Annotated in this window: 58 protein-coding genes and 1 tRNA gene (2 of these 59 only partly in view); 31 read left to right on the top strand and 28 right to left on the bottom strand. The window is 72.0% G+C overall.

The window, feature by feature from the left end; genetic code table 11:
• The 3 genes in view from HOO61_RS05480 to HOO61_RS05470 are tightly spaced (each overlapping or abutting the next) and all read right to left on the bottom strand, a layout consistent with a single transcriptional unit that may run on beyond the window.
• A protein-coding gene (locus HOO61_RS05480; protein WP_172257576.1) for a glutathione synthetase crosses the window boundary here: on the bottom strand, positions 1–427 show its 5' portion. The gene continues 614 nt to the left of window position 1, outside the view; the window shows 427 of its 1,041 coding nt (coding positions 1–427); its start codon is at positions 425–427; the stop codon falls past the left edge of the window.
• Entirely contained in the window at positions 424–1,614 is a 1,191-nt protein-coding gene (locus HOO61_RS05475; RefSeq protein ID WP_172257574.1) for a tyrosine/phenylalanine carboxypeptidase domain-containing protein, read from the bottom strand. Before HOO61_RS05475 ends, HOO61_RS05480 begins: the two co-directional genes overlap by 4 nt.
• Complete coding sequence (locus tag HOO61_RS05470; RefSeq protein WP_216658553.1) at positions 1,611–2,414, bottom strand: N-formylglutamate amidohydrolase; 804 nt, start codon at positions 2,412–2,414, stop codon at positions 1,611–1,613. The genes HOO61_RS05475 and HOO61_RS05470 overlap by 4 nt, the downstream gene beginning before the upstream one ends.
• Positions 2,415–2,493: 79 nt before the next feature.
• On the opposite strand from HOO61_RS05470, the gene HOO61_RS05465 reads away from it, so the two are divergent.
• Both HOO61_RS05465 and HOO61_RS05460 read left to right on the top strand, forming a co-directional pair.
• On the top strand, positions 2,494–3,171 hold the full coding sequence (locus tag HOO61_RS05465) for an NAD-dependent deacylase (protein ID WP_172257572.1): 678 nt from the start codon (positions 2,494–2,496) through the stop codon (positions 3,169–3,171).
• Between the two features lie 69 nt (positions 3,172–3,240).
• Positions 3,241–3,960, top strand: a complete 720-nt coding sequence (locus HOO61_RS05460; RefSeq protein ID WP_172257570.1) for a hypothetical protein — start codon at positions 3,241–3,243, stop codon at positions 3,958–3,960.
• Positions 3,961–3,964: 4 nt separating this feature from the next.
• Here HOO61_RS05460 and HOO61_RS05455 read toward each other — a convergent pair whose 3' ends face one another.
• Together HOO61_RS05455 and HOO61_RS05450 are read right to left on the bottom strand one after the other, a co-directional pair.
• The gene (locus tag HOO61_RS05455; protein WP_172257568.1) at positions 3,965–5,767 is read right to left on the bottom strand and encodes a HAMP domain-containing sensor histidine kinase; all 1,803 of its coding nucleotides are present in this window, start codon (positions 5,765–5,767) and stop codon (positions 3,965–3,967) included.
• Between the two features lie 90 nt (positions 5,768–5,857).
• The gene (locus tag HOO61_RS05450) at positions 5,858–7,618 is read right to left on the bottom strand and encodes a cell wall metabolism sensor histidine kinase WalK (RefSeq protein ID WP_172257566.1); all 1,761 of its coding nucleotides are present in this window, start codon (positions 7,616–7,618) and stop codon (positions 5,858–5,860) included.
• 119 nt (positions 7,619–7,737) lie between these two features.
• Here HOO61_RS05450 and HOO61_RS05445 point away from each other — a divergent pair, with 119 nt between their 5' ends.
• From HOO61_RS05445 to HOO61_RS05435, 3 genes are all read left to right on the top strand, one after another.
• Positions 7,738–8,883 carry an acyl-CoA dehydrogenase family protein gene (locus HOO61_RS05445; protein WP_172257564.1) on the top strand — a complete coding sequence of 382 codons (1,146 nt, stop codon included), beginning with the start codon at positions 7,738–7,740 and terminating at the stop codon, positions 8,881–8,883.
• A gap of 22 nt (positions 8,884–8,905) precedes the next feature.
• Positions 8,906–9,472: an RNA 2',3'-cyclic phosphodiesterase gene (thpR, locus tag HOO61_RS05440; protein WP_172257562.1), complete on the top strand. Its 567-nt coding sequence runs from the start codon at positions 8,906–8,908 to the stop codon at positions 9,470–9,472.
• Positions 9,473–9,538: 66 nt separating this feature from the next.
• A complete protein-coding gene (locus HOO61_RS05435) occupies positions 9,539–10,273 on the top strand; it encodes a VIT family protein (RefSeq protein ID WP_367650037.1) in 735 nt (244 codons plus the stop codon).
• Positions 10,274–10,284: 11 nt separating this feature from the next.
• Here HOO61_RS05435 and HOO61_RS05430 read toward each other — a convergent pair whose 3' ends face one another.
• Complete coding sequence (locus tag HOO61_RS05430) at positions 10,285–11,304, bottom strand: LacI family DNA-binding transcriptional regulator (protein WP_172257560.1); 1,020 nt, start codon at positions 11,302–11,304, stop codon at positions 10,285–10,287.
• A gap of 124 nt (positions 11,305–11,428) precedes the next feature.
• Between HOO61_RS05430 and HOO61_RS05425 the strand changes: the two genes are divergently transcribed.
• The 3 genes from HOO61_RS05425 (at position 11,429) to HOO61_RS05415 (ending at position 14,702) form a co-directional block, all read left to right on the top strand.
• Positions 11,429–12,736 carry an extracellular solute-binding protein gene (locus tag HOO61_RS05425; protein ID WP_172257558.1) on the top strand — a complete coding sequence of 436 codons (1,308 nt, stop codon included), beginning with the start codon at positions 11,429–11,431 and terminating at the stop codon, positions 12,734–12,736.
• A 101-nt stretch (positions 12,737–12,837) separates the two neighbouring features.
• The gene (locus tag HOO61_RS05420) at positions 12,838–13,785 is read left to right on the top strand and encodes a carbohydrate ABC transporter permease (protein ID WP_216658552.1); all 948 of its coding nucleotides are present in this window, start codon (positions 12,838–12,840) and stop codon (positions 13,783–13,785) included.
• Complete coding sequence (locus tag HOO61_RS05415; protein ID WP_172257556.1) at positions 13,785–14,702, top strand: sugar ABC transporter permease; 918 nt, start codon at positions 13,785–13,787, stop codon at positions 14,700–14,702. Before HOO61_RS05420 ends, HOO61_RS05415 begins: the two co-directional genes overlap by 1 nt.
• 3 nt (positions 14,703–14,705) lie before the next feature.
• On the opposite strand, the gene pntB is transcribed toward HOO61_RS05415, so the two are convergent.
• Together pntB and HOO61_RS05405 are read right to left on the bottom strand one after the other, a co-directional pair.
• Complete coding sequence (gene pntB / locus HOO61_RS05410) at positions 14,706–16,142, bottom strand: Re/Si-specific NAD(P)(+) transhydrogenase subunit beta (protein ID WP_172257554.1); 1,437 nt, start codon at positions 16,140–16,142, stop codon at positions 14,706–14,708.
• A 3-nt stretch (positions 16,143–16,145) separates the two neighbouring features.
• Positions 16,146–17,672 carry a Re/Si-specific NAD(P)(+) transhydrogenase subunit alpha gene (locus HOO61_RS05405; protein WP_172257552.1) on the bottom strand — a complete coding sequence of 509 codons (1,527 nt, stop codon included), beginning with the start codon at positions 17,670–17,672 and terminating at the stop codon, positions 16,146–16,148.
• Positions 17,673–17,891: 219 nt separating this feature from the next.
• Between HOO61_RS05405 and HOO61_RS05400 the strand changes: the two genes are divergently transcribed.
• Positions 17,892–18,803, top strand: coding sequence for a hypothetical protein (locus HOO61_RS05400; RefSeq protein ID WP_172257550.1), 912 nt, complete (start codon positions 17,892–17,894; stop codon positions 18,801–18,803).
• Positions 18,804–18,854: 51 nt separating this feature from the next.
• On the opposite strand, the gene upp is transcribed toward HOO61_RS05400, so the two are convergent.
• The gene (gene upp / locus HOO61_RS05395; RefSeq protein WP_172257548.1) at positions 18,855–19,496 is read right to left on the bottom strand and encodes a uracil phosphoribosyltransferase; all 642 of its coding nucleotides are present in this window, start codon (positions 19,494–19,496) and stop codon (positions 18,855–18,857) included.
• A 98-nt stretch (positions 19,497–19,594) separates the two neighbouring features.
• Here upp and HOO61_RS05390 point away from each other — a divergent pair, with 98 nt between their 5' ends.
• From HOO61_RS05390 to HOO61_RS05380, 3 genes are all read left to right on the top strand, one after another.
• On the top strand, positions 19,595–20,080 hold the full coding sequence (locus HOO61_RS05390) for a tRNA adenosine deaminase-associated protein (protein ID WP_172257546.1): 486 nt from the start codon (positions 19,595–19,597) through the stop codon (positions 20,078–20,080).
• A complete protein-coding gene (gene tadA, locus HOO61_RS05385; protein ID WP_172257544.1) occupies positions 20,077–20,577 on the top strand; it encodes a tRNA adenosine(34) deaminase TadA in 501 nt (166 codons plus the stop codon). The genes HOO61_RS05390 and tadA overlap by 4 nt, the downstream gene beginning before the upstream one ends.
• Before the next feature lie 83 nt (positions 20,578–20,660).
• On the top strand, positions 20,661–21,125 hold the full coding sequence (locus HOO61_RS05380) for a GNAT family N-acetyltransferase (RefSeq protein WP_172257542.1): 465 nt from the start codon (positions 20,661–20,663) through the stop codon (positions 21,123–21,125).
• Here HOO61_RS05380 and HOO61_RS05375 read toward each other — a convergent pair.
• The 3 genes from HOO61_RS05375 to HOO61_RS05365 are packed head-to-tail and all read right to left on the bottom strand — an operon-like array spanning position 21,104 to position 25,883.
• Positions 21,104–22,525, bottom strand: a complete 1,422-nt coding sequence (locus tag HOO61_RS05375) for a wax ester/triacylglycerol synthase domain-containing protein (protein ID WP_172257540.1) — start codon at positions 22,523–22,525, stop codon at positions 21,104–21,106. The two genes, HOO61_RS05380 and HOO61_RS05375, sit on opposite strands and share 22 nt — an antisense overlap.
• Positions 22,522–23,955 carry an HAD-IB family hydrolase gene (locus tag HOO61_RS05370; protein WP_172257538.1) on the bottom strand — a complete coding sequence of 478 codons (1,434 nt, stop codon included), beginning with the start codon at positions 23,953–23,955 and terminating at the stop codon, positions 22,522–22,524. The genes HOO61_RS05375 and HOO61_RS05370 overlap by 4 nt, the downstream gene beginning before the upstream one ends.
• Positions 23,952–25,883: a lysophospholipid acyltransferase gene (locus tag HOO61_RS05365; protein WP_172257536.1), complete on the bottom strand. Its 1,932-nt coding sequence runs from the start codon at positions 25,881–25,883 to the stop codon at positions 23,952–23,954. The genes HOO61_RS05370 and HOO61_RS05365 overlap by 4 nt, the downstream gene beginning before the upstream one ends.
• A gap of 158 nt (positions 25,884–26,041) precedes the next feature.
• On the opposite strand from HOO61_RS05365, the gene HOO61_RS05360 reads away from it, so the two are divergent.
• From HOO61_RS05360 to HOO61_RS05330, 7 genes are all read left to right on the top strand, one after another.
• Positions 26,042–26,131, top strand: a tRNA-Ser gene (locus HOO61_RS05360).
• 76 nt (positions 26,132–26,207) lie between these two features.
• Entirely contained in the window at positions 26,208–26,675 is a 468-nt protein-coding gene (locus tag HOO61_RS05355; RefSeq protein WP_172257534.1) for a YbaK/EbsC family protein, read from the top strand.
• A 52-nt stretch (positions 26,676–26,727) separates the two neighbouring features.
• Positions 26,728–27,402, top strand: a complete 675-nt coding sequence (locus HOO61_RS05350; RefSeq protein WP_172257532.1) for a PAS and ANTAR domain-containing protein — start codon at positions 26,728–26,730, stop codon at positions 27,400–27,402.
• Positions 27,403–27,457: 55 nt separating this feature from the next.
• Entirely contained in the window at positions 27,458–27,838 is a 381-nt protein-coding gene (locus tag HOO61_RS05345) for a response regulator (RefSeq protein WP_172257530.1), read from the top strand.
• A 254-nt stretch (positions 27,839–28,092) separates the two neighbouring features.
• A complete protein-coding gene (locus HOO61_RS05340; RefSeq protein ID WP_216658551.1) occupies positions 28,093–28,752 on the top strand; it encodes a TetR/AcrR family transcriptional regulator in 660 nt (219 codons plus the stop codon).
• 63 nt (positions 28,753–28,815) lie between these two features.
• A complete protein-coding gene (locus HOO61_RS05335; RefSeq protein WP_172257526.1) occupies positions 28,816–31,347 on the top strand; it encodes an MMPL family transporter in 2,532 nt (843 codons plus the stop codon).
• Positions 31,348–31,417: 70 nt separating this feature from the next.
• On the top strand, positions 31,418–32,188 hold the full coding sequence (locus HOO61_RS05330) for an HAD-IIA family hydrolase (protein ID WP_172258167.1): 771 nt from the start codon (positions 31,418–31,420) through the stop codon (positions 32,186–32,188).
• 6 nt (positions 32,189–32,194) lie between these two features.
• Here HOO61_RS05330 and HOO61_RS05325 read toward each other — a convergent pair whose 3' ends face one another.
• From HOO61_RS05325 to HOO61_RS05315, 3 genes are all read right to left on the bottom strand, one after another.
• Positions 32,195–33,688 carry a fused MFS/spermidine synthase gene (locus HOO61_RS05325; protein ID WP_172257524.1) on the bottom strand — a complete coding sequence of 498 codons (1,494 nt, stop codon included), beginning with the start codon at positions 33,686–33,688 and terminating at the stop codon, positions 32,195–32,197.
• A 45-nt stretch (positions 33,689–33,733) separates the two neighbouring features.
• Positions 33,734–34,363 carry a hypothetical protein gene (locus HOO61_RS05320; RefSeq protein WP_172257522.1) on the bottom strand — a complete coding sequence of 210 codons (630 nt, stop codon included), beginning with the start codon at positions 34,361–34,363 and terminating at the stop codon, positions 33,734–33,736.
• A 71-nt stretch (positions 34,364–34,434) separates the two neighbouring features.
• Positions 34,435–35,334: a cation diffusion facilitator family transporter gene (locus HOO61_RS05315; RefSeq protein WP_172257520.1), complete on the bottom strand. Its 900-nt coding sequence runs from the start codon at positions 35,332–35,334 to the stop codon at positions 34,435–34,437.
• A 129-nt stretch (positions 35,335–35,463) separates the two neighbouring features.
• Here HOO61_RS05315 and HOO61_RS05310 point away from each other — a divergent pair, with 129 nt between their 5' ends.
• Positions 35,464–36,090, top strand: a complete 627-nt coding sequence (locus HOO61_RS05310; protein ID WP_172257518.1) for a vitamin K epoxide reductase family protein — start codon at positions 35,464–35,466, stop codon at positions 36,088–36,090.
• A 10-nt stretch (positions 36,091–36,100) separates the two neighbouring features.
• On the opposite strand, the gene HOO61_RS05305 is transcribed toward HOO61_RS05310, so the two are convergent.
• The 5 genes from HOO61_RS05305 to HOO61_RS05285 form a co-directional block, all read right to left on the bottom strand.
• A complete protein-coding gene (locus tag HOO61_RS05305) occupies positions 36,101–36,433 on the bottom strand; it encodes a helix-turn-helix transcriptional regulator (protein ID WP_172258166.1) in 333 nt (110 codons plus the stop codon).
• Positions 36,434–36,563: 130 nt separating this feature from the next.
• On the bottom strand, positions 36,564–37,574 hold the full coding sequence (locus tag HOO61_RS05300) for an aldo/keto reductase family protein (protein ID WP_172257517.1): 1,011 nt from the start codon (positions 37,572–37,574) through the stop codon (positions 36,564–36,566).
• 51 nt (positions 37,575–37,625) lie between these two features.
• On the bottom strand, positions 37,626–37,853 hold the full coding sequence (locus tag HOO61_RS05295) for a biotin/lipoyl-binding carrier protein (protein WP_172257516.1): 228 nt from the start codon (positions 37,851–37,853) through the stop codon (positions 37,626–37,628).
• Positions 37,854–37,901: 48 nt separating this feature from the next.
• A complete protein-coding gene (locus tag HOO61_RS05290; RefSeq protein WP_172257515.1) occupies positions 37,902–38,960 on the bottom strand; it encodes a hypothetical protein in 1,059 nt (352 codons plus the stop codon).
• A 212-nt stretch (positions 38,961–39,172) separates the two neighbouring features.
• On the bottom strand, positions 39,173–39,946 hold the full coding sequence (locus HOO61_RS05285) for a carbon-nitrogen hydrolase family protein (protein WP_172257514.1): 774 nt from the start codon (positions 39,944–39,946) through the stop codon (positions 39,173–39,175).
• A gap of 31 nt (positions 39,947–39,977) precedes the next feature.
• Between HOO61_RS05285 and HOO61_RS05280 the strand changes: the two genes are divergently transcribed.
• The 4 genes from HOO61_RS05280 (at position 39,978) to HOO61_RS05265 (ending at position 42,767) form a co-directional block, all read left to right on the top strand.
• A complete protein-coding gene (locus tag HOO61_RS05280) occupies positions 39,978–40,565 on the top strand; it encodes a molybdenum cofactor guanylyltransferase (protein WP_172257513.1) in 588 nt (195 codons plus the stop codon).
• Between the two features lie 57 nt (positions 40,566–40,622).
• Positions 40,623–40,946, top strand: coding sequence for a DUF6457 domain-containing protein (locus HOO61_RS05275; RefSeq protein ID WP_172257512.1), 324 nt, complete (start codon positions 40,623–40,625; stop codon positions 40,944–40,946).
• A gap of 4 nt (positions 40,947–40,950) precedes the next feature.
• Positions 40,951–41,919: an NAD(P)H-quinone oxidoreductase gene (locus tag HOO61_RS05270; RefSeq protein ID WP_172257511.1), complete on the top strand. Its 969-nt coding sequence runs from the start codon at positions 40,951–40,953 to the stop codon at positions 41,917–41,919.
• Between the two features lie 194 nt (positions 41,920–42,113).
• Positions 42,114–42,767, top strand: a complete 654-nt coding sequence (locus tag HOO61_RS05265) for a bacterial proteasome activator family protein (RefSeq protein ID WP_172257510.1) — start codon at positions 42,114–42,116, stop codon at positions 42,765–42,767.
• 4 nt (positions 42,768–42,771) lie between these two features.
• Here HOO61_RS05265 and HOO61_RS05260 read toward each other — a convergent pair whose 3' ends face one another.
• Genes HOO61_RS05260 through serS form a run of 6 tightly spaced genes read right to left on the bottom strand, consistent with a single transcriptional unit; the run spans position 42,772 to position 47,147 of the window.
• The gene (locus HOO61_RS05260) at positions 42,772–43,329 is read right to left on the bottom strand and encodes a hypothetical protein (protein WP_172257509.1); all 558 of its coding nucleotides are present in this window, start codon (positions 43,327–43,329) and stop codon (positions 42,772–42,774) included.
• 1 nt (position 43,330) lies between these two features.
• Positions 43,331–43,900, bottom strand: a complete 570-nt coding sequence (locus HOO61_RS05255) for a hypothetical protein (protein WP_172257507.1) — start codon at positions 43,898–43,900, stop codon at positions 43,331–43,333.
• A gap of 10 nt (positions 43,901–43,910) precedes the next feature.
• Positions 43,911–44,729: a Cof-type HAD-IIB family hydrolase gene (locus tag HOO61_RS05250; protein WP_172257505.1), complete on the bottom strand. Its 819-nt coding sequence runs from the start codon at positions 44,727–44,729 to the stop codon at positions 43,911–43,913.
• Positions 44,726–45,046, bottom strand: coding sequence for a DUF1905 domain-containing protein (locus HOO61_RS05245; protein ID WP_172257503.1), 321 nt, complete (start codon positions 45,044–45,046; stop codon positions 44,726–44,728). Before HOO61_RS05245 ends, HOO61_RS05250 begins: the two co-directional genes overlap by 4 nt.
• 3 nt (positions 45,047–45,049) lie before the next feature.
• Positions 45,050–45,886: an HAD family hydrolase gene (locus tag HOO61_RS05240; RefSeq protein WP_172257501.1), complete on the bottom strand. Its 837-nt coding sequence runs from the start codon at positions 45,884–45,886 to the stop codon at positions 45,050–45,052.
• Positions 45,879–47,147, bottom strand: a complete 1,269-nt coding sequence (serS, locus tag HOO61_RS05235; protein ID WP_172257499.1) for a serine--tRNA ligase — start codon at positions 47,145–47,147, stop codon at positions 45,879–45,881. The genes HOO61_RS05240 and serS overlap by 8 nt, the downstream gene beginning before the upstream one ends.
• Before the next feature lie 59 nt (positions 47,148–47,206).
• Between serS and HOO61_RS05230 the strand changes: the two genes are divergently transcribed.
• On the top strand, positions 47,207–48,781 hold the full coding sequence (locus tag HOO61_RS05230) for a YegS/Rv2252/BmrU family lipid kinase (protein ID WP_367650036.1): 1,575 nt from the start codon (positions 47,207–47,209) through the stop codon (positions 48,779–48,781).
• 13 nt (positions 48,782–48,794) lie between these two features.
• Here the strand turns inward: HOO61_RS05230 and HOO61_RS05225 are convergent, their stop codons facing one another.
• A complete protein-coding gene (locus tag HOO61_RS05225) occupies positions 48,795–49,190 on the bottom strand; it encodes a hypothetical protein (protein WP_172257497.1) in 396 nt (131 codons plus the stop codon).
• A gap of 180 nt (positions 49,191–49,370) precedes the next feature.
• Complete coding sequence (locus HOO61_RS05220) at positions 49,371–49,763, bottom strand: DUF4446 family protein (protein WP_172257495.1); 393 nt, start codon at positions 49,761–49,763, stop codon at positions 49,371–49,373.
• 69 nt (positions 49,764–49,832) lie between these two features.
• On the opposite strand from HOO61_RS05220, the gene HOO61_RS05215 reads away from it, so the two are divergent.
• The 6 genes from HOO61_RS05215 to HOO61_RS05190 all read left to right on the top strand — a co-directional run.
• Positions 49,833–50,669 (top strand): prephenate dehydratase, encoded by an 837-nt coding sequence (locus tag HOO61_RS05215; protein ID WP_172257493.1) that lies wholly within the window; start codon positions 49,833–49,835, stop codon positions 50,667–50,669.
• 39 nt (positions 50,670–50,708) lie between these two features.
• Entirely contained in the window at positions 50,709–51,314 is a 606-nt protein-coding gene (locus HOO61_RS24790) for a TMEM165/GDT1 family protein (RefSeq protein ID WP_367650035.1), read from the top strand.
• Positions 51,296–52,444, top strand: coding sequence for a GNAT family N-acetyltransferase (locus tag HOO61_RS05205; protein WP_172257492.1), 1,149 nt, complete (start codon positions 51,296–51,298; stop codon positions 52,442–52,444). The genes HOO61_RS24790 and HOO61_RS05205 overlap by 19 nt, the downstream gene beginning before the upstream one ends.
• Before the next feature lie 248 nt (positions 52,445–52,692).
• Positions 52,693–53,529, top strand: coding sequence for a hypothetical protein (locus HOO61_RS05200; RefSeq protein ID WP_172257491.1), 837 nt, complete (start codon positions 52,693–52,695; stop codon positions 53,527–53,529).
• Positions 53,530–53,652: 123 nt separating this feature from the next.
• The gene (locus tag HOO61_RS05195) at positions 53,653–54,879 is read left to right on the top strand and encodes an arginine deiminase (protein WP_172257490.1); all 1,227 of its coding nucleotides are present in this window, start codon (positions 53,653–53,655) and stop codon (positions 54,877–54,879) included.
• A gap of 58 nt (positions 54,880–54,937) precedes the next feature.
• On the top strand, positions 54,938–55,088 hold the 5' end (the start) of the coding sequence (locus HOO61_RS05190; protein WP_172257489.1) for a cyclic nucleotide-binding domain-containing protein. Its footprint extends 224 nt past the window's final position; 151 of the gene's 375 nt are visible here — the first part of the coding sequence; its start codon is at positions 54,938–54,940; the stop codon falls past the right edge of the window.

The following is a 55,088-nucleotide window of genomic DNA, read 5'->3' as shown; positions in this document are numbered from 1 at the left end:
CCGGGAAGTGCTGGAAGTAGGCCTTCGACAGCGCGTTGGCCAGGCTGGTGGGGTCGTTGACGACGAGCACGCCGCTGGAGGCGATCAGCTGGCCGAAGGCGACGCCGGCGTTGTTGCGCCACGGGTCGGTCTCGGCGTCGTCGGCCGGGTCGTTGCGCAGCATGACCACGTCGAACTCGCTCATGCCGATGAGCTGCTCGACGTCGGGCTTCTGGACGTCCGACATGTGCCGCTCCAAGGAGCGGTAGGACTTCGCCTGACCCGCGCGGGCCTTGGTGCTCAGCGACCCGTCGGGCTCGTAGGCGAAGTCACCGATGCCCATGTACCAGGCCTCGTGCCCCATCTCCTTCGCAGCCAGGGCGAGGCGGTTGGTGGTGTACTCCGCCTTCTCCGTCTCGATGTCGTTGACGACGAATCCGATCTTCATGCGTGTCCCTCCAGGAGTGTGCTGAGGTCTTCGGTGCCGGCCGCGCGGGCGAGGTTGTCGTGAGCGGACGGGTCGTGCAGGTATCGGGGCAGGACGCGGGGCGGGCGCAGCAGCCCGCGCGCCTCGAGGTCGCCGATCAGGGGCAGGTCGCGCAGCGAGAACTTGCCGAGCCAGAGCTGGTCGAGCGAGCCGCCGGAGCCGAGGTGCTCGAGCAGCTCGACGAGCCCGCGCAGGTAGATCGCGTCCTTGGTCATGCCGCCGGAGCGGTAGACGCGCATGACGGTCGTCCATGCGCTGTGCTCGGGGAAGTCGTCGGCGACGAGCGCCTCGTGGGCCTCCGCGAACGTCGCTCCGGCGACGAGGCGGTGCACGGTCAGGACGCGGCTGGCGAGCTGGCGCAGGCGGAAGGCGGTGAGTCCGCCGCACGCGATCTCGGCGAGGACCGCCAGCCCCTCCTGCGTCTCGTCGTAGCCGGCGAGCCCGACGCCGAGCACCTTGATGGGCTGGTGGGTGCCGTTGGCCTGGGTGACGAGGTGGGTGCCCACCTCGTGGTGGAGCAGCGCCTGGGCGCGCGCCTGCTGGACCTTGGTCTCCGGGCCGATGAGCAGCACGTCGCCCGAGACCATGACGCCGTTGACGTCGGGACGGATCTCGGCGTGCATGTCGAGGTCGGGGTCCTCGTCGCGGTAGCGCGCGATCTCGGCCTCGGCGAGCTCGAGGAACGCCTCGGCGTCGAGCGCCTCCGTGGTCGGCTCGGTGCGGGTGATGTCGGCGAGCAGCGCCTCCGCCTGTCGGCGCAGCGACGGGGACACGCCGCCGTACAGCTCCACGCTCAGCGGCAGGAAGTCCTCGGTGTCGCGCGCCTCGAGCATGTCGAGCTGCAGCTCCATCTCGCGGTGCTTGGCGCGCAGCAGCTGGCCGAGGACGGGATCCTCGACCGTCCCGAGGTCGATGTCATCGAGCTCGGCGCGTACGACGGCGGGGTCGGTCTCGAGCTCGCGGTAGGTGAACGGCGGGTCGGGCTGGCGCCCCGTCAGGAAGTCGTCGCGCAGGTCGTCGGCGTCGACGGGGGTGACGTCGAGCAGGAAGCGGAAGCTCTGGGCGAGCAGCGACAGGCGGTGGTCCACGGCCAGGTCGGTGGCGCTGAGCTCCGCACCCCGCCCCGCCGGGCCGTCGCCGTCGGTCACCGCAGTCGCTCGAGCTCGTCGTGCAGGCCGGGGAGGGCCGCCGCCAGGCCGATCTGGGAGCGGCGGAAGCGGTCGGCGTGCAGCTCACCGGTCCACTCGTCCATGAAGGTCTTCTTGAACTCCAGCGCGAGCACGCATCCCACGCGCGGGTAGCGGTCGTGCACCCACCACGCGAGGTTGCGGCCCTCGAAGGCGACGTTCTCCCGCGCGTCGATCGGCCCACATCCGAGCGAGGCGTCACGCAGGTCGCCCATGAACCGCTCCACGAGCGGTCCGAAGACATCCTCCTCGACGCTGCCGGTGCCGACGTTGACCTCGGGGTTCTCCTCAGCGGGGGCCGGCGGCTCGTCGGCACCGTCGCGACGGTGGTTGTACGAGTGCACGTCGAGCAGCACGAACGGGCCCCGCTCGGCCAGCGCGTCGAGCCGCGGCGCGAGGGCGTCGTAGAACGCGTCGTAGGTCTCGAGGCTGCCCGTGAACAGGTCGTCGGACAGCTCGCCGTCGCGCCAGACGTCGAGCCCCCAGCAGTCGTCGGGCTTGCGGTAGACCGCCTCGCGGCGCGGACGGTTGAGGTCGGCCTCGAAGCGCGATCGCGACGTCACGACGTGGTCCGGGACGACAGCGGCGAGCCGGTCGGTGAACGGGTCCTCCTCGCGGAAGCGTTCGGCCCGGTCGAGCACCATCGCCTCCGCGATCTCCGGCCGCAGCTCGTGCCCGGCGTGCACCGCGGTCGCCACGACCGGGCTGTCCCACTCTCCGACGAACGCCACAGCGTCCGACGTCCCTCCCAAGTCCGTCATGGCCGCCTGTCTACCGGAGTCCGGGCACCCACCTCCACCCGACGCACCCCTGGGGGTGACGGGCTGGTAGGAGTGGAACATGCGGATCGTCGTGCTGACCGGTGCCGGCATCTCGGCCGAGAGCGGACTCACCACGTTCCGCGACTCCGGTGGGCTGTGGGAGGGCCACGACCCCATGCAGGTCGCGACCCCGGAGGCGTACGCCGACGACCCCGGTCTCGTGCAGCACTTCTACGACGCGCGGCGGGCCGCCCTGTCGCAGGTCGAGCCGAACGCCGCGCACCACGCCCTCGTACGCCTCGAGGACGCACTCGGCGACGACCTGCTGGTCGTCACCCAGAACGTCGACGACCTCCACGAGCGGGCCGGCTCCCGGCGCGTGCACCACATCCATGGCCGGCTGCGGTCGGCGTGGTGCACCCGCTGCGACGAGCGGCACGACTGGCAGGGGCCCCTGGCCGACGGGCCGGCCTGCCCCTCATGCGGGGCATCCGGCCTGCGGCCCGACATCGTGTGGTTCGGCGAGATCCCCTACGGCATGGACCTCGTCGAGCAGGCGCTGGACGCGTGCGACCTCTTCGTGTCGATCGGCACCTCGGGCGTCGTGTACCCAGCGGCCGCGTTCGTCCACTGGGCCCGCGGGGCCACCCTGGAGCTCAACCTGGAGCCCAGCGCCGGCGCGACCGACTTCGCCGAGTCCCGCCGAGGGCCGGCCACCCACCTCGTCCCCGCATGGGTGGAAGAGCTGCTCGCCTGACTTGTCCGTTCGTCTGCGCCGCGCCGCGGACCGTGGTGTGATCGTGCGGCGCAGGACGAAGGGGACCTCATGCGAACGATCCGGTGCGTGGCCGTGTCGGTCGCGCTGACCGTGGCAGCCAGCGGCTGCAGCGTGTACGACGACCTCACCACGAGCGACTTCGCCAAGCAAAGCGGCGAGTCGATCATCGCCGCCGCCAGTGCGGCGATGCAGGACGTGACGAGCATGCGGCTCACCGGTCAGGTCAGGCAGGCCGGCGAACAGCTCTTCGTCGACGTCAGCGTGGATCGTGACAATCGCTGCACCGGCACCGTCAGGATCTCAGGGAGTCACCTCGACGTCCGCAGGATCGGCGCCCGCGCCTGGGTCAAGGGTGAGTCCGGTGCCTTCAAGCGCCTGGGCGGGAGCGCACTGCCCGCCAGGACGCTCGACCGCCTGAGCAGGTCCTGGCTTCCGATCGAGCGCAAGGCCGTCCGGTCGCTCTGCGACTTCGAGGAGCTGCTCGAGGCGTTCGAGGTCGTCGCGTTCGACGAGAGACCGGACGACTGGGACAGCGCTGCTGCCACCGTCGGCGACGAGAGCAGCATCGACGGCCACCCAGTAGTCCAGCTGACCGCCTCCCCCGGGGGCGGGCACGACGAGATGGTCTGGGTCCGGAGCGAGTCACCCCACCACGTCGTCAGGATCGAGTCCACGGCCACCCGGGACGGTGGCACGATCGCCCTCACGGAGTTCGGCGACGACGTCGACGTCGAGGCGCCGGCCCGGAAGGACATCCTGCGCCCCTGACGGCTCAGGCCGTCGGCGCGGTCTGGGGGGCGAGTGGTCGGAAGTGGAGGCGCACGCGGGTGCCGCGGCCGAGGGTCGACTCGACCTCGACGCGGCCGCCGTGGCGGTGCATGATCTCCCGCACGATGCCGAGACCGAGGCCGGTCCCGGGACGCATCAGCGCCTCCTCGTTGGTCGAGCGGAAGAGGGGGGCGAAGAGGTTGGCCTGGTCGGCCTCCGAGATCCCGATGCCCTCGTCCTTGCAGACGAACGACAGGCCGCCGTCGGGTCGGTGCTCCACGCCGATCCACACCTCGTGACCCGCGTCGGAGTACTTCACGGCGTTGTCGACCAGGTTGGAGACGGCGCTCGCGATCTCGCGCGGGTCGCCCTGCACGACGGCCTCGTCGACGTCGCCGACGAGGTGGAGCGTGATGCCCGCGCGCTCGGCCACGGCGGCCATGGCGACCATCGTCTCCTCGACGACGCGGACCAGGTCGACGTGCTGCATGGCCGGCGGCTGCTGCGGGTCGCTGACCTGCGACAGCATGGAGAGTCCCTGCAGCAGGTCGCCCAGCCGCTCGCTGGCGCGCTGGATGGCCTGCGCGCGACGTCGGTCCGAGTCGGCGATGACCTCGCTCGAGGCCAGGAACTCGGCATTCGCGGCGATGACCGTCATCGGGTTGTTGATCTCGTGGGTCAGCTCGCGCAGGAACCAGTGGCGCGCCACCTCGAGCTCACGCAGCTCCTCGAGGAGGCGGCGCTCGCGCTGGGTGGCGTGCGCGTTGGCGATCGCACGTCCGAGGTCGTGGCCGAGCTCCAGCGCGGCGACGCCCTCGCCGTCGGTCCAGCGCCGCGATCCGGTGCGGCGGGCGCACATCAGCATGCCGAGCACCTCGTCGTCGACGCCGACGGGCGCGACGACGACGGCCTCGAAGCCGGCGACCTCGAGCGCGGAGGTGAACCAGTCGGCGTACGCCTCGAGCTCGGGGTCGCCCCACACGTGCCCCGGCTCGATGATCAGCACGCGCTGGTGCGTCCACGCGCGGGCGGCTGCCGCCTCCAGCGCGCGCCGCACGTCGGACGCCATCTCCAGGCCCAGGCTGTCGGGGGTGTCGGCGTCCTCGTCGATGAAGACGCGGATCTCCAGCTCGTCGACCGACAGCGCCCCGAGCAGGGTCGAGCGGGCCTCGCGGACGAGGTGCGCCACGTCGTGGCGCGCCGGGTTGGACCGGGCCAGCCGGCGGGTGGCCCGGATCAACCGCATGTGGTCGGCGTACTCCTCGCGCTCCACGAGCGTGACGACCGAGAGCAGGACGGTCTCGAGCTCGTCGCTGACCGCGAGCAGCCGGGCCTTGTCGGGTCGCGCGAGGTCGGTCGGCACGTCGAGGTAGAGCAGGGCGCGCAGGTCGCCGCGCTCGTCGGCGATCCGGGCGACGAGCATGTCCATCGGGTGCCACTCGCCGGGCGCGCCGGTGGCGGCGCTCTCGGGGACCACGACGACGCCGTCGATGCGCTCGCGGATCTCCTCGGAGAGGTTCTCGTACGGGATCCAGAGGAAGTGCCCGTGCTGCTCGCCCTCGGCGAAGACGAGCTGCATGTCGGCGAGGCGCGACGCCGTGCCGAGGCGTTCCTCGGCGCTGGCCACGTCGCCGTGGATCGCCACGAACTCGAGCAGGCCCTTGGGCCGGACCACCTCGATGGCGCAGACACGGAAGCCTGACCGGGAGGCGGCCTCGCGGGCCAGGGCGTGCATGAGCGCGCGAGCCCGCTGGTCACCCCAGCTGAGGTCGCGTGTCCTGCGCTCCCCTGTTCGGCCCTGCTCCATGGTGCACTGCCCCTCCCCACCCCACAGGGATCGTAGGCGGGCGGTGCGATGGCCCGGGCCGTTTTTGCAGGTTGTGCCGTCTGCTGTGGCTCAGCTGTTGCCCGCGGCCGGCAGCCAGACGGTGAACGTGGTCCCCTCGCCGAGGGTCGAGGTGACCTCGACCGCCCCGCCGTGGCCGGCCACGACGCGCTCCATGATCGCCAGGCCGAGCCCGGTGCCCGGACGTCTGCGCGCCTCAGGACTGCTCGAGCGGAAGAAGGGGGTGAACACCTTGTCCAGCTCCGCGTCGGCGATGCCGATGCCGGTGTCGGCGCAGGTGACGAGGACGCCGTCGACCCCGTCCCGCGACCGGGCCGAGGCCTCCACCGACACCCGGCCGCCCTCGGGCGTGTACTTGACGCCGTTGGAGAGCAGGTTGGCGACCATCCGCTCCAGCCCGGCCGCCTCGCCGGTGACCACGAGGTGGTCCGCCACCGTCGCGTCGAGCGCCACCCCTGCGCGCGACGCCGTCGGCGCGAGGAACTCGTAGGTGTCCCTGACCAGGGTGGACAGGTCGACCTCGCCCGACGGCGCGCCCCGTTCGGGGTCGCTGACCGAGGCGAGGGTCATCAGGTCCGCCACCATGTCCTCGATGCGTCGCGCCGCGCGCTCGAGCGCCTCGAAGGAGTGGCGCGCCTCGTCGGAGTGTGGCTCGAGGCCGAGCAGCTCGAGGTGGGAGAAGAGGACGCTCACCGGGTTGCGCAGCTCGTGGGCGAGGGTCAGGACCATGTCGCGCCGGTAGTCGCTGACGTCGCGGAGCTCGGCGTTGAGCGCCCGCTCGCGCTCCCTCACCCGCGCCTCGAGCAGCAGCCGGGCCAGGTCCGAGGCCACGGTGGTGGCCGCGTTGATCTCGGAGGCGTTCCAGCGTGGCGCGTCGGTCGCGCGACCCATGGAGAGCGTGCCGAGGTACTCCTCACCGGCGCCGATCGGCACCAGCAGCCCCGACCCCAGGCCGTGCGTGTCGAGGAGGCGGGTGAGCGAGTGCGGGGTCTCGATCGACTCCTCCTGCATGCTCCACGTGCGCTGCCGCTCCACGACCACGTGCCCGCGCCGCTCCCACTGCCCGCGCATCAGCTCCGCCACGTGGAGCCGGTCCTGCTCGATGCCGGGGACGTCGGCGCCGGTCACGATCACGTCGACGGTCGCCACGTCCATCGCCTCGACCATCGCGCGCGACAGCTCGCTCAGCAGGTCCTGGACACCGAGCCCCGGTCGTACGCTCTCGATGGCGCGCCGCGCCTGGGTGACCATGCGGACCTGCTCGCCGTAGAGCTCGCGCTCGACGATGCTGATCACCGCCTCGAACAGCACCCCCGCCTCGGCGTTGATCGCTGCCACGGTCTCCGCCGTCGGGCGCAGGCCGGAGCACGGCTCGTCGAGGTAGAGCAGCCCGCGCAGCTCGCCGTCCTCGTTCTCGAGCAGGCGCACCAGCTGGTCGTCCGGGTCCCACCCGTTGGGCAGACCGGATGCGGGCACGTCCGGCTTGTGGCCGTACTCGTCGAGCCAGGCCCGCGTCTCGTCGTCGAGCCGCTCGCTGGGGATGTGCTGCCAACCCTCCATCTCGACGCCGAGGTGGTGGATGTGGTTGAGCTCGAGCGGCGAGGCCTTGCCGAGCATCTTGGCGCGGGCGGCGTCGTCACCGGCGATCGCGACGAACTCGAGGTAGCCGTCGGAGCGCAGTGCCTCGATGGCGACCACCTTGTGGTGGGTCCGCTTGGCGACGTCCTCGGCGACCGCGTGCAGCACCGCGCGCTGGGCCTCGTTGCCCCACGCCCGTCCCCGCGGGCGTACCCACAGCCCGTCGTCGTCCATCACCGCTCCCACCAACCGTCCCGAGCCCGACGCCCGTGACGTTACGCCTGATCCGGCCCTTCCGGACCTACTTCCGCTGGATGGGCGCGGCTTGGTGACTCGCGGGTAACATAGCGGCCATGAAGCGTGAGATCTACGACGAGGACCACGAGGCCTTCCGCGCCTCGGTCAAGCAGTTCCTGGACCGCGAGGTCGCCCCGCACCTCGAGACGTACGCCGACCAGCACGGCCTCGACCGCGACTTCTGGCTCGCGGCCGGCAAGCAGGGCTTCCTCGGCCTCGAGATCCCCGAGGAGCACGGCGGCTCCGAGGCCGGCGACTACCGGTTCAACGCCGTCCTCACCGAGGAGCTCGCGAAGGTCAACATGACCCTCCCGAGCTGCGTCGGCATCCACGCCGACATCACCGTGCCCTACCTGGTGCACCTGACCAACGACGAGCAGAAGGCGCGCTGGCTGCCCGGCTGCGCCACCGGCGAGATCGTCACCGCCATCGGCATGACCGAGCCCGGCGGCGGCTCGGACCTGGCCAACCTCAAGACGACCGCGGTGCGCGACGGTGACGACTGGGTGATCAACGGGTCCAAGACCTTCATCACCAACGGCGGCTCCGCCGACATCGTGCTCGTCGCGGCCCGCACCAGCCCGGAGAAGAAGGCCAAGGGGATCTCCCTCTTCGCCGTCGACACCACCCTCGACGGCTTCAGCGTCGGCCGGGTGCTCGACAAGGTCGGCCAGGACGAGTCCGACACCGCCGAGCTCTCCTTCGAGGACGTGCGGGTCAGCAACGACGACCTGGTCGGCCCGCTCGACACGGGCTTCATCTCGATGATGCAGTTCCTGCCCCAGGAGCGCCTCGGCTCGGCGATCACCAACCTGGCCCACGCCAAGCAGATCCTCGAGGAGACGGTCCAGTACGCCAAGGACCGCCAGGCCTTCGGCCAGCCCATCGGAGCCTTCCAGAACACCCAGTTCCTCCTCGCCGACCTCGTGACGCGCGTCGACGTCACGCAGGCGTTCGTCGACCAGTGCGTCGTCGCCCACACCAAGAAGGAGCTGACGCCCGTCGACGCGGCCAAGGCCAAGTGGTGGACCTCGCAGGTCCAGAACGACGTCCTCGACCACTGCGTCCAGGTCCACGGCGGCTACGGCTACATGAACGAGTACCGCGTGGCCCGCGCCTGGCGCGACGCCCGGGTGACCAAGATCTGGGCGGGGTCCAACGAGATCATGAAAATGCTGATCGGGCGCGACCTGGGCCTGTGACCGTGGCGGTCACACTGGGCGCATGACGCGGATGTTCGTGGCGGCGGTGCCCCCGGAGGACGTGGTCGCCCACCTCGACGATTTCCTGGCGGTGCGCCGCGATGCCGCGGCGTACCGCTGGACCGTGCCGGACCAGTGGCACCTCACGCTGGCCTTCGCCGAGGACGTCCCCGACCGGTCCCTCGACGACCTGGCCGACCGGCTCGAGCGCGCGGCCCGCAAGCGCCGGCCGGTGCGGCTGCGACTGGCCGGCGGCGGCGCCTTCCCCCATCCCGACCGCGCCCGGGTGCTCTTCGCCCGGCTCGACGCCGACGAGGCCGGCCGCACCGAGCTGGACCGGCTGGCGACCGGCTGCCGCGCCGCGCTGTCGAAGGCCGGGGCACGCACCGACGGGCAGCGCTTCCGCGCGCACCTCACGCTGGCCCGGCTCGGGACCCCGGACAACGTCACGTCGTGGGTGCGGCTGCTCGACGGCTACGAGGGACCGGAGTGGGAGCTGGACGAGGTGGCGCTGGTGGCGTCGTACCTCGGCGAGGGTCCGCGCCGCCGCCCGCGCCACGAGGTCGTCGAGACGTACGCCCTCGGCTGATCGCGGCGCGGGCAGGCGAGCCTCACCTTCGTTGCGGGAAGCACCCCCGCGAGCAACGATCGGGACGTGAGCCTTGAGATCGGGACGGACGAGGACCCCCAGCACTTCCACGACGAGCTGGGCGACCACGTCGGCACGCGGCTCAACTGGCTGCGGGCCGCGGTGCTCGGCGCCAACGACGGCATCGTCTCCACCGCTGGCGTCGTGATGGGCGTGGCCGGCGCCACCGACGACAGCGGCGCGATCGTCATCGCGGGCATCGCGGCGCTGACCGCAGGCGCGTTGAGCATGGGCGCGGGCGAGTACGTCTCGGTGAGCACCCAGCGCGACTCCGAGAGGTCGATCCTCGACCTCGAGGCCAAGGAGCTGCAGCAGATGCCGCAGACCGAGGAGCGCGAGCTGGCCGCGATGTACGTCGAGAAGGGCCTGTCCCCGAAGACGGCCGAGAAGGTCGCCCGCGAGCTCACCGAGCACGACGCCCTGCGCGCGCACGCCGACATCGAGTTCGGCATCGACCCCGACAACCTGACCAACCCCTGGCACGCCGCGTGGGCCTCCATGCTGGCCTTCACGGTCGGCGCCCTGCTCCCGCTGCTGGTCGTGGCGTTCGTGCCCGACGGGGTGCGGATCCTGGTCACCGTCCTCAGCACCGTCGCCGCGCTCGCGCTCACCGGGTTCGTCAGCGCCCGGATCGGCTACAGCCCGCGCCTGCCGGCCGTCGTGCGCAACGTGTCCGGCGGAGTGCTGGCCATGGGTGTCACCTACCTGATCGGCATGCTCGCCGGCACCACGGTCGGCTGACCCGGCCTCGGTCAGCCCCGCTCGGCCACCGGACCGGTGGACCCGCGCAGCACGAGCTCGGGGGCGAAGAGGTACTCCCGGGACGCGACCGGATCGCCGGAGATGGCGTCGGCGAGCGCGGCGACCGCCGTGCTGCCCATCTGCGCGACCGGCTGGCGCACGGTGGTGAGCGGCGGGTCGAGGAAGGCCACGAGCGGGGAGTCGTCGAAGCCGACGACCGACACGTCACGGGGTACGTCGAACCCGGCGGCGCGCGCCGCCCGGATGGCGCCGATCGCCATCATGTCGGAGCCGCAGACGATGGCCGTGGCGCCCTGCTCGAGCAGCTGGCCGGTGGCCGCCGCGCCGCCCTCGACGGAGAAGATCGTCTCCGCGATCCACGACCGCGCCTCGGTCGCGGTCAGGCCGAGGTGGGTGCCGAGCGCGTCGACGAAGCCCTCGTGCTTCCTTGCCGACGGCATGAACCTCGCCGGCCCGATCGCCAGGCCGATGCGGCGATGCCCGAGGTGGGCCAGGTGAGCGACAGCGATGTCCATCGCCACGCGGTCGTCGGCCGAGATGAACGGCGCCGGGACCCCGTCGACGTACCCGTTGATGAAGACCACCGGCAGCCCCCGGTCCAGGAGGACCTGATAGCGCTCGTGGTCGGCGCGGGTGTCGGCGTGCTTGCCCGACACGAAGATGATGCCGGCGACGCCGTGGTCGAGGAGCGACTCGACGTACTCGTCCTCGGAGAGGCTGCCGGGCGACTGCGTGCAGAGCACGGGCGTGAAGCGGCGGCGCGCGAGCGCGTCCTCGATCACCTGCGCGAACGCCGGGAAGATGGGGTTCTCCAGCTCGGGGACGACGAGGCCCACGAGGCCCGCCGAGCGCTGGCGAAGGTGGGTCGGCCGCTCGTAGCCCAGGACGTCGAGGGCGGTGATCACCGACTGGCGCGTCCCCTCGCTGACGCCCGGCTTGCTGTTGAGCACGCGACTCACGGTCGCCTCGCTCACGCCGGCCTCGACGGCGATCTGGGAGAGGGTGGCCATGGCGGAATGTAAGCAGCCTTGCAAAGGGCTTGCAAGGTCTTTCAGATTCTGAATGTTCTTGCTAACCTCCGGTGACCGTCATCACAAGCGTCCACCCGGGCGCGCTTTTCAATGGGAGACATCGATGCGCCGATTCAAGGCCGGCTCCGCCGGGATCGCCGTCGCCGCCCTCGCCCTCACGCTCGCGGCGTGCGGAAGCGACAGCGGTGACTCGGACAGCAACACCGACAACGAGGGCGACAGCAGCTCTGCCGACCTCAGCGCAGAGCTCACCTGGTGGGACACCTCCGACGCCACCAACGAGGCACCTGCCTACGACGAGCTGATCAAGAAGTTCAACGAGGAGTACCCGGACGTCACGATCAAGCACGAGACGGTCCCCTTCGACCAGACGCAGAACAAGTTCAAGACCGCCGCGGAGTCCGGCTCGGGTGCGCCCGACATCCTCCGCGCCGAGGTCGCCTGGACCCCCGAGTTCGCGTCGCTGGGCTACCTCTACGCCCTCGACGGCACCGCGGCCCTGGAGAACAACTTCCTCGAGACCCCGCTCTCCAGCAACGTCTACGAGGGCAAGACCTACGGCGTCCCGCAGGTCACCGACACGCTCGGCCTGATGTACAACAAGGCGCTCTTCGAGAAGGCCGGCCTGGACCCCGAGGCCCCGCCGACGACGTGGGAGGAGGTCCGTGAGGCGGCCAAGGCGCTGAAGAGCAAGGCCAAGGTCGACGGCATCTACCTCAACTCCGGCGGCTACTTCCTGCTGCCCTTCATGTACGGCGAGGGCGCCGACCTCGTCGACGTCGAGGGCGAGGCCATCACCGTCAACAGCCCCGAGGCCGTCACCGGCATCCAGACCGCCCAGGACATGGTCAAGGACGGCACGTCGGTCAAGCCGACCGCCAACGACCCCTACGGCACGATGATGACCCTGTTCAAGGAGCAGAAGGTCGGCATGATCATCAACGGTCCCTGGGAGGTCGCCGGCATCAGCGACGACCCCAACTTCGGGGGCATCGACAACCTCGGCGTCGCGCCCGTCCCCGCCGGCGGTGCCGGCCAGGGCGCCCCGGTCGGCGGCCACAACTACGTCGTCTACTCGGGCATGGACGACGAGAAGGCCGAGGCTGCGGCCGCGTTCATCGCCTTCATGAGCTCGGCCGAGTCCGAGGCCTTCATCGCCGACGAGCTCGGCCTGCTGCCGGGCAACGCCGACTCGTACGACATGGTGACCAACGAGCGCGTCGCGCTGTGGGCCGACGCCATGGAGGTCGCCAAGCCGCGGCCGTGGATCGCCGAGGGCGGCCAGTTCTTCGCGCCGCTCGACGAGATGGCCACCGAGGTGCTCATCCAGGGCAAGCCGGTGCAGCCGGCCCTGGACAAGGTCGCGGAGACCTACAAGAGCGACGTGGTCCCGGACTACTCGGTCCAGTGACATCCTGCTGACCGCAGGGGGCCGGGCCGGGCGACGTCCCGGTCCGGCCCCCTGCGGGAAGCCCCCACCCAGCAGACCTTCTCGACCCCCGGAGACAACGGATGCGCAAGAGCTTCGACAAGCACTGGTACGCGTGGGCGATGGTGCTCCCCACCGTGATCGTGCTCGGTGTCCTCGTGTTCTACCCGCTGGTGCGGGGCGTTCTTCAGTCGTTCACCAACCTCAACGAGTCCAACCAGCGCGACGAGATCTGCACCAAGGTCCTGGGGGGCGAGGAGACCTGCGAGCCCAACCCCGACGCCGCCCAGTTCGTGGGGCTCGACAACTACGTCGACATCCTCACCGGCGCGCAGGGCGACTTCTGGCTGCAGTTCGTCAACACCCTGGTGTGGACGGTCGCCTGCGTCGCCTTCCACTTCGGGCTGGGGCTGGGCCTGGCCGTGATGCTCAACCGTGAGTTCCGCTTCCGCGGCTTCTACCGGGTGGCGCTCATCCTGCCGTGGGCTGTGCCGTCCTTCGTGGCGGCCTTCGCCTGGCGCTTCATCTTCGACGAGCGCTTCGGGGTCATCAACGGCGCCCTGCGCGCGATCGGCCTCGACCCGGTGTCGTGGTTCGAGCAACGCTGGACCTCGCTGTTCACCGCCATCGTCGCCAACGTCTGGCTCGGCGTCCCGTTCATGATGGTGGCCCTCCTCGGCGGGCTCCAGTCGATCAACGGAGACCTCTACGAGGCGGCCGAGATCGACGGCGCGTCGTCGTGGCAGCGCTTCGTCAACATCACGCTGCCGGGACTTCGGCCGGTCAGCTCGACGGTGATCCTGCTCGGCACCATCTGGACCTTCAACATGTTCCCGATCATCTACTTCGTCACCCGCGGCCAGCCCGCCGGTGAGACCGAGATCCTCGTGACCGGCGCCTACCGTGCCGCCTTCGAGGGAATCCGCGACTACTCGTTGGCCGCGACCTACGGCGTGCTGATCCTCTCGATCCTCGTCGTCTACGCCAGCGTCTACAAGCGCATGCTCGCCAAGCAGGGAGAGGTGTTCTGATGTCCGGCATGTCCGCGATGCCGCCCGCCGCAGTCGCGGCCGACCCCGTCGAGACCGTGGCCACCTCGCGCGCGCCCCAGCGTCGTCGCAGCGAGCGCTCGCCCCTGGCGAGCGTCGGCCTGCACGCCACGCTGATCCTGGCGACGTTCTGCGCTCTGTTCCCCATCGCGTGGGTCGTGCTGAGCTCGATCAAGCCGGCCAGCGAGATCCGCCGCTCGGAGATCGCGCTCTTCGCCAGCCCGACCCTTGAGAACTACCGGACGCTGCTCACCAGCACCGACTTCCCCTACTGGTTCCTCAACTCGGTCATCGTCGCGGCCTTCACGATGGTGTTCGGCATCGCCATGTCCGCCACCGCCGGCTACGCCCTGAGCCGCTTCAACTTCCCGGGCAAGCGCGGCCTGATGTGGACCTTCCTGCTCACCCAGATGTTCCCGGTCGCGATCCTCATCGTGCCGATCTACACGATCATGGCGAACCTCGGGCTGATCGACACCAAGGCGTCGCTCATCATCGCCTACCTCACCGTCGCGGTCCCGTTCTGCGCGTGGATGCTCCGCGGCTACTTCGACACCATCCCGCGCGAGCTCGACGAGGCGGCCGCCCTCGACGGCCTCGGCCCGTTCGGCACGTTCTGGCGCGTCGTCCTCCCGCTCGCGCGCCCCGGCATCGCCGTGACGGCGTTCTACACGTTCCTGACCGCGTGGGCGGAGGTGGCGTACGCCATCGCCTTCATGCAGAGCAGCAGGAACTACACGCTGGGCGCCGGTCTGCAGCAGTTCGTCCCGCAGTTCAGCCCCCGCTGGGAGCTGCTCACCGCCGGGGCCGTGCTCGTCACGCTCCCCGCGGCGATCGTCTTCTTCTTCGCCCAGCGCCACCTGGTGGCGGGGCTGACCGCCGGCGGCACGAAGGGCTGAGCGTCAGCCGAGCGCGGCGACGATCTCGTTGACCTTGTCCTTGGCGTCGCCGAAGAGCATCTGCGTGTTGTCCTTGAAGAACAGCGGGTTCTGCACGCCGGCGTAACCGGTGGCCATCGAGCGCTTGAACACGATCACGTCGCGGGCGTTCCAGACCTCGAGCACCGGCATGCCGGCGATGGGGGAGCCGGGCTCCTCCATCGCGGCCGGGTTGACCGTGTCGTTGGCGCCGATCACGAGCACGACGTCGGTGTCGGGAAAGTCGTCGTTGACCTCGTCCATCTCGAGCACGATGTCGTACGGCACCTTGGCCTCCGCGAGCAGGACGTTCATGTGCCCGGGAAGGCGGCCGGCGACGGGGTGGATGCCGAAGCGGACGTCGACGCCCTTGTCTCGCAGCTTCCTCGTCATCTCGGCGACCGGGTACTGCGCCTGCGCGACGGCCATGCCGTACCCGGGGGTGATCACGACCGAGGACGCGTGCGCGAGCAGGTCGGCCACGTCGTCGGCCTTGATCTCGCGGTGCTCGCCGTAGTCGCGCGCCTCCCCGGAGACGGTGCCGTCGGAGCCGAAGCCGCCGGCGATGACGCTCACGAACGAGCGGTTCATCGCCCGGCACATGATGTAGCTGAGGATCGCACCCGACGAGCCGACCAGCGCGCCGGTGACGATCAGCAGGTCGTTGCCGAGCATGAAGCCCGCCGCGGCCGCGGCCCACCCGGAGTAGCTGTTGAGCATCGACACCACGACGGGCATGTCACCGCCGCCGATCGCGGCGACGAGGTGGAAGCCGAGCACGAGCGCGAGGACGGTCATGATCGCCAGCGGTGCCATGCCGACCCAGCCGTCGCTGAGCATGAACCACACCATCAGCACGGCCGAGCCCACGAGGATGGCGAGGTTGAGCAGGTGGCGTCCCGGCAGCACGAGCGGCGCGGACCTCATCCGCGCGCTCAGCTTGAGGTTGGCCACCACCGAGCCGGTGAAGGTCACCGCGCCGATGAAGACGCCGATGAAGACCTCGGCGTTGTGGACCGCGTCGGACTCCAGCCCGACGGCGCCGTGCGCCGAGGCGACCTCGATGTAGGTGTTGTAGCCCACCAGGACCGCGGCGAGGCCGACGAAGCTGTGCATCATCGCGATCAGCTCGGGCATCCCGGTCATCTCGACCCGGCGGGCCAGGCGGATGCCGATCACCGCGCCGATCGACCCCATCACGAGGATGATCGCGAGCCCGACCTGGATCGGTGTCTTGTCGACGACGAGGTCGTCCGTGAGCTGGTCCAGGACCAGCAGCAGCGTGGCGACCAGGGCGAGAAGCATGCCCGCCATGCCGAACGCGTTGCCCCGCCGGGCCGTCTCGTGCTTGCTGAGGCCGGCGAGGGCGAGGATGAACAGCAGCGCCGCGAGGATGTAGGCGCCCGACACGAACTCGACCACGGCTCAGCCCTTCTGGAACATGTTGAGCATCCGCCGGGTGACGAGGAAGCCACCGAAGACGTTGATGCTGGCGAGCAGGATGGCCACCCCGGCGATCACCTGGACCGCGACGTTGTCGATCGGTGCCTGCAGGATCGCGCCGACCACGATGATCCCGCTGATCGCGTTGGTCACGCTCATCAGCGGGGTGTGCAGGGCGTGGTGCACGTTGCCGATGACGTAGAAGCCGATCACCACGGCGAGGACGAAGACAGTCAGGCTCGGCAGGAAGCTGGGCGGGGCCAGTGTCGCGAGCGCGAGGAAGACCACGGCGGCCAGCCCGGCGGCGTACAAGCGGCGGCGCGGGTCGGGTGGCTCCTTCTCGACCACCGGTTCCGGCTCGACGGGCGCGGCGGCGGGAGCCGCGGAGACCTGCACCGGCGGGGGCGGCCACATCGTCGCCCCGTCACGCGTCACGGTGATGCCGCGCTGGACGACGTCGTCCATGTCGAGGGTGAGGACGCCGTCCTTGCCGGGGGTGAGCAGCGTGAGGAGGTTGACGACGTTGGTGCCGTAGAGCTGGCTGGTCTGCGCGGCCAGCCGGCCGGCGAGGTCGGTGTATCCGAGGACGGTGACGCCGTTGGCGGTGACGACGCGCTCGTCCTTCACGGTCGCGGCGACGTTGCCGCCGTTGGCCGCGGCCATGTCGACGACCACCGAGCCGGGCCTCATCGCCGCCACGGTCTCGGCGGTGATGAGCAGCGGGGCGGGCCGGCCGGGGATGAGCGCGGTGGTGATGACGATGTCGGCGGCGCGCGCCTCCTCGTCGTACATCGCGGCGGTGGCGGCTTCCTGCTCGGCGGTCATCTCCTTGGCGTAGCCGTCGGAGGAGACCTCCTGCTCCATGTCGACGGTGACGAACTGCGCGCCCATCGACTCGACCTGCTCGGCCACCTCGGGGCGTACGTCGAACGCGCGCACGATCGCGCCCAGGGAGCCCGCCGCGCCGATGGCCGCGAGGCCGGCCACGCCGGCGCCCACGACGAAGACGCGCGCGGGCGGCACCTTGCCGGCCGCGGTGACCTGGCCGGTGAAGAGCCGGCCGAACTCGTGCGCCGCCTCGATCACCGCGCGGTAGCCCGCGACGTTGGCCATCGACGACAGCACGTCCATCGACTGCGCGCGAGAGATGCGCGGGACGGCGTCCATCGCGAGCCCGGTGACCCCGGCGGCGGCCAGCCGCTCGACCAGCTCGGGGCTGCGGGCGGGAGCCATCAGGCTGATCACCGTGGCGCCCGGGCGGAGGCGGCCGACCTCGTCGTCGGCGGGTGCGTTGACCTTGACCACGACGTCGCTGGACCAGACGTCGTCGCTCGTGCCGACCGCGATGCCCTTGTCGGCGAAGGCGGCATCCGGCTGGTCGGCCGCCACGCCCGCGCCCTGCTCGACCACGACGTCGTACCCCAGAGCGGCGAGCTGGGAGGCCGTCTTCGCCGTCGCGGCGACGAGCGTCTCGCCGGGCCGGGACTCGCGGGGGATGCCGATGCGCACTGCTGCCTCCTGGGACGTGGCGGGACGGGCGGCTGGATGGTCGGGCCGGGCACAACGTACCGAACCGACCACCCCTCCCACCGGTGTCTCAGGTGACGGGGGTCACGTTCACCGCAGGTCGAGTGCGCTCGCGGTAGTAGTCACCGAAGGGCTGCGCACTCGACCTCGGGCTGTGGATGAGCCGAGCGGCGAGGGACCCCATCGCCCCAGACTGCGGCGATGGGGGATCGACAGTGGAGGGGGCTCGCCGAGGTGCAGGCGGGCCTGCTGAGCCATCGCCAGCTCCGCGAGCTCGGCGTGTCTCGCGGGCAGGTCCGCAACCACGTACGCGTCGGGCGCTGGGCGGCCAGGTCCGGCGAGGTGGTCAGCACGACGACCGGACCGCTATCGCCCGAGCAGGCGCTGTGGCTCGGGGTGCTCCACGGTGGCACGAGCGCGATGGTCGGGGCGCTCAGCGCCGCAGGTGCGCGGGGCCTCAAGCGTTGGGATCGCGACGAGATCACGATCCTGGTGAGCAACCCGATGAGCTTCGACCCGCTCCCGGGGTACCGCTTCTTCCGCACACGGCGACCCTTCACGATGCTGGTCGGTGTGGGCGAGCTTCCCGTGTGCCGTCTCGAGCCCGCGGTGCTGATGTTCGCCGCCCACGAGCCACACCTGCGAACGGCTCTCGGGGCCGTCGCCGCGACGGTGCAGCAGCGGCTCACGACCGCCGAGAACCTGGTCGACTGGCTCGACCGACTCACCCCGCTGCGCCGGTCGCGGGACCTGCGCGACCTGCTGTCGGACGTGGGCGACGGCGCCCACTCGATGGCGGAGGTCGACCTGCGCAAGGCCTGCCGTGACTACGGCGTACAGCCGCCGAGGTCCCAGCGATCACGGACCGACAGCCGCGGCCGTCGGCGCTACACCGATGCCGAGTGGCGGCTCAAGGACGGCCGGGTGCTGGTGCTCGAGGTCGACGGGGGCGTGCACGACGACCCGGAGCAGGCGACGCTCGACCGACGACGCAACCGGCAGCTCACCAACGAGTTGCGGACGGTCGTGCAGTGCTCGGCGTGGGAGCTCCGGCACGAGCCGTGGGAGGTGATGCAGGACCTGCTGGCGCTCGGCGTACCCCCTGCGGGTTGAGTGCGCAGCACCGCGGGGACCACTACCGCGAGCGCACTCGACCCGGTGAGGTCAGTGGGCGACGCCGTAGAGCCGGTCGCCGGCGTCGCCGAGGCCGGGGACGATGTAGCCCTTGTCGTTGAGCTTCTCGTCGAGCGCCGCGGTCACGACGGTGACCGGGACGTCGAGGCCGGCGAGGCCCTTCTCCAGGTTGTCGACGCCCTCGGGTGCGGCCAGCAGGCAGATCGCGGTGATGTCGTCGGCGCCGCGGTCGGTGAGGAAGCGGACGGCTGCGGCGAGCGTGCCGCCCGTGGCGAGCATCGGGTCGAGCACGTAGCACTGGCGGCCCGACAGGTCCTCGGGAAGGCGTTCGGCGTACGTCGACGCCTCGAGCGTCTCCTCGTTGCGGACCATGCCGAGGAAGCCGACCTCGGCCGTCGGCAGCAGCCGCATCATGCCGTCGAGCATGCCGAGACCGGCGCGCAGGATCGGGACGACCATCGGCTTGGGCTGGGCGAGGTAGACCCCCGTGGTCGGGCCCACCGGGGTGGTGATCGGGCGCGGGTCGACGCGCACCTCCCGGGTCGCCTCGTAGGCCAGCAGGGTCACCAGCTCGTCGGTCAGCCGACGGAACGTCGGCGAGTCGGTGTGCTCGTCGCGAAGGACGGTGAGCTTGTGGGAGACGAGCGGGTGGTTCACCACGTGCAGGCGCATGGGGGTCACCCTAGTGGGGAGGGCGCCCGCCGATCGAGACGCCCGAGAGGGTTGGCGGCCTCCCTCCTTTCTGCGACATTGGTGGAGGAGGTGTGGGGATGTCCGAGCAGACCGGCGAGGTCGACTTCGCGCTGGCCGCGTTCCGTGTGGACGGGGCGTGGCAGGTGCAGGAGATCGCCTCGCCCGCGTACGACTCCGTCGACTCCCTCAGCCACGCCCTCCGCCAGGTGGCCCGGGACGAGGGGGCCGTCGGGATGGTCGCCGTCGACGAGGACTTCTTCGTGATCGTGCGGGTCGCCGGCCCGCGCACCCGCGTGCTGCTCTCCGACGTCACCGCCGCCGACGAGTGGGAGCTCGCCCAGTCCGTGATCGACTTCCTCGGCCTCCCACCGCCCGAGGACGACGACGTCGAGGTGCCGGCCGGCGACCTCGACCTCCTCGGCGACCTGGGTCTCCCCGCCATCGACCTCGGCGCCCTGCTCGACGACGTCGAGCTCTACCCTGACGAGATGCTCTCCGAGATCGCCCGCCGCCTCGGTTTCGGCGAGCTCTTCGACGACGCGGTCGGCCTGACGTCTGCATGAGCTGGGAAGCACCCATGCGCCTGGCCCTCGCGGAGGCGCAGGCCGCGCTCGCCGGGGACGACGTACCCGTCGGTGCCGTCGTCCTCGACGAGACCGGCACCGTCATCGGCACCGGGCACAACACCCGGGAGGCCGACCACGACCCGACCGGCCACGCCGAGGTCGTCGCCCTCCGCGCCGCTGCGGCGGCCCGCGGTGAGTGGCGCCTCTCCGGCTGCACGCTCGTCGTCACGCTCGAGCCCTGCACGATGTGCGCCGGCGCCGTGGTGCTCGCCCGGGTCGACCGCCTCGTCTTCGGGGCGTACGACGACAAGCTGGGCGCCGTGGGCTCGCTGTGGGACGTCGTGCGCGACCGTCGGCTCAACCACCGGCCCGAGGTGGTCGCAGGGGTGCTGGCCGCCGAGTCCACCGCCCTCCTCGACGGCTTCTTCGCCCGGCACCGCGCCGGGGCCGCGCCGGGGCCGGCCGCTCGACCCGCCGCCCAGCCCGGTATCTAGGGACGAAATGGGTGGCTCAGGGGCCCCGGGCCACCCATTTCGTCCCTAGATACCCCGGCCCGGAGGGTCGTAGCCTCGGGGCCATGACCGAGGTGCGGCGCGCGACCGTCGAGGATGCCGCGGTCCTCGGGCGCCTGCTGTGGGACTTCAACACCGAGTTCGACAGCGAGACCGACGACGCTGACGTGCTCGCCGCACGCTTCGCCCGGATCCTGGCGCTGCCCGGGATCCTCGCGGTCCTCGCCGAGGAGGACGGCGAGGCGGTCGGCTTCGCCCTGGTGAGCCTCCGGCCGGCCATCTGGTTCGACGGCCCGGTCTCCCAGCTCGAGGAGCTCTACGTCGTGCCCCAGCTGCGCGACCGGGGCATCGGCACGCAGGTGCTCGACCTGTGCCGGGCGCTGGCCCGCGGGCTGGGGTCCCCGGAGATGCACATCGGCGTCGACGAGGTCGACGCCGACACCCGCCGCTTCTACGAGCGGCACGGCTTCCGCAACATCGAGGAGGGCACCGACTACCGGATGCTCTACTACGTCGGCCCTACCGCCTGACCCGCCGCCACCATCTCCTCGACCCCCTCCGCCAGGCACTCCTCGAGCCCCCGGAGGTCGGCGACCGCGCTGGCGTCGACGTTGACGCCGACGCACGCGGTGTCGCCGCAGGTCACGACGCAGACGGTCAGCGCGGCGCCCGGCAGCGGCCCCAGGACGTACATCCCCTGGACCTCGGCCCCGGCCATGTAGCGGCGGCGCGGTGGCCCGGGCAGCGTGAGGACGAAGGCGTCGGGTGCCTCGGCGGTGCGCAGGGCGGCCGCCCCGACGAAGGACGGCATCCGGTTGAGGAGGGGAGCGGTGGCGTCGAGCACCTCGAGGGCGCGCTCGGTGTGCAGCGACAGCACCTCCCCCCGCACGGCGGCGACCCGGTCGACGGGGTCCTCGATGGCGAGCGGCCCGGAGATCAGCGCGCCCGCGAAACGGTTGCCGAGGTCGTCGGCGCGGTCGAGCGAGACGCGCACCCCGACGGGGATCTCGGCGACCGTGCTGCCGCGGCGCGCGTGGTAGCGCCGCAACCCTCCGAGCACCAGCGCGACGGCGGCGTCGTCGAGGGTGCCACCGCCGAGACGCGCGACCTCGCGCAGCGGGCCGAGCGGCGCGTCGACGGTCACGAAGGACCACATCCGGCCGGTGCGCGGCGACAGCTCCGGCGACGGTGGGGCGGCCTGCGTGAGCAGGCGACGCACCGACGCGCCGTAGCGGAGCGTCGAGCTCACCACCCCGCGCGGGTGGGCTGCCGCCGCGCCGAGGCGTCGTACGGTCGACGCCGCGGCCTCGGGCAGTGACGCGACGCCGGTGCGCAGGCCTGTGACGGCCAGGTCGACCGGGTCGGGCTCCGACGGCGCCACGACCTCGTCGCCCACCGGCTTGCGCGGGGTGTGCGCGCGTCGGCCGGACTGGAGCACCGAGAGCAGCTGCACCGTGCCGAGGGGGTCGGCGAGCGCGTGGTGGATCTTGAGGACGTACGCCGCGCCGTCCGGCATGCCCTCGAACAGCACGCCCTCCCAGGGCGGGCGCGTGCGGTCGAACGGCCGCAACGCGATCTGGGCGGCGTGGTCGAGCATCTCCTCGCGGTCGGCGACCCGCTCACGACGCAGGTGGTAGGCCAGGTCGAAGGTCGGGTCGTCGGCCCACGTCGGCGCGGCGGTCGGCACGACCGGCTCGACGACGCGCTGGCGAAGACGGCGTACGAGCCGGACGCCCCAGTCGGTGGCCGCGACGAAGCGGTCCCAGTCGGGCGCCCGGTCGAGGTCGATCACGACGGTGGAGGTCGAGGACTGCACCGGGTGACGCTCGGCGCGCCACAGCAGCGTCTGCATCGACGTCAGCTCAGGCGCGGCCGACCAGGCGCCGACGCCACCCCAGCGCTCGAGGTCGTCGGTGGTCGCGTCGCTCATGACGGCCACCTCGCCAAGGTCTCCTCGAACTTCGTGTGCAGCGCGGCGATGCGCTCGCTCATGTCGTCCACGCTCCAGTCGGTCTCGGGCTCCAGCACGCACACGTCCACGACGCCGGGGTTGAGGACGAGCGAGCTGCGGCGCATCAGCTCGCCGGTGTTGCGCAGCACGATCGGGACGATGGGCACCCCGGCCTGCGCGGCGAGGTGGAACGCTCCCTTGCGGAAGGGGCCCAGCACCGGCGTCGCGGACCGGGTGCCCTCGGGGAAGATCATCAGTGACGTGCCGGAGCGGATGCGGTCGACGACGCCGTCGAGCGTCGCCCGGGCCGACTCGGAGTCGGAGCGGTCGATCCACGCGGGGTCGATGACGACCGAGCCGACGACGGCCCGCGGGTCCCAGCGCGCCTCCTTCTTGGCGACGATGGTGAAGTCGCGCTCGAGGAGCCGGCCGAGGACCGGGATGTCGAGCGCGCTCTGGTGGTTGGCCACGAAGATCGCCGGCCGGTGGGTCCAGAGCCGCTCCTGGTGGAGAACGTCCATCGACACCCCCGCCAGCGCCATCGGCACGTGCGTGGCCAGGCGGATGGCGGCATTGCGCCCCTCCTTCAGGTCGCCGCGCGCCATCCCGTAGGCCAGGCCGAGGCCGACTCCGGCGTTCATGCCGGCGAGCGCGACCGCCGTACGACCCGCGGCGAGCAGCGAGCCGCCGACGGGGTCGCTGAGGTCGAGGACGGGCCAGCCCAGGCGCGCCGCGGCGGCGCGCAGGTCGCGGTGCGGGTTGAGGGCCGTGGGGTGGCCGACGGAGGACAGGAAGGCGACGTCCTCGTAGCCGTTGCCGTAGGCGTAGGACCGGGCGAGGTCGAGGGCGTGCTCGCGGGCGAAGGCGCGCACCCCGCTGGCCTTGTGGCGTCCCCACAGCATCGGACCGTCGGTGGCACCCGTGAACTGTCCATCCTCGACGACGAGCTGGGTGCACACGAGGTGCTCGACGCCGAGGTCACGGGCGACGGGCGCGATCTGGTACTTCGTGGCCGCCGAGGCCACCGCGACCGTGTGGCCGGCGCGCTGGTGCGCCATCACGAGGGCGCGGGACTCACGCCGGATGGTGCCGGCGATCTTGGACCGGAACAGCCGCTCGCCGAGGTCGGCGAAGGCCTCCTCGGACTCGCCGCGCATGGCGGAGAACGCGACGTGGGCGATGCGGGTCGGGTCGCCGCCGAGCTCGCCGTCCACGGCGGTCACGACGGTGCGCAGGAACTCCGCCGGCGAGACGTCGCGGCCCTTGAGCCGGTCGCCGTAGAAGGTGGCGGCCGTGTAGCCCGCGACGAGGGTGCCGTCGAGGTCGAAGAACGCGCCCACCGTGGGCCCCTGCGGTCCTGCCTCGATGGCCTCGATCGCCTCGGTGACCGCGGTGGACAGCCCGCTCACGCGTCCGCCCGCTTCGCCGACTGCTGCGGGACCGGCGGCGGGACGACCTGCACCGGCTCGCCGGCGATCTCGCCGATGATGTTGACCCGGCGCACGGAGTCGCGCAGCTCGGCGGCGAACGCCTCGCGCGCAGACCCCACGCCTTCGCCCCCCTCGAGCAGGCCCTTGTGCCGCGCCAGCGCCAGGGCCGTGCGGAACAGCTCGAGCGAGATGGACTCCTCGCTGGCGACCCGGCGCTGCAGCGCCCACTGCTGCCCGACGGCCAGGGAGTCGGCGAGCAGGTCGGCCTCGTCGACCGGTCCGTCTCCGTGGTCAGCGAGCCGGTCGGCGAGGACGAGGTAGGCGTCGAGGAACGGCCTGAGCACGAGGTGGGCGAGGTGGGGGCGCGCTCCGACGAGGAGCTCGCGGGCCTTGGCCGGCGTCATCTCGGTGACGCCCTCGCCGACCAGCAGCCGCAGCTCGGTGCGCAGGTCGTCCTCGAAGCCGGCGCGGGAGGGGAAGAAGAACTCGAACTTCAGCAGGTCGCGCATCCGCTTCGCCTCCTCCCAGCCCACCTGGAGCTCGCCGCCCGGCGGCAGCTCCGCACCGGGCTCGAGCTCGCTGACGGTCAGCAGGGCGAGCTCACCGATGGCGCGCTCGACGAGGATGTGGATCACGGTGTTGCGGTAGAACGCGGCGACCAGGTGCTGGTCGTCGCCGATCTTCCAGACCGGCTCGGTGCCCTGGTCGTACGCCGTCAGCACGCCGCTGCGGGTCAGCTCGGCGAGCGCCCGGCGGATGGTCGAGCGGTCCCGCAGGTCGGCGGCCCCGGCGACCGGCCAGTGGCGCGCGTCGATGTAGGCGGCGAGCGGCTCGACGGTGTCGAGGACCTCGTCGACGGTGAGCGCGCGGTCGGCCCCCAGCAGGGCGAGCGAGACGATCGCCGTCGTCGTGACCGGGGTGGCGCGGTTGAGGCGGTGGGAGATGTCGAGCGCGACCCGCTCGACCGCCTGGTGGCCGGTCACGCCCTCGGCGGCGAGCTCGGCCATCCGCTCGCGCAGCGAGAACGGCTCGCCGACGGTGAGGTAGGCCCGACCCAGCCGGTTTCGCTGCAGCCGCGCGAACCGCACCAGCCAGCGCCAGTCCTCCGGCGTCTTGCTGGCGCCGCGCGCCTCCTCGGTCATCAGCGAGACCTCGTGGAGCTGGTCGTAGACCACCGACAGCGGGACCACCTGCACGTCGGGGGCCTCCTGGTCGAGCGGCTCGCCCGCGTCCTGGTCCTCGACCGCGTCGGTGAGGTACTTGAGGATGCCGTGGACCGGCGGGCGCAGCTTGCCGGTGCGGGTGCGGCCGCCCTCGATCGACCACGCCAGGTTGCGCTTGTTGGTCACCATCTGCCGGATGTAGGACCGCAGCGCGAGGCGGTAGACCGGAATCTCCTGCGTCGACCTGCGGATGAAGATGAGGCCCGTGCGGCTGGCGACCGTGCCGATCACCGGCAGGTTGAGGTTGGCGCCGCCGAAGGTGTAGGTCGGGGAGAAGCGCCGCGACGACAGGGCGTTGGGGATCACCATCCCGTCGAGGTAGGACCGGTGGCTGAACGCCAGCGCCAGGCTGTGGGCGCGGTCGAGGCGCCGCAGCTCCTGCATGTCGTCCTCGTCCACCAGGACGTCGTACGCCCTCAGGAACCAGTCGCCCATCCGCGCCCAGCCCTGGGCGGTGCGGTCGTCGTGCGCCGCGGCCATCTCGTGGAGGTAGCCCTTGACCTCGTTCCAGACCTGCTCCTCGTCGCGGCCCTGCTCCTCGGCCGCGGCGGCGACCGCGCGCTGGAAGCGCTTGTCGTGCAGCAGCTCGGTGACCTCGCGCGGCGGCGCAGCGGGCAGCCGCTCCCCCACGCTCCGGGGCAGGGCGGCGCGGGCGAGGTCCCGCGCACGACGGACGACGGCCACGGTGCCTCCTTCCCGCTCACGCGCGGCGTGCGCACAGGCGTGCGCCGAAAGTTACCGTCGTACGTCGCCGCTGGCCATGGCTCGCCCGTGACTGGCCCGTGACCGGTGGACCGTCGCCGGTTTCTTGCTCGCGCGTGCCCTCTAGTAACGTTCGGCGCGGTGACGTGTCCGAGCGGCCTAAGGAGAACGCCTCGAAAGCGTTTGTGGGCGCAAGTCCACCGAGGGTTCAAATCCCTCCGTCACCGCCAGCCGATCGGGCCGGTCCTCCACGGACCGGCCCGATCGTCGTCCCGGGGCCCCGCGCGGTCGTCGTACGCTCGTGGCGTGGACGAGCAGAACCCCGCGCTCCGGGCCCTGGCGGCGTCGGGCATCGCGCACGAGGTCACCCGGCACGGACGGGTGGGCTCGCTCGCCGAGGCGGCAGCCGTGCGCGGCGTGGAGCCGTCCGCGATCGTGAAGACGATGGTCGTGCGCCGGGGCGAGGGCGACCACCTCTTCGTGCTCGTGCCCGGCGACCGCGAGATCTCGTGGCCCAAGCTCCGCGCGCTCCTGGGCGTCAACCGGATCTCGATGCCCGCGGCCGATGCCGCCCGTGAGGTGACCGGCTACGAGCGCGGGACCATCACCCCGTTCGGCTCGGAGACGGCGCTGCCCGTCGTCGCCGACGAGCGCATCGTGGGGCGCACGGTCTCCATCGGGGCCGGTGCGCACGGGGTCGCGGCGACCGTTGCCGGGGACGACGTCGTCACCCACTTCGACGCGCTGGTCGCGGACGTCACCGACCCGGCCTGAGGGGGTACATCGGCCCTTGAACCGCGAGAACCGGGGTCGGCAGAATCCGAGCATGGAACGCGCACGGGCAGACCGCTTCATGGCCTCCGCCGCTGCCCTGGTCGGTCGGTACACCTACCGCCCCGAGACCGACGAGTGGTGGTGGTCGGACACGATGTTCATGATCCACGGGTTCGAGCCCGGCGCCGTCGTCCCCACGACCGAGCTGGTGATGCGGCACGTCCATCCCGAGGACGTCCCGGCCGCGTGGGAGTCGCGCGAGGCGTTGCTGGAACGTTGCGAACCCTTCTCGTTCCTGCATCGCATCCGCACCGCGAGGAACGACCTCCGCGTGGTGCTGGCAGCCGGACACCTGGAGGACGAGGACGGCACGCCGGTCGTGCACGGGCACCTCGTCGACATCACCGACGTGCGCCAGGACGCCGTGCACACCGAGGTCGACACGGCCGTCGTGGACTTCGTGGAGCACCGCGCCGTCATCGAGCAGGCCAAGGGCGTGCTGATGCAGCTCTACAGCGTCGACACCGACACCGCGTGGGCGCTGCTGCGCGCCTTCTCTGCCGACACCAACCGCAAGGTGCGCGACATCGCGCGGGTGCTGGTCGACGCGGTGGCCGGCGACCGCACGCCGACCAAGGTCGGTCCGGTGTCGGCCCACGTGATGCTCGAGCGGCTGTACTCCGACGTGCCGCAAGCCGTCGCGAACGACAGCGCGAAGGCCGAGTGACAGCACCTTCACCGTTCTGTGGATGTGGTGTGTACTTCGGTTGTACCGTGAGCGCGTGCCCACCGTGCTGCTCGTCGAGGACGAGCCCGACCTCGCGCAGGCGATGGCACTCGCGCTCGGCCGGGCCGGCTTCGACGTCCTCACTGTCGACAGCGGGAGCGGGGCCCGCGCCGGCATCGGTGGCCGTCACGTCGACGTCGTCGTGATGGACCGCGGCCTGCCCGACATGGACGGCCTGGAGGCCACGGCGTCCCTGCGGGCCGACGGGTTCCTCGGTGCCGTCCTGGTGACGTCCGGCCACGCCGGGCCCGACCACGTGGCCGCCAGCCTGGGCGCCGGCGCCGACGACGTGCTGGGCAAGCCGTTCACCCTCGTGGAGCTCGTGGAGCGGGTCCGCGGCTCGGTCCGGCCACCCACCGTCGCCGAGGCCGGCTGACACCCGGAATTTCTTTCGCCGGACCGCGTCATGGGACGCCCGGTCGCCCGTCCCACCAGCGGTAGGGCCAGACGGTCGCGTTCCGTCGGGCTCGTCCACCGTCCCCGGACGTCGTCCTCCCGCCGGCGTCCGGTCCCCCCAGTGGCGGTGGGTCCACGCACCACCAACGCGACTGCGGCACGGCCCTCGCAGGGGCCGTGCCGTTTGTCTGTCCACCCACCGCCTCTATTTGCACTGAGTGCAACAATGGCCGGGTGACGACGACCCCGCCCACCGACGGCCGCAGCGCGCTGCGCGAGGAGCGTCGTCGCGCCATCCTCGACGCGGCCCGGGCGCTGGCCACCGAGCACGGGGCCGACGGGTTCACCGTCGAGCAGGTCGCGGCGCGAGCGGGGGTGTCGCGGCGTACCGTCTTCAACCACGTCGCCGGCCTCGACCAGCTGCTGGTGGCGGTGTGCGAGCAGATCCTCGCCGAGGTGACCACCGACCTGCTCGCCGACATCGAACGGCGTACGACCGGGCTCAACGCCGACGACGCCGGGTGCCGCTCCGCGCTCGACGCGGTGGCCGAGGCCACCCGCGGCGTGGACCTGCCCACCGCGATTGCCACGATCCACCGCGTCCTCGGCTCGCCCGCCGTGCACGACGAGCGGGCGCAGGGCATCGCGCGGGCCGCCTTCGACCACGTCGGCGGCCGACTGCGCGCCCAGATGCAGCGCCGTGCACCCGCGCTCGACCCCGTCGACCTCGAGCTCAGCCTCGCGCTGCTCTTCGCCGGCATCACCACGATCGCCGACCTGTGGCTGGCCGATCACCCCGACCTGGCGCCGGACGTGCCGCCCGCGGCCCGTGCGGACTGGGACGACCTGCTCGACCGCCTGCTCCACCGCATCCGCGTCGGCGTCACCGGCTGACCCGCCCGGCTGACCCACCCCGACCTCCCCCCTCCTGCACACCACCGAAAGGCCCGCCACCCCATGGCTGAGCTCCTCTACCGCATCGGTCGCTTCGCGGCCCGCCGCCACTGGGCCGTCATCGGCGCCTGGCTGATGGTCCTGGCCGTCACGGCGGTGACGTACGTGTCCTTCGCCGGGGCGCTCTCGTCGAACATCACGCTGCCCGACACCCCCACGACCCGGGTCTCCCAGCAGCTCGAGCGCGACTTCGAGGGCGCAGGCGGCGGCAACGGCTCGATCGTCGCCCAGACCACCGACGGCACCGAGTTCAGCGCCGCGCAGCAGCGCGAGCTGGTCGCGCTGCTCGACCGGCTCGAGGAGGTGGACTCCGTCGCCGAGGTGTCCGACCCGTTCGCCACGCAGGAGCAGCTGGACTCGTCGGCGGAGCGGGTGGCCGACGGCCGCGAGCAGCTCAACGACGGCCTGGCCCAGCTCAGCGCCGGCCAGGCGCAGATCGACGCCGGCCGACAGCTGCTCGACCAGCAGCGTGCCCAGGCCCAGGAGGACGGCACGCTCGGCGCGATCCGCCCCCAGCTCCGGGATGCCGAGCGGCAGCTCGACGAGGGCCAGGCCGAGATCGACCGGCAGCGGGCCAGGGTCGACGAGCAGGCCCCGCAGCTGGAGCAGGGCGCCACCCTGTCCGAGCTCTCGTCCGCGTTCCGCACCGTGTCGGAGGACGGCAGCGCCGCGGTCGCCAACGTCACCTTCGACGTCTCGACCAACGAGGTGACCACGGAGGTGAAGACGGAGATCGAGGACCTCGTCGCCGACGCCGGCATCGACGGGGTGGAGCTCTACCCCTCGCAGGACATCGCGCAGACCGTCCCGTCCATCCTCGGCCCGGGCGAGATCGCCGGCGTCGTCATCGCCGCAATCGTCCTCTTCGTCATGCTCGGGACCGTCATCGGCGCCGCCCTGCCGCTGGTCACCGCGCTGCTCGGTGTCGGGGTCGCGTCGCTCGCCTCGTTGTCGTTCTCCGGGGTCGTGGACTTCGTCTCGGTGACCCCGGTCCTCGGCGTGATGCTGGGCCTCGCGGTCGGCATCGACTACTCGCTCTTCATCATCAACCGCCACCGCCGCCAGCTGAAGCAGGGCGCCGAGCTCCACGAGTCGATCGGCCTGGCCAACGGCACCTCCGGGAACGCGGTCGTCTTCGCCGGCGTCACCGTGATGGTGGCGCTGCTGGCCCTCAACGTCACCGGCGTCGGGTTCCTCGGCCTCATGGGCACCGTCGGCGCCGTCGCCGTGCTGGTCGCGATCCTGATGGCCGTCACCCTCACGCCCGCGATCCTGTCGCTCGTCGGCGCACGCATCCTGCGCCGCCGCGAGCGGGCGCGCCTCGCCGCGGGTGAGCGCACGCACGACGAGGCGATCACCGACCGCGACCGGCCGATGAGCACCACCCGCGCGTGGACCGTCCTCGGGCTGGGCGTCGTCGCCCTGCTCGTGGTGGCCGCGCCCGCGACCCAGATGCGGCTCGGCCTCCCCGACGGCTCGACCCAGCCGCCGGAGTCCGCCGCGTTCAAGGCGTACGACGTCCAGGCGGAGAAGTTCGGGGACGGGTCCAACGGCCCGCTCCTGGTCGTCGCCGACCTGCCCGGGGCGATCGCCGAGGACGACGTCGTCGCCGAGGAGGCCAGGGTCGGCGAGCAGCTCGGCCGGGTCTGGAACGTCGAGGCAGTCGTGCCGATCGGCGCGTCGACGGACCGCTCGGCGCTGGCCTTCCAGGTGATCCCGAAGGGGTCGCCGTCGAGCGAGTCGACCGCGGAGCTGGTGCAGAACCTTCGCACGCTCACCCCGGAGACGCTCGACGGAGGCGAGGCCACCCTCGGCGTCGCCGGCAACGCGAGCGCCGGAATCGACATCTCCGACAAGCTCGCCGACGTGCTGCCGACCTATCTGGTCCTGGTCGTCGGGCTGTCGCTGGTGATCCTGGTGCTGGTGTTCCGCTCGATCCTCGTGCCGGTCACCGCCACCCTCGGCTTCGTGCTGTCGCTACTGGCCGCGTTCGGCGGCATCACCGCGATCTTCCAGATCGGCTTCCTGTCCGACCTGTTCGGTGTGCACGCGCCCGGTCCCGTGCTGAGCTTCCTGCCGATCATCGCGACCGGCATCCTCTTCGGCCTGGCGATGGACTACCAGCTGTTCCTGGTGTCCGGGATGCGGGAGTCCTACGCCCACGGGGCGCCGGCGCGGGTCGCCGTGCAGCACGGGCTGCACGCCGGACGCTCGGTCGTCACGGCCGCCGCGATCATCATGATCTCGGTGTTCGCGGGATTCATCTTCAGCCACGACGCGACCATCAAGCCGATCGGCTTCGGCCTGGCCTTCGGCGTCCTGCTCGACGCGTTCGTCGTACGGATGCTACTGATCCCGGCCGCGATGCACCTGCTCGGCGAGTCGGCGTGGTGGCTGCCGCGGTGGCTCGACCGGATCCTGCCCGACGTCGACGTCGAGGGCGCCAAGCTCGAGCGCAGCCACCCCGTGCACGGCCAGCCGGTCGACGCGGAGGCGGCTGAGCACGAGCCGAGCGGCGCCCACGCCGCGCGGTGACGCGGACGTGGCGGTGCACCATGATGGTCCCGTGACCGAACCCCGCGCCGTCCACACCTGGCTCACCGACATGGACGGCGTCCTGGTCCGTGAGGAGGACCCGATCCCCGGGGCCAAGGAGTTCATCGCCGCGCTGCGCGAGCAGGAGGTCCCGTTCCTGGTCCTCACCAACAACTCGATCTTCACCCCGCGCGACCTGCGGGTGCGGCTGCTGCGCAGCAGCGGCATCGACGTGCCGGAGGAGTCGATCTGGACGTCGGCGCTCGCGACCGCGCAGTTCCTCGACGACCAGCGCCCCGGCGGGTCGGCGTACGTCGTGGGCGAGACCGGGCTGACCGCGGCGGTCCACGACATCGGCTACGTCATGACCGACCAGGACCCCGACTACGTCGTGCTCGGCGAGACGCGCACCTACTCGTTCGAGGCGATCACGCGCGCGATCCGGCTGATCAACGACGGCGCGCGGTTCATCGCGACCAACCCCGACCCGAGCGGCCCCAGCGCGCAGGGCATGCTCCCGGCCACGGGGTCAGTGGCGGCGCTGATCAGCACCGCGACCGGACGCCAGCCCTACTTCATCGGCAAGCCCAACCCGCTGATGATGCGCAGTGCGCTCAACCGCATCGACGCCCACTCCGAGACCACGGTGATGATCGGCGACCGGATGGACACCGACATCATCAGCGGCCTGGAGGCGGGCATGCGGACCGTCCTCGTGGCCACCGGCGCCACCGAACGCCACCAGGTGCAGGACTTCCCCTACCGGCCGACGCTGGTCGTCGACTCGATCGCCGACGTGGTGCCCTACGTCGCCGAGAGGCGCCTGCCCGAGGACACGTAGCCCGGGTCAGCGGGCCGGGCCGTACGGCGTCAGCAGCTGGTCGACGGGCGCGAAGTCGTCGGTGAGGAGCGGGGCGCCGTCCGCCCACGCGGCCAGGTCGGCACCGGCCAGCGACCCCCAGGCCAGATCGCGCTCCTCGAACCCGGCCGCGACGGCGTCGAGGTCGACCGGCTCGCGGGAGGCGACGAGCACGAGGTTGCCGCCGTCCTCGCCCGCGAGCACGTCGGGGGCGGCCAGCAGCGCGATCTCGTCGAAGACCTCGCTGCTCGTGCGCACGTAGGCACGGGCGAAGTCGAGCGGACCGTGGTCGATGACGTTGGCCACGTAGACGCCGCCCTCGCCCAGGCCCGCCTCGAGACCCTCCAGTGTCTCGCGGGTGGCGAGGTGCCACGGCACGCTGACCCCGCCGAACGCGTCGCCAACGACGAGGTCGAGGCTCGCGGGCTCGAGGTCGTCGATGGCCAGGCGACCGTCCTCGACGGCGACCTCGACGCCGGCGGGCAGCTCGCCGCCCAGCAGCTCGAGGTCGGCCTCCACGACACCGGCGTCGATCTCGGAGACCCGGCTCGTCGTGCCGGGCCGGGTGGCCTCGAGCCAGCGCGGCAGGGTCAGCCCGCCCGCGCCGAGGTGGTACGCCGCCAGCGGCTCGTCGGGCGGGAAGGCGGCGTCGACCAGCGACGCCATCGCGCGGACGTACGCGAAGTCGAGGTGGGTGGGGTCGGCCAGGTCGACGTAGGAGTGGCGCAGCCCGTCGAGCACCAGCACCCGCCCGTCGGGCCGGCCGGGGTCCGCGCTGACGGCGAGGCAGTGGTAGGTCGTCTCGACGTCGCAGCCGCTCGGCGCCGCTGCTGCTCCCACCCCGGCCAGCGCCACGACCACGCCCAGAACGGCGTCGCTGCGACCGCGACGTCCGGCCACCTGCACCACGACGGAGGTGGCCAGGAGCACGATGCCGAGGCCGACCAGGATGCCGCTGACCGGCACCCGCGAGACGAGCACGAAGCCGGTGACGACGGTCCCGACGATGGCCCCCACGGTGCCGAGGCCGGAGAGGTGGCCCACCACCGTGCCGGTCTCGGCGAGGTTGGTGAGCCGGAGCTTGATGACGACCGGGCTGACGGCCGAGAGCAGGATGCCCGGGACCAGGATCGACAGCGTGGCCGCGAGGAGGAGCAGCCCGGCGTCGCCCGAGGCCGCCGCCCCGCGGACCACCGTCGGCGTCAGTGCGACGGCTGCCCCGGAGATCCCGAGCAGCGGTCCCAGCAGGGGTCGCGGGGCGACGCGATCGGCGGTCCACCCGCCCGCCCACGTGCCCGCGGCGATGGCGGTGAGCGCGAGCCCGATCACGAGGGTGTTGGTCTCGAGCGTCAGACCGTAGTGCGGCGCGAGCAGCCGTAGCGCCACCAGCTCGACCACCAGCACGGCCGCCGAGGAGCCGAACACCAGTGCCGCGGCGGCCCACGCGGACAGGTCGTGCCGCGGGGAGCGCTCGGAGGGCATGGGCCCGATCCTGTCAGCCCGGTCCACGCCGCGAATGGGTGCGTCTCAGGTGAGCGGGCGCGGGTCGAGCAGGTGCCCGCGCCGCCACGCGCGATGGATCACGACCGCCGCCAGGACTGCGCCGGCGGTGCCCAGGGACAGGTCGCCCAGCGTGTCGGCGTAGGCGAACTCGCGCTCGGTCGAGCGGCTGATGAAGGCGAAGTACTCCGCGACCTCCCACGCGATCGCAGCGCTCGCCCCGAAGGCGAGGCCGCGCTCGAGGACACGCCAGATCCCCACGTCGCGGTGCAGGGTGAGGAGGATGAACGCCGCGGCGAGCAGGCCGGTGTTCATGAAGTGCATCCAGTCGTCGAACCACACGACCGTGTCGTAGAGGTCCATCCGGTTGCCGAGGATGTCGGTGAAGCAGGTGATGGTGATCAGCAGGTCGGGCAGCCAGGGGAAGGAGATGCGGTCGCGCCACAGTGCCCACCACAGGACCGGCACGGTGAAGGACATCAGCGGGTAGCCGATGGCCCGCATGCCGGCGGCCTTGTCACGCAGGTTGGCCTGGTCGGGGTGCAGGACCGCGAAGAGCAGTAGCAGCAGCAGGGCCCCCTTGGCGAGGACGTTGGCCGTCTTCGCCAGCGTCGGGGTCAACGGGTGCTCGATCGTGGTCGTTGCCGCCTCGGTCACCCGGTCCCCCATCGTCGAGCGCCACGAAGGTCGGGCGTCCGGACCCAGTGTGTCAGCACCGCGCGGCGCGCTCACCAGGTGGCCGCGTGGCACTCCTGCGCGGGCAGTGTCTCCACCTGCAGCGTCGCGTGCTCGATGCCGTGACCCTCGCGCAACGCCGCGCCGGCCGCGGCGAGCACGACCTGGGCGTCCGCGCCCACCCGCAGGACGAGGTGCGCGGTCGCGACGTTCATCCCCGACGTCAGGGTCCAGGCGTGCAGGTCGTGGAGCTCGGCGACACCGGGGACGGCCTCGAGGTCACGGACCACCGCCTCGAGGTCGACGTCGTGCGGCGCGTGCTGGCCGAGCACCGCCAGCACCTCACGACCCAGCACCAGCGCTCGTACGGCGACCAGGACGCCGATCGCCAGCGCGACCACGGTGTCCCACCATCCGTCACCCGTCATCCGCACGAGCACACCGGCCACGAGCACGCCGACGCTGCCGGCCGCGTCAGCCATCACCTCGAGGTAGGCGCCCCTGACGTTGATCGACTCCGAGGCGCCCCCGCGCAGCAGGACCAGGCACGCCAGGTTGACGACCAGCCCGATCGCACCGACCACCAGCAGCGGACCCGAAGCGACCTCGACGTCCTCGCCCATCCGGCGCACGGCCTCGACGACGACGTAGGCCGAGACCCCCAGCATGATCAGGACCGTCAGGCCCGAGGCGAACACCTCGGCCCGGTAGGAGCCGTAGGTGCGCCGGCCGGAGTCGTCGCGGCGGGTGGCGATCGTGGTCGCGACGAGCGCAGCCCCCAGGGCCACGACGTCGGCGGCCATGTGGCCCGCATCGGAGAGCAGCGCCAGCGAGCCCGACACCAGGCCCACGACGAGCTCGACGCCGAAGAAGGCCGCGACGAGGCCGAAGGCCACGGCGAGCCGCCACCGGTGCCGGGCACCCGCGTGCCCGTGCCCGTGTCCTGCCCCCATCGCACACCTCCATCGTCGTCGGTCCTCATCATCGCTGTCCGGCGATGCCGGGTCAAACCCGACACCCGACGCGGTTGCTCGATGCCGGAGGATGGGGTCGACTGCCCCCGCCCGGAGGAGACCGGCCCCATGAGCACCACCGCCACCGTCGTCGAGCAAGACGTCGTCGACGAGACGCAGGAGCGGCCGCTCGCGATCGGGCTGCTCGTCGGCGGCCTCATCGGTCTCGTTGCGTCAGCGGTCCTGCTCATCGAGCGCATCCGCCTCGCCGAGGACAGCGACTACGTGCCGACGTGCAGCATCAACCCGGTCCTCAGCTGCGGCAACGTGATGGAGTCCGCCCAGGCGGCCCTGCTGGGCTTCCCCAACCCGATCATCGGCGTCGCCGCCTTCCCGGTGGTCGTTGCGACGGGCGCGGCCCTGCTGGCCGGTGGTCGGCTGGCACGGTGGTACTGGCTCGGCCTGCAGGCCGGCGTCACGGCCGCCTTCGCGCTCGTGTGCTGGCTGGTGTTCCAGAGCCTCTACCGGATCGGCGCGCTCTGCCCCTACTGCATGGTCGTGTGGGCGGTGGTGATCCCGCTGTTCTGGTACGTCACTGCGCGCAACGCCGCGGCAGGCGCCTTCGGCAACGACCCGGACGGGCGGCTCGCAGAGGTCCTGCGCGACTGGCGTGGGCCGCTGGTCTTCGGCACCTTCCTGGTGGTCGTGCTGCTCATCCTCGAGCGCTTCTGGTCCTACTGGTCCTCACTCCTGTGAGGCTGCTGCCTCAGGCGTGCCGCTCCTCGTAGTGGTGCTCGGACCCGATCCCGGTCAGCGCGAGCAGGCGTCCCGCGGTCGCGAGGACCTCGGCGAGCTCGGCGTCGTTGGTCAGCGACCACAGCGACGCCCGGCCCTCCGGTCGTGAGGTGACCAGGCCGCAGTCCTTGAGGCAGGCGAGGTGCTTCGAGACGGTGCTCTGGGCCAGACCGAGGTGCGCGGTCAGGTCGACCACCCGGTGCTCGCCGAGGGACAGGTGGCGCACGATCAGCAGCCGCGACGGGTCGGAGAGGGCGTGGAACAGCGCCGCCTCGGCCGCCAGCCCGGTCGGCTCCGATCTCATCGCCACGCGTCGATGCTAGGCCATCCGGCGCGCACGGCGGCGGGGCCGGTCGCCCGGTATCCAGGGACGAAATGGTGGGCGGGTGACCCGATACGCCACCAGATCGTCCCTGGACAGCCGGGACCGGGGCTCAGACGACGCGGGTCTTCGGCGTCCCCTCGGCGGTCTTGCCCGGGTCGCGTACGACGACGGAGCCCAGAGCGTCGTCGATGCGGGACATGACGTCCGCGTCGAGCTTCACGCCGGCGGCCTTGACGTTGTCGGCGACCTGCTCGGGGCGGGAGGCACCGACGAGGGCGGCGGCGACGTTGTCGTTCTGCAGCACCCAGGCGATGGCGAGCTGGGCCATGGTCAGCCCGCAGTCCTTGGCGATCGGCTCGAGGTCCTGCACCGCGGTGAGCACCTCGTCGCGCATGAAGCGCGAGATCATGTCGGCGCCGCCCTTGGTGTCGGTCGCGCGGGAGCCGGCCGGCGGCTCGGCGCCGGGCTTGTACTTGCCGGTGAGCACGCCCTGCGCGATCGGGCTCCACACGATCTGCGAGACGCCGAGCTCCTTCGACGTCGGGACGACCTCGTCCTCGATGACGCGCCAGAGCATGGAGTACTGCGGCTGGCTGGAGATCAGCTGGAAGCCGAGCTCCTTCGACAGCTCGACGCCGGCGCGGATCTGGTCGGCGGTCCACTCGCTGACGCCGATGTAGAGCGCCTTGCCCTGCCGGACGATGTCGGCGAAGGCCTGCATCGTCTCCTCGAGCGGGGTCTCCACGTCGTAGCGGTGGGCCTGGTAGAGGTCGACGTAGTCGGTCTGCAGGCGCTGCAGCGAGCCGTTGATCGACTCCATGATGTGCTTGCGCGAGAGGCCGGTGTCGTTCTTGCCCTTGGGGCCGGTCGGCCAGTAGACCTTCGTGAAGATCTCGAGCGACTCGCGGCGCTCGCCCTTCAGCGCCTCTCCGAGGACGGTCTCCGCCGCGGTGTTGGCGTAGACGTCCGCGGTGTCGAAGGTCGAGATGCCCTCGTCGAGCGCGGCGCGCACGCACTTCGTGGCGACGTCGTTCTCGACCTGGGAGCCGTGGGTGAGCCAGTTGCCGTAGGTGATCTCGGAGATCTTGAGTCCGCTGTTGCCGAGGTATCGGAATTCCATTTCTCCGACACTAGCGAGGCGTCGGGCGCAGCCCCGCCCGGAAGGGGGAGCTCAGTCGAGGACGACGAGGACGTCACCGTCCTGCACGACGTCGCCCTCGGTCACCTTGATCGCGGTGACGGTGCCGCCGCGCTCGGCGAGCATCGGGATCTCCATCTTCATCGACTCCAGCAGCACGACGGTGTCGCCGGCCTCGACGCGGTCGCCCTCGGCGACCTCGATGGTGAGGACGTTGGCGACCAGCTCGGAGACGATCTCGAGGGAGGTGGGGCGGACCATGGCCCCGACGCTAGCGGTTACCCGGGCGTACGCGCGGATCGAGCGGGCTCAGAGCTCGGCGAAGCGGCGCGGCTCCGGACGGTGCGGACCGGCCTCCTCGGCACGGCGACCGCCGCGGCCCTTCGGCCCCGTGAGGGCGAGGTCGGCACGGATCACCAGCCAGCCGAGGAGGAGGCCGAGGACGAGGGAGTACGCCGCCCGCAGGCCGGCCTCGAGGTAGGCGGTGTCCGGCGAGACCAGGCCCGTCGCGAGCGGCACGGTGGCGGCGACGCCGAAGGCGCAGAACCACCAGCCCTGACGCCGGCGGGCGCGGACGTGGGTGCCCCAGACCAGCGCCGGGATGCCGAGCAGCACCACCAGCGGCCGCGGGAACGCGCCGATGCGGGCCGAGGTCCAGTCGGCGAAGTCGAGGACGGAGGACACGAAGCTCTGGGCGCCGTAGCGCCGCAGCAGCTCGGCGTACGCCAAGGTCGCGAACAGGACGCCGAGACCGATGGCGACGACGATCATCCCGCGCCGGCCGAGGCCGTGCAGGCCGGCACCGAGGCGGTAGACGATCGCCAGGACGAGGACCAGGGCAAGGAGCAGGGCGACGATCTCGAACCGCTCGGTCGCGACGGTGGGCTCGAAGCCGACGGCCGCGAAGGCGGCGACCGCCGCGACGAGGGCCGCGATGAGCGCCTCGCGGACCGCCTTCAGGCCGGTGACGGCCGGGACGGTCACCATCACGGCGTACACGCTGCCGACCACGCAGGTCATCACCGCGGCGCCGGTGGGCAGCACGCGGCCGCCAACCAGCAGGCTGGCGACGCCAAGGACCAGCGCGAGTCCCGCGGACACGAGCGCGCGCCCAGCGGTCCGGGTGGCCAGCAGCCACGACAGCGAGGTGACCACCGCGACCGCGCCGACCCCGTCGAGCCACTCGGGCGCCGCGCCGGCGTCGCCCACGGCCGTGACGTCGCTCAGCGCGCCGCTCACCGCCGACCAGCCGAGGGCAGCGGTCCCGAGGAGCAGCACGCCGAACCAGAAGACCAGCAGCGAGCGCCGCGGACCGTCGGGGAAGGTCGCCTCCGTGGGTGCCGGAGCGGTCGCCCCCGGGGCCGCCACGGGGGCAGGAGCGGGGGGCGGGGCCGGCGCCGGCTCGGCGGGTGCCGACGTGACCGCAGGCGGCGGAGGTGCCGCTGGCGGAGGAGCCGCCACGCTCGCGGGCTCAGCCTTCCGGGCCCGCCGCAGCCGCGACGGCGGCCGCTCGGCAGCCCGCTTGCCGCGGGAGGACCCGCGGGGGCTGTCGGAGGAGGGGGAAGGCACGACCGAGGAGGTTACAGCCGCCGGTTGGCGAGCGACGGATTGGTGCGGCGGGCCTCGGCGAGGTCCGCGCGGTCGAGGACGGCGTCGAGGACCTGCTCCCGCCCGTCCGCCTCGGCGAGGACGTCGCCCAGCGGGCCGATCACGGCGGAGTGACCGACGTAGCGCGGCTCGGGCTGTCCGGCGCCGACGACGAAGCAGGTGTTCTCGATGGCCCGCGCGGCCAGGAGGGTGCGCCAGTGCGCGACCTTGCGGTCGCCGGGCAGCCACGCCGCCGGCACCACGAGGACCTCGGCCCCGGCGTCGACCAGGCGCCGCGCGAGCTCGGGGAAGCGCAGGTCGTAGCAGGTCATCAGCCCGACCTGCCAGCCCGCGACCTCGACGACCACCGGCTCGGGAGCGCCACCGGTGAGGCGGTCGGACTCGCGGTAGCCGAAGGAGTCGTAGAGGTGGATCTTGCGGTACGTCGCCGGGCTGGGGCCGCTGACGACGAGGGTGTTGAACGGACGGTCGGGGTCGTCCGCGACCTCGAACATCCCGGCCACCACGGTTGCCGACGTCGCGTCGGCGACGCGGGCGACCTCGCGGGCGAACGGCCCGTCGACCGGCTCGGCGAAGGCGCTGACGTCGGACCCGGCCTGCCCGAAGTCACGGGCGAAGGCCTCCGGGAGGACGACCAGGTCGGCACCCGGCTCCACGTCGGCGAGGCGGGCGCGGTTGGCGTCGGGGTCGAGCCCGCTCGCCCACTGGTGGACGCGCACGCGCAGCTGGTCGGGCCGGTCGGACATGGCCCCAGCGTAGGACTGCGAGGATGACGGGATGAACCCTCACCGCCCGGCGCCCGCGAGGGGCGGGTTCGCCGGCGTGGTGCTGGCGGGTGGCACGGCCGCGCGCATGGACGGCGCCGACAAGGCGTCGGTCGAGCTGGCCGGCCGGTCCCTGCTGGAGTACGCCGTCGACGCGCTCGTCGACGCCGACGAGGTCGTGGTCGTCGGCCCGGACACCGTGCGGACCGCGCGGCCGGTGACCTTCGTCGTCGAGGACCCGCCCCGCGGCGGTCCCGTCGCCGGGCTGCTCACCGGGCTCGACGCGCTGCTGCGGCGACCGCGCCTCGTCGGCGTGCTCGCGGTCGACATGCCGCGCGTGACCGCGTCGACGATGCGGCGCCTGCGCGAGGGGGCGGCCGGCCGGGACGGGGCGTTCCTGGTCGGCGGCGACGGTCGACGGCAGCTGGCCGGGGTGCTCGACGCGGCCCGGCTGGACGTCGTACGACCCGACCGGGAGGGGCAGCACGGGATGGCGCTGCACCGCCTGCTGGCGCCCCTCGACCTGGCGGAGGTGGCGGCGACCGGCGAGGAGGCCGTCGACGTCGACTCGTGGGCCGACCTGCGCGACCTGCGCGGCTGAGCCCAGGCTGAGGTGTCTCCCTTGCCGCACCCGGGTGGGGTGCGAGACATTGGGCTCGTGAACCTCCACGACTGGATCGACGAGCTCGCCGACGTGCTCGACGTCGAGACCGAGGTCGACGAGGGCCTGGTCCTCGACCTGGCCCGCGTGGCCGCGCAGAACGTGCAGAAGACCGCCGCACCCATCACCGCCTACCTGCTCGGCTTCGCGGCGGGCGCGAGCGACGCGAACCCGGAGCAGGTCGAGCGCCTCGCCGCCCGCGCGCAGCAGCTCGCCGAGAGCTGGGACCGCCCCGCGGACGCGCCGGATCCCGACGACGTCGACGACGAGGTCCCCGACGACTCCTCGGTGGACCACTCCAGCGACCTCTACGAGGACTGATCGCGTGCGTGCTGCCGTCAGCAGCGGGGCCGGTGGCCCCGACGTCCTGTTCGTCGGCGAGGTCGACGACCCGCGCCCGGGTGCCGGCGAGGTGCTCCTCGACGTCGCCGCCACGGCGGTCAACCGGGCCGACACCCTCCAGCGGCAGGGCTTCTACCCGCCGCCGCCGGGGGCCTCGGAGGTCCTCGGCCTCGAGTGCAGCGGCCGGATCGCCGAGCTCGGCGAGGGGGTCGAGGGCTGGAAGGTCGGCGACGAGGTCTGCGCGCTGCTCGCCGGCGGCGGGTACGCCGAGCGCGTTGCCGTGCCGGTCGGTCAGGTCATGCCGGTCCCGTCCGGCGTCTCCCTCGTGGAGGCGGCCTGCCTGCCGGAGGTCGCCGCGACCGTGTGGTCCAACGTCTTCATGACCGCCCACCTCGACAAGGGCGAGCGGTTCCTCGTCCACGGCGGCGGTGGCGGCATCGGCACGATGGCCATCCAGCTGGCCGCGGCCCGCGGCGCGGAGGTCTACACCACCGCCGGCTCCCCGGAGACGCTCGAGCTGTGCCGCTCGCTCGGCGCGACCCGCGCGATCAGCTATCGCGACGAGGACTTCGTCGAAGTGCTCACCGAGGCCGGGGGCGCCGACGTCATCCTCGACAACATGGGCGCCAAGTACCTCGCCCGCAACGTCTCCGCCCTCGCCACCGGCGGCCGCCTCGTGATCATCGGCATGCAGGGCGGCTCGAAGGCCGAGCTCGACATCAACGCCCTGCTCCGCAAGCGGGCCTCGGTGACCGCGACCTCGCTGCGCTCCCGCCCGCTCGTCGAGAAGGCCAAGATCTGCTGCGAGGTCGTGGAGAACGTCTGGCCCCTCGTCGCGGCCGGCCGGGTCCGCCCGATCGTCGAGACCACGCTGCCGCTCGACGACGTCGCGCGCGCCCACCAGCTGATGGACGACGGCGGGCGCGCCGGGAAGATCGTCCTCACCCTCTGACCCGCGCGCTCGCCAGTCCCTGAGCGGTGGTCCACCCACATTCGCCGGCCGAGGAATGTCGGTGGAGCACCGCCCGTACGACAACACGGCCCGACACGCCCATGAGCGGTGGCCCACCCACGTTTCGGCGCCGAGAAATGTCGGTGGACCACCGCTCGGGCGGGCGCCACCGGGCGGGACCTAGGGTGGGAGCCATGACCGAGCAGCAGCAGCCCGAGCCCGCCGCAGCCCCGAGCGGCGGTGAGGAGCAGGTCGTGGTCGTCGGCCCCGACGGACAGCCCATCGGCACCATCCCGGCGAGCGCGCTCCCGGAGATGACGCAGGTCGCCGGTGAGGGTGACGACGAGGACGGCGACGGCGAGCGCCACATCACCGAGCTGGTCGAGCAGCCGGCCAAGGTGATGCGGATCGGCAGCATGATCCGCCAGCTCCTCGAGGAGGTGAAGGCGGCGCCGCTCGACGAGGCCAGCCGCAACCGCCTGAAGGACATCCACGCCGCGTCGATCAAGGAGCTCGAGACGGGCCTCGCGCCCGAGCTGGTCGAGGAGCTCGAGCGGCTCTCGCTCCCGTTCACCGAGGACGGCACCCCGTCCGAGGGCGAGCTCCGGATCGCCCAGGCCCAGCTCGTCGGCTGGCTCGAGGGCCTCTTCCACGGCATCCAGACGGCGATCTACGCCCAGCAGATGGCCTCCCGCGCCCAGCTCGAGCAGATGCGCCGCGCCCTCCCGGCCGGCCACGGCGGGCGCCCCGACCACGGTCCGCACCAGCCCACCGGCATGCCCACCATGCCGGGCGGCGGCCAGGAGTCGGACGACTCGGCCGGCAACCGCGGCGGCATGTACCTCTGAGGGCTCAGCCCCGACCCGACGTGCGTGCGAGACGTCGTACGACGACCATGCCGAGCGCCCCGACGACCCCGATCGCCGCTGCGGACCACAGCAGGTCGCGCACCGGCGTGTCCTCCACCTCGACCTCCGACCGGCCGGGAAGCGGTCGCGTCCCCGGGCCGAGGGCCGCGGCCACCTTGCCCGCGTAGTTGTCCTCGGCGTACCAGGCGACGTCCAGGCAGTCCTGCAGCGCCGGGCGACCGCGAGCGTCGAGGGTGGCGAGCACCAGCAGCTCGCGGTCCAGCGGCAGCCGCTGGTCGCACGTGCTGCCCGTCCGCGGCGCAACGACGTCCTGCGTGCGGTTCACCCGGCCGGCGTGGACGGTCTCGACGGTGAAGCGGTAGACCACCTCCCCGTCCGCGGCCCGCTCGCTCGTCGCGGACCCGACGAACGCGACGTCCGCGCGGGCGGCGTACTCCTCCGGCGACAGGCGGACGCAGCTGCACGCCGCGGCCGGGGCGGCCGACCCCAGCGCGAGCCCGCCCACCAGCAGCGCCAGGACGGCGAGCAGGCGGAGGACCACGTCAGCGCGCGAGGCGGCGTACGACGACGAGGCCGAGGAGGCCGATGATCGCGGCGGCGGCGCCGGGTGCCGCCGTGCGGGCGAACCCGGCGGGCGGCGAGTCCTCGACCAGCGTGCGCTCGGCGGTCGGGGGCGGGGGCGGCTCGACCGAGGTGCCCTCGCCGAGGAGGCCCTCGATCCTGGACACCTTGGACGGGTTGGCCTCGCTGGTGCCGCCGCAGCTGTCGGCCTCGAACGGCGCCTCGGTGCCGGTGGCGAGGAAGACGTAGGAGGTGCCGACCGCGAGCTCGCCGAGGCCGCAGGCGTTCTTCCCGCCGGCGGAGAAGACCTGCGTGGTGCGCTCCGGCTCGCCCTGGTAGGCCCGCGACGCGGTGACGTCGTAGGTGTGGTCGTTGCCGGCGACCTCGACGTTGTCGACGGTGCCGATGAAGACCGCGTCGGCGCGCTCGACCTGCTGCCCGAGACCGCCGGGCTGGCAGGTGCAGTCGGCCGCGGCCGGGGCCTGGACCGTCACCACGAGGCCGAGGCACGCGAGGAGCAGTGCGGCAGCGAGTCGGACGGCGCGGATCATGGCGGGCAGCCTAGCGAGGGCGACCGGAGGAGAGACCGAAGAGGTCGGCGAGCACCGCGGCCACCCCGTCCTCGTCGTGGTGGGGCGCGAGGTGGTCGGCGAGCTCGCGCACCGTCGGGTGGGCGTTGGCCATCGCGTAGGACGTGCCGGCCCACTCCAGCATCGGCAGGTCGTTGGGCATGTCGCCGAACGCCACGACGTCGTCGGGACCCAGGCCCATCCCGGCCGCGACAGTGGCCAGCGTCGACGCCTTGGTGACCCCAGCCGCGCTGATCTCCACCAGCGTGCCCACCGACGACCAGGTCGTGACGACCTGCTCGCCCAGAGCGTCGGCGACCAGCTCCCAGTAGGGCTCTGGCTCGTGCCCCTCGTGGCGGGCGAGCAGCTTGACCACGTCACCGTCGACGAGCTCCTCCAGAGGAGCGGTCGGCACGTCGGGCGCGAGGTTGACCGCCAGCCGCGGCATGAAGCCGGGCTCCTTCGCGAAGCCCGTGGTCTTCTCGAGCGCGAAGACGGTGCCGGGCAGGTCCGCGCGCAGCCGCGCGGCCACCTCGCGCAGCACCTCGGCCGGGATGGTCCGGGCGGTCGCCACCTCGCGGCGCGCGACGTCGTACACGATCCCCCCGTTGCTGCAGATCGCGATCCCGTGCCCGCCGACGGCCTCCCACAGCTCCTCCATCCAGCGGATGGGCCGTCCGGTGGTGAACACGACCGGTACGCCGGCGGCGTCGAGCTCGTCGAGCACCGCGCGGGTGCGTGCGGAGACCCGGCCCTCCGAGTCGAGGAGGGTGCCGTCGAGGTCGGTGGCCACGAGGCGGGGAGAGCTCACGAGCCGTCCCGGACGGTCACGGTGACGGTGAGCAGGTCACCCTCGGTCACGCCCGCGGCCGTGCGGACCGCCTTCTTCACCGGGAGCACGAAGCCACCGGAGGTGGTGTCGGGGAAGACGCTGGTGTCCCAGGTGGTCGCGCCGACCCGGGCCCGCACCCGGACCGAGCCGAAGCCCCGCGGCTCGCCGGCCCGTTCGCGCACCTCGTCGGCGAGGTCGACGGGCAGGGTCACGAAGCACCACGCGCCCGAGTCGGCGGACTCCTTGCGCGCCGTCCAGCGCCAGAGCTCCGCGGTGAAGGTGACCCCCTCGTCCACGACTCAGCAGTCCTGGGGGAACCAGCGCGAGATCTCGACGGCAGCGCCCTCGTCGTTCACGGTCGCGGTCACGTCGTCGGCGGCGGCCTTCACCTCGTCGACGGCCTGGCCCATGGCCACGCCGCGACCGGCCCAGCGGAGCATCTCGATGTCGTTGCGGCCGTCGCCGATCGCCAGCACGTCGGCCGCGGCCAGCCCGATCTTGTCGCAGACGTGCTGGAGGCCCGAGGCCTTGGAGACGCCGACCGGGGAGAGGTCGAGCCACGCGGTCCAGCCGACGACGTAGTCCGTGCCGTGCAGGCCGAGCCTGGCTGCCAGCTCGATGAAGTCGTCGGCGGTCGCCTCGGGATCGCGGACGATCACACGGCTGACGGGCTCACCGACGATGTCGTCGACGTGGGTGATCACCTGCTCGCCGGACAGCTCGCCGTCGGGGAAGACCCGGTTGACGCGGTAGCCGCCGACCTCGCGCTCCTCGACCGCGACCAGGGCGTGCGGGTGGTGCTCCAGCACCGCGGCGACGGCCGGGGCGGCGTCGAAGGTCTCCTCGTGGACGACCTCCATCGGCGGGTAGCGGAAGACCACCGCGCCGTTGGACGCCACCACCCAGAGGCGGTCGGCCTCCTCGCGCGGGATGTCGAGCAGGTCGGCGATCGTCGTCATGCCGTGCGGCGAGCGGCCGCTCGCCAGCACGACGTGGGCGCCGGCGTCGAGGGTGCGGTGCACGGCGTCGTAGACCTCGGGCGTGATGGTCTCGTAGTCCTCGGTCTGCCCGTCGACCCACTTCAGGAGCGTGCCGTCGATGTCGAGCGCAACGACCCGGGGGGTCCAGTCAGCCAAGGGGCTTCATCACTTCCAGGCCGCCGAGGTAGGGGCGCAGCGCCTGCGGCACGGTGACCGATCCGTCCTCGTTCTGGTGGGTCTCGAGGATCGCCACGATCGCCCGCGGGATAGCGGTCAGCGTGCCGTTGAGGGTCGCGACCGGCACCGTCTGGCCGTGGTCGTCGCGGGTGCGGATGTCGAGGCGGCGCGCCTGGAAGTCGGTGCAGTTGGAGGTCGAGGTGAGCTCGCGGTACTTGCCCTGCGTCGGGATCCACGCCTCGCAGTCGAACTTGCGCTGCGCGCTGAGGCCGAGGTCGCCGGCAGCGGTGTCGATGACCCGGTAGGCGAGCTCGAGCTTGTCGAGGAACTCCTTCTCCCACGCCAGCAACCGCTCGTGCTCGGCGTACGACTCCTCCACGGTCGTGTGGACGAACATCTCCACCTTGTCGAACCAGTGGACCCGGATGATGCCCTTGGTGTCCTTGCCGTGGCTGCCGGCCTCCTTGCGGAAGCACGGGCTCAAGGCGGCGTAGCGGCGCGGCAGCGAACCGGCGTCGAGGATCTCGTCGGAGTGGTAGGCCGCCATCGCGACCTCGCTCGTGCCGACGAGGTAGAGGTCCTCGCCCTCGATGCGGTAGACGTCGTCGGCGGCCTGGCCGAGGAAGCCGGTGCCCTCCATGGCGCGCGGCTTGACCAGCGACGGGGCGATCACCTGGGTGAAGCCGGCGTTGCGGGCCTGGTCCATCGCCAGGTTGACCAGCGCGAGCTCGAGCTGCGCGCCGACGCCGGTGAGGAAGTAGAAGCGCGAGCCGCTGACCTTCGCGCCGCGCTCGAGGTCGATGGCGCCGAGGAGCTTGCCGAGCTCGATGTGGTCGCGCGGCTCGAAGTCGAACTCCCGCGGGGTGCCGACGTGCTCGAGAGTGACGAAGTCGTCCTCGCCACCGGCGGGCGCCTCGTCGGCGGCGATGTTCGGGATTGCCTTGATCGCCTCGTCCCACTCGGCCTCGGCGGCGTTGCGCGCGGCCTCTGCCTGCTTGACGCCCGCGGCGAGCTCCTTGACCTGAGCGAGCAGGGCCTGCTTCTCCTCGCCCTGCGCCTTGGCGACGAGCGCGCCGCTGGCCTTCTGCTCGGCCCGCTTCGCCTCGAAGTCGGCGATCGCCTGCCGGCGTGCGGAGTCCGCCGCCAGCGCCCGGTCCACCACGTCGTCGGACAGCCCGCGCTTGGCCTGGGCGGCGCGCACGCGGTCGGGGTCGTCACGGAGCAGGCGGGGATCGATCACACCAGAAGGCTATCCGTCCGGGCGTGGGGAGGCCCGTCCGGTGTGGGCATACTTCGCGGGTGACTCCCGCCTCCCGCAACCGCGCCCTCGGTGGGGCGGCCCTCGCGGCCGCCCTGTTCGCGGTCCTCGGCTTCCTCGTGACCCGTGACCGGTCCCCGCTCGACACCTTCGACACCGAGGGCCGGCGGCTCGAGGACTGGGCCGACGACCAGGGCCTGCTCGTCGAGGCGCTGCGGTTCGTCGAGGTCGCCTTCGGCACGATCGGCATGACCGTGCTCACGGTGCTGCTGGCGCTCGTCCTCGTCCTGCGTCGTCACCGCTGGGCGGCACTGCTGGTCGTCGTGGTGATGGCGGTGACCTCGCTCGCGACCACCGTGCTCAAGCGCTTCCTCGGGCGTGACCGACCGGACTGGCAGGACGCCTTGGGCGAGCACGTCAACTACAGCTTCCCGTCCGGCCACGCGTCGTCGACGGCTGCCTTCGCGGCGCTCCTCGTCATGCTGCTCGTCCTGTTCGTACGTCGTACGAGCCTGCGCCGCCTCGGCATCGCGGCCGTCGTGGCGTGGTGGGTCCTCGTGGGCCTGGACCGGGTGCTCCTGGGCCGGCACTTCCCCAGCGACGTGATCGGCGGCCTCCTGCTGGCCCTGACGATCTTCTTCCTGGCGCTGGCATTCATCGACCCCCGGCCGCGCTCGACCGCATCCCGGGTCGAGCCGCTACCGGAGGTCTACGCCTCGGAGAAGCGGCTCGCGGTCATCCTCAACCCGATCAAGGTGGAGGACGTGGGGCAGTTCCGCTCGCTCGTCGCCTCGATGGCCGCGGAGTCCGGCTGGTCGGAGCCGACCTGGCAGTACACCACCGTCGAGGACCCGGGCACCGGCATGGCCGAGCGCGCAGCCGTCTCCGGGGCCGACCTGGTCATCGTCTGCGGCGGCGACGGCACCGTGCGCGAGGTGTGCGCCGAGCTCGCCGGCACCGGCATCCCGGTCGGCATCATCCCCGCGGGCACGGGCAACCTCCTCGCCCGCAACCTCGGCATCCCGCTCTACATCCGCTCGGCGATCGATGTCGCCCTCAACGGCCAGGACCGGGCGATCGACCTCGTCGAGGTCGGCGGCGACGGCATCGAGGACACCCACTTCATGGTGATGGCCGGCATGGGGTTCGACGCCGCGATCATGGAGGGCGTCAACGAGGACATCAAGAAGAAGATCGGCTGGGTGGCGTACGTCGTCTCCGGCCTGCGGTCGCTGATGTTCCCGGCCGTGAAGGTCGAGATCCAGATCGACGACCAGGAGCCCACCGTCCACCGCGCCCGCACGGTCGTCGTCGGCAACGTCGGCTTCCTCCAGGCCGGCATGCCGCTGCTGCCCGACGCCACCATCGACGACGGCATCCTCGACGTGGTGATCATCCACCCGCGGCAGTTCCTGTCGTGGATCACGGTGGCGATGCGCGTGCTGCGCAAGAGCACCATCGTCGACGAGACGCTCGACCGCCGCACCGGCTCGCGGGTGCGGATCAAGGCGTCCGCCGACACCCCCCGCCAGCTCGACGGCGACTCCATCGGCGAGGGTCGCGAGCTGCACATGGAGTGCATCCACGGCCGCCTGCTGGTGCGCGTGCCCCGCTGACGGCACGTGCCCGTCAGGGGCAGGTGTTGGTGACGTAGCGGGCGAACGACTTCTCCTCGTCGTCCTCCCACTCCCCGTCCTCCCAGTTGAAGCCTCTCTCCTCGACGTCGCCCGGCTCCATGTCCTCGAGACGGTCGATGAGCTTCTCGAACCCCGCTCGCGCGTCCGCGGACATGTTGTCCGGCGTCCCCACGCGTGCCAGCTCTGAGGCCCACTCGTGGGTCAGCTCGACGAGCTCGCCATCGGAGGGGAGGCCGCTGGCGAAGAAGAGGTCCGTTCCCTCCGCCACGAACCAGCTCTTGGCCGCACAGAAGTCGTCGATCGACGCGTTCGTCGGCGCGTCTGACCCGGGCCCGCCGCACGCCGCGAGGAGCACAGCCCCGGCGACGGCGTACGTGAATCTCGACAACCTCAAACTGGCCCCCCTGCTGCAGACGACGACATCGTGTCAGGCCTTGCGGACGCCGTCAGGGGAACGCAGCTCTCAGACCGGAGCGTCGCCCGTCAGCTGCTGTAACGCCGGGTTACTGGGACTACCCACCCCGATGCATCAGGGTGTGTACAGCGACGAACCCGGCGTTACAGCGGCTCAGGGGCGGGCGTGCTCGATCGCCTCCTCCTCCTCGGGCGAGAGCTGCTGCTCGCACGACCAGGAGGAGATCGACTTGGCGTAGGTGCGGGCCTCGCTGCGACCGTGGATCGACGTCAGGACGACTCCGTGGCCGGCGTCGTCGAGCACGGCGAGGCTCCAGCTGAGGTGCCCGCCGACGTCGCCGAACGCGTCGTACCGCACCACCGACAGGTGCCGCAGCGCGTCGGAGCTCTCCGCCTTGAGGGCCGCGACCTCCTGCCGCAGACCGTGCACGTCCTCGGGCAGCGCGTCGACGCCCTCACCACCGGTGCGGGTCGTCGTACGACGGAGGGCGAGGGCGGCGAGCGCGCACGCGACGGCGGCGAGGACGACGGCGACGACATCGAGCATGCGCTGACCCTATGTTCGGCGACTGGTCACGGGCGGTCGGACACGGCCGGAGGTGACACACTCGCCGACGTGACCCGACGCATCGCCTACCAGGGAGAGCCCGGCGCCAACTCCCACCTGGTGTGCCAGCAGGCCTATCCCGACTGGGAGCCGCTGGCGTGCGCGTCGTTCGAGGACGCCTTCGCCGCCGTCGAGACCGGCGAGGCCGACCTGGCGATGATCCCGATCGACAACTCGATCGCGGGCCGGGTCGCCGACATCCACCACTTCCTGCCGACCTCCGACCTGCACATCGTCGGCGAGCGGTTCCTGCGCATCCAGTTCTCCCTCATGGCGCTGCCGGAGGCGAGCATCGAGTCGCTGCGGACCGTGCACAGCCACGTCCACGCCCTCGGCCAGTGCCGCGGGGTGATCCGCGAGCTCGGCCTCAGGCCGGTGGTGGCCGGTGACACCGCGGGCGCCGCCCGGGAGGTCGCGGAGTCCGGCGACCCGACCCAGGCCGCGATCGCGCCGCCGCTGGCCGCGGAGATCTACGGCCTGCAGGTGCTGCGCGAGGAGATCGAGGACGAGGACCACAACACCACCCGCTTCGTCGTCCTCTCCCGCGACTTCGAGCAGGCCCCGTCCGGCAACGGCCCGGTCGTGACGACGTTCATCTTCAACGTGCGCAACCTCCCCGCCGCCCTCTACAAGGCCCTCGGCGGCTTCGCGACGAACGGCGTCAACATGACCAAGCTCGAGTCCTACATGGTCGACGGGCACTTCACCGCCACCCAGTTCCTCGCCGAGGTCGACGGCCACCCCGACGACACGCCGGTCCGCAACGCGCTGGAGGAGCTCGCGTTCTTCACCACCGAGGTCAAGGTCCTCGGCGTCTACCCCGCCGACGCCTTCCGGGCGGAGTAGCCGTCAGGTCGTTGAACAGGCAATGAAAGACTCGGGACCGTGATCGAGCCTCTCGTCGTCGCCCTCGCCTTCGGCGCCATCTTCGTCGTCGAGCTGCCCGACAAGACGTTCATCGCCACGCTGGTGATGTCGACGAAGATGCGGCCGCTCTTCGTCTGGATCGGCGTCGCGCTCGCCTTCCTCGTGCAGACGGGCGTCGCGGTCGGCATCGGCAAGGCTGCGTCGTTCCTGCCCGAGCAGCTGATCCACACCGTCGCCGCGCTGATGTTCGTGATCGGCGCGATCATCCTCTTCCGGGCCGCGCGCACCGCCGACGCCGACGAAGGGGCGCAGGAGGACGAGTACGCCGCCAAGTCCGACTCCGCGGCCCACGGGTTCAAGGTCATCGTCACGTCCTTCCTGGTCCTCTTCGCCGCCGAGTGGGGCGACCTCTCGCAGCTGCTGACGATCTCCCTCGTCGCCAAGTACGACGACCCGGTGTCGGTCTTCCTCGGCGCCTGGGGCGCCCTGCTCGCGGTCTCCGGCCTCGCGGTCATCGTCGGCCGGCTGCTGCTCCAGCGCGTTCGGCTCTCGGTGCTGCACTACGTGGGTGCGGCCGTCTGCCTGTTCATGGCAGCCTTGACGGTGTGGGAGATGACGCGCTGAGCGACCCCCTGGTCGCTGCTGTCCGGGACCGCTTCGTCGCCGTCAACGGCGACCACCCGATGACCGAGGCCGACGACGCCTACGTCCGCGAGCACTTCGTCGAGGCGACGCCCGCCGCCATGGAGCAGATGCTGGCCGGCCGCCTGCCGCTGCCGTCGTACGTGCTGGGTGACGGGACGCCGATGGTGCCCGCGGACCACGGCACCCTGGCCGAGGTCGCCGGTGGCCTCGACCGCCTGCACGACTGGTTCGTCGCCTTCTGGCCCGACGACCCGGCCACCGGCGAGCAGGAGTGGGGCCACTACCTGTCCGGGCAGTACGTCTGCCTGCGCGACGTGACGCCCACGCGCATCAAGGCCAAGACCGAGCGCGTCGCCGAGGCGGAGGCCGCGGTCGAGCTGCTCCGCCACGATCCGCACGACCCGATCGGCCGCGGCCTGCTCGGCCAGGCCGTCGACGGCGTGCTGGCCGTGCCCGGGCTCGACGCGCTCCTCCTGCCGATGACGGCGTACGACCGGCTGCGCTTCGGCGGCCCCACGGTCCGCGAGCGGTGGGTCGACGTCCCGCGCGAGGCGTTCCTCACCCCGGTCCCGCCGGACTGGCCGCTGCGCACGGAGCGGCTGGTGCTGCGCCCCTTCGAGGCCGCGGACGCCGACGCGTTCGCAGTCGGATGGGCCTCGGAGGAGTGGACGAGCCTGCTGCTGAGCCGGCCGATGAACCGCGCGGAGGTCGGCGAGATGGTCCGGCGACGCATGGAGACCGGTGATGGTGCCTTCGTCGGGCTCGTGGTCGCCACCCACGACGGCACCGTGGTCGGCGACTCGATGCTGCACCTCCAGGGCACCGGGCTCACCGAGGGTGAGATCGGCTGGACGATCCTGCCCGGGTCCGGCGGCCGCGGGTACGCCACCGAGGCCGCCCGCGCCGTGCTGCGCCTGGGGTTCGAGCACTTCGGCCTCCGGCGGATCGTCGCCAACCTCGACGCGCGCAACGACCGCTCTGCCGCCCTCTGCGAGCGCCTCGGCATGCGACGCGAGGTCCACCGCCTCGGGGACTTCTGGTCCAAGGGCACCTGGACCGACTCCTACGAGTACGCCCTCCTCCGCGAGGAGTGGCGGGCTCAGGCCTGACCCGGCCTCGTCGGTCCGCCCCGCAGCCCCCGCGCCCGCACGTGCGGCGGGTATGGCCCTCAGATCGACGTTTCCGGGGCCAGGACCGCCGCACGTGCGCGGGGCCCTGCGGATGATGCACGCGACGCGTGCCGAGATCCGGGCACCATCCGTGGATGGACCTCGATCCGAGGAAACCCTTCCTGCGTCGCACCGCACTCGATGCCGGAGTGAGTCCCAAGGCCCTGCGCGGGCCAGGCTTCCGTCTGGTGCTGCCGGGCACTTACGTCGCCGCGCCGACGGTCGTCACGCCGCGTGTGCGCGCCCGGGCTGCCCTGCTGCCGTACGACGACGGTGCGGCGTGGGCGAGCCACGCCTCGGCTGCACGGGTTTACGACCTCCCGATCCCGACGATCGCCGACGAGCACGTGAGCGTCCGGCGCGCGGGGCATCGCCGGCGCCACCGCGGTGTGAAGGCGCACGTCGGACGCCACAGCGCTACGCGCGTGGTCAACGGCGTCCGGGTAACCGAACCGCTGATGTTGTTCGTCGAGATGGCCGAGTTGCTGACGTTGGTCGACCTCGTGGTCCTCGGGGACGCCATGGTCCGTCGCCGGCTGGTCACCCCCGAGGGACTGGTCCGCTTCTGCGCGGACGCGCGGCACAAGGCCGCGTCACCGGCCCGGCGGGCGGCGTCGTACGTCCGGCGCGACGTGGACTCGCCGATGGAGACGCGGCTCCGCATGCTCATCGTGCTGGCCGGCCTACCGGAGCCGCAGGTCAACCTCAAGGTACGCGACGGGGCGGGCGAGGTGATCCGCAAGTACGACCTCAGCTACCCGGCGGTCAAGGTGGCGGTCGAGTTCAACGGCAAGGTCCACGTGCTCGTCCCCGGGGCCTGGGAGGCCGACCTCGAGCGCCGAGGCGCGGTGGACGACTCGGACTGGCGGTTGTTGCCCGTGATCAGCTCCGGGATCTACTCCACCCCAGTGCAGACCCTCCGCCGCCTCCATCGCGTCCTGCTCGCCCGCGGCCTGCCCGGCGTACCGCTGCGCCTGAGCGAGGAGTGGCGCGCACACTTCCCGGGTCACGCCGACGCAGCCTGAGCACGTGCGGCGGATGTGGCCCTCGGATCGCCACCCGCGGGGCCACAACCGCCGCACGTGCGCGGGCGCAGGCGCCGACTTCCGAGCAAGACGCTCGCCACCGGCAGCGCTAGAGTCCCGCCTATGGTCACCACCCCGCACGGAGCCGACAGCGAGGTCGGCCGACTGGCCACCGTCATGCTCCACCGCCCCGGCAACGAGCTCAAGCGCCTCACGCCTCGCAACAACGACCGCCTGCTCTTCGACGGGATCCCGTGGGTGAGCCGGGCGCAGGAGGAGCACGACGCGTTCGCGGAGACGCTGCGCAACCGAGGCGTGGAGGTGCTCTACCTGACCGAGCTGCTCACCGAGACGCTCGAGAGCGAGATGGCCCGCAACCACGCCATCACGAGCGCGCTGTCGGGGCTGCACCTCGGCGACACCATGCGCCGCTACCTCGCGCAGGCGCTGCGCGACCTCTCCCCCGCCGAGCTGACCGACGTGCTGACCGCGGGCATCCGCAACGACGAGGTCAAGGGCGGGCACGGGCTGGTCACGAGCCTGCTCGACCCGCACGACTTCCTCATCGACCCGCTGCCCAACCTGCTCTTCACCCGCGACTCGAGCGTGTGGGTGCGCGACCGCGTGGCCGTCACCAGCCTCGCGATGCCGGCCCGCAAGCGCGAGACGCAGCTGACCGAGCTGATCTACACCGAGCACCCGCGCTTCGCCGGAACCCGCAAGATCCACGGCTGGCACAACGAGCACGTGGAGGGCGGCGACGTCCTGCTCCTGGCCCCGGGCGTGATCGCCGTCGGGGTCGGGGAGCGTACGACGCCCGCCGGGGTGGAGCGGCTCGCCCGCCAGGTCTTCCACGCCGACCTCGCCCACACCGTGCTGGCCGTGCCGATCGCGCAGGAGCGCGCGACGATGCACCTCGACACCGTCTGCACGATGGTCGACGTCGACAAGGTCGTGATGTATCCCAACGTCGCCGACACCCTCCGCGCGGTGACGGTCACGCTCGACGACCCGGGCTCGGGCGAGTCCGACCTGACCCTGAGCGTCAGCGACTCCGAGCCCTTCCTCGTCGCCGCGGCCAAGGCGATGCAGATCGACACGCTCCACCAGATCGACACCGGCCTCGACCCCGTCACCGCCGAGCGCGAGCAGTGGGACGACGGCAACAACACCCTCGCCCTCGCGCCGCGGGTCGCGGTGGCCTACGAGCGCAACGACGAGACCAACGACCGGCTCGAGGACGCTGGCATCGAGGTCGTCCGCATCGCGGGGTCGGAGCTGGGCTCGGGTCGCGGCGGCCCGCGCTGCATGAGCTGCCCGATCTCCCGGGAGCCGCTGCACGCGGACTGAGCCTGGACCCAGGCTGAGCCCGGGCATCACCCTCGCCCCGCTGGATCGTTGAGGGGGCATGACTGACTCGATCCTGGACGGGCTCGGGCCCGCCGACGTCGAACGCGTGCTGGCCGCAGGTCGCGCCCTGAGCCTCCCGCAGGGCTGGTCGCCCATCGCGGAGCGGACACCGGCCGACAAGGCCTACCTGATCACCGAGGGCGAGGTGT

Origin of the sequence: Nocardioides sp. zg-1230, assembly GCF_013155335.1 — a bacterium.
Lineage (GTDB): Bacteria > Actinomycetota > Actinomycetes > Propionibacteriales > Nocardioidaceae > Nocardioides.
Note: the sequence above shows the minus strand (reverse complement) of the source record. Positions and strands in the feature narration are given on the sequence as shown.

Bases quoted from the DNA above. Each gene is read 5' to 3' on its own strand.
- HOO61_RS05220 (WP_172257495.1), bottom strand. From the start codon at position 49,763: ATGCTCGATGTCGTCGCCGTCGTCCTCGCCGCCGTCGCGTGCGCGCTC.
- HOO61_RS05325 (WP_172257524.1), bottom strand. From the start codon at position 33,688: ATGCCCTCCGAGCGCTCCCCGCGGCACGACCTGTCCGCGTGGGCCGCC.
- HOO61_RS05295 (WP_172257516.1), bottom strand. From the start codon at position 37,853: ATGGTCCGCCCCACCTCCCTCGAGATCGTCTCCGAGCTGGTCGCCAAC.
- HOO61_RS05460 (WP_172257570.1), top strand. From the start codon at position 3,241: ATGCGAACGATCCGGTGCGTGGCCGTGTCGGTCGCGCTGACCGTGGCA.
- HOO61_RS05305 (WP_172258166.1), bottom strand. From the start codon at position 36,433: ATGAGATCGGAGCCGACCGGGCTGGCGGCCGAGGCGGCGCTGTTCCAC.
- HOO61_RS05450 (WP_172257566.1), bottom strand. From the start codon at position 7,618: ATGGACGACGACGGGCTGTGGGTACGCCCGCGGGGACGGGCGTGGGGC.
- HOO61_RS05310 (WP_172257518.1), top strand. From the start codon at position 35,464: ATGAGCACCACCGCCACCGTCGTCGAGCAAGACGTCGTCGACGAGACG.
- HOO61_RS05280 (WP_172257513.1), top strand. From the start codon at position 39,978: ATGAACCCTCACCGCCCGGCGCCCGCGAGGGGCGGGTTCGCCGGCGTG.
- HOO61_RS05255 (WP_172257507.1), bottom strand. From the start codon at position 43,900: ATGATCCGCGCCGTCCGACTCGCTGCCGCACTGCTCCTCGCGTGCCTC.
- HOO61_RS05335 (WP_172257526.1), top strand. From the start codon at position 28,816: ATGGCTGAGCTCCTCTACCGCATCGGTCGCTTCGCGGCCCGCCGCCAC.
- upp (WP_172257548.1), bottom strand. From the start codon at position 19,496: ATGCGCCTGCACGTGGTGAACCACCCGCTCGTCTCCCACAAGCTCACC.
- HOO61_RS05300 (WP_172257517.1), bottom strand. From the start codon at position 37,574: ATGGAATTCCGATACCTCGGCAACAGCGGACTCAAGATCTCCGAGATC.
- HOO61_RS05465 (WP_172257572.1), top strand. From the start codon at position 2,494: ATGCGGATCGTCGTGCTGACCGGTGCCGGCATCTCGGCCGAGAGCGGA.
- HOO61_RS05415 (WP_172257556.1), top strand. From the start codon at position 13,785: ATGTCCGGCATGTCCGCGATGCCGCCCGCCGCAGTCGCGGCCGACCCC.
- HOO61_RS05420 (WP_216658552.1), top strand. From the start codon at position 12,838: ATGCGCAAGAGCTTCGACAAGCACTGGTACGCGTGGGCGATGGTGCTC.
- HOO61_RS05390 (WP_172257546.1), top strand. From the start codon at position 19,595: ATGTCCGAGCAGACCGGCGAGGTCGACTTCGCGCTGGCCGCGTTCCGT.
- HOO61_RS05445 (WP_172257564.1), top strand. From the start codon at position 7,738: ATGAAGCGTGAGATCTACGACGAGGACCACGAGGCCTTCCGCGCCTCG.
- HOO61_RS05195 (WP_172257490.1), top strand. From the start codon at position 53,653: ATGGTCACCACCCCGCACGGAGCCGACAGCGAGGTCGGCCGACTGGCC.
- HOO61_RS05455 (WP_172257568.1), bottom strand. From the start codon at position 5,767: ATGGAGCAGGGCCGAACAGGGGAGCGCAGGACACGCGACCTCAGCTGG.
- HOO61_RS05425 (WP_172257558.1), top strand. From the start codon at position 11,429: ATGCGCCGATTCAAGGCCGGCTCCGCCGGGATCGCCGTCGCCGCCCTC.
- HOO61_RS05380 (WP_172257542.1), top strand. From the start codon at position 20,661: ATGACCGAGGTGCGGCGCGCGACCGTCGAGGATGCCGCGGTCCTCGGG.
- HOO61_RS05400 (WP_172257550.1), top strand. From the start codon at position 17,892: ATGGGGGATCGACAGTGGAGGGGGCTCGCCGAGGTGCAGGCGGGCCTG.
- HOO61_RS05330 (WP_172258167.1), top strand. From the start codon at position 31,418: ATGGACGGCGTCCTGGTCCGTGAGGAGGACCCGATCCCCGGGGCCAAG.
- tadA (WP_172257544.1), top strand. From the start codon at position 20,077: ATGAGCTGGGAAGCACCCATGCGCCTGGCCCTCGCGGAGGCGCAGGCC.
- HOO61_RS05470 (WP_216658553.1), bottom strand. From the start codon at position 2,414: ATGACGGACTTGGGAGGGACGTCGGACGCTGTGGCGTTCGTCGGAGAG.
- thpR (WP_172257562.1), top strand. From the start codon at position 8,906: ATGACGCGGATGTTCGTGGCGGCGGTGCCCCCGGAGGACGTGGTCGCC.
- HOO61_RS05375 (WP_172257540.1), bottom strand. From the start codon at position 22,525: ATGAGCGACGCGACCACCGACGACCTCGAGCGCTGGGGTGGCGTCGGC.
- HOO61_RS05350 (WP_172257532.1), top strand. From the start codon at position 26,728: ATGGAACGCGCACGGGCAGACCGCTTCATGGCCTCCGCCGCTGCCCTG.
- HOO61_RS05285 (WP_172257514.1), bottom strand. From the start codon at position 39,946: ATGTCCGACCGGCCCGACCAGCTGCGCGTGCGCGTCCACCAGTGGGCG.
- HOO61_RS05315 (WP_172257520.1), bottom strand. From the start codon at position 35,334: ATGGGGGCAGGACACGGGCACGGGCACGCGGGTGCCCGGCACCGGTGG.
- HOO61_RS05265 (WP_172257510.1), top strand. From the start codon at position 42,114: ATGACCGAGCAGCAGCAGCCCGAGCCCGCCGCAGCCCCGAGCGGCGGT.
- HOO61_RS05430 (WP_172257560.1), bottom strand. From the start codon at position 11,304: ATGGCCACCCTCTCCCAGATCGCCGTCGAGGCCGGCGTGAGCGAGGCG.